This is a genomic window from Rheinheimera tilapiae, from assembly GCF_042432165.1.
GTDB classification, from domain to species: Bacteria; Pseudomonadota; Gammaproteobacteria; order Enterobacterales; family Alteromonadaceae; genus Pararheinheimera; species Pararheinheimera tilapiae.
On record NZ_JBHLXP010000005.1, the window covers coordinates 527,824 to 585,494 of the forward strand.

At 50.4% G+C, this 57,671-nt stretch carries 52 protein-coding genes and 4 tRNA genes (1 of these 56 running past the window's edge); 22 read left to right on the forward strand and 34 right to left on the reverse strand.

The window, feature by feature from the left end:
- From tolA to ACFFJP_RS18835, 9 genes are all read right to left on the reverse strand, one after another.
- A partial coding sequence (tolA, locus tag ACFFJP_RS18795) for a cell envelope integrity protein TolA (RefSeq protein WP_377247951.1) occupies positions 1-568 on the reverse strand: 568 nt, incomplete at its 3' end.
- Position 569: 1 nt separating this feature from the next.
- The gene (tolR, locus tag ACFFJP_RS18800; protein WP_377247954.1) at positions 570-1,001 is read right to left on the reverse strand and encodes a protein TolR; all 432 of its coding nucleotides are present in this window, start codon (positions 999-1,001) and stop codon (positions 570-572) included.
- Entirely contained in the window at positions 1,001-1,687 is a 687-nt protein-coding gene (gene tolQ, locus ACFFJP_RS18805) for a protein TolQ (RefSeq protein ID WP_377247956.1), read from the reverse strand. Before tolQ ends, tolR begins: the two co-directional genes overlap by 1 nt.
- A 664-nt stretch (positions 1,688-2,351) precedes the next feature.
- A complete protein-coding gene (gene ruvB, locus ACFFJP_RS18810) occupies positions 2,352-3,365 on the reverse strand; it encodes a Holliday junction branch migration DNA helicase RuvB (RefSeq protein ID WP_377248473.1) in 1,014 nt (337 codons plus the stop codon).
- A gap of 15 nt (positions 3,366-3,380) precedes the next feature.
- A complete protein-coding gene (ruvA, locus tag ACFFJP_RS18815) occupies positions 3,381-4,004 on the reverse strand; it encodes a Holliday junction branch migration protein RuvA (RefSeq protein WP_377247959.1) in 624 nt (207 codons plus the stop codon).
- A gap of 47 nt (positions 4,005-4,051) precedes the next feature.
- Positions 4,052-4,573: a crossover junction endodeoxyribonuclease RuvC gene (gene ruvC, locus ACFFJP_RS18820; protein ID WP_377247962.1), complete on the reverse strand. Its 522-nt coding sequence runs from the start codon at positions 4,571-4,573 to the stop codon at positions 4,052-4,054.
- Complete coding sequence (locus tag ACFFJP_RS18825) at positions 4,573-5,316, reverse strand: YebC/PmpR family DNA-binding transcriptional regulator (RefSeq protein WP_377248476.1); 744 nt, start codon at positions 5,314-5,316, stop codon at positions 4,573-4,575. The genes ruvC and ACFFJP_RS18825 overlap by 1 nt, the downstream gene beginning before the upstream one ends.
- Positions 5,317-5,430: 114 nt before the next feature.
- Positions 5,431-7,212: an aspartate--tRNA ligase gene (gene aspS, locus ACFFJP_RS18830; protein ID WP_377247965.1), complete on the reverse strand. Its 1,782-nt coding sequence runs from the start codon at positions 7,210-7,212 to the stop codon at positions 5,431-5,433.
- 133 nt (positions 7,213-7,345) lie between these two features.
- A complete protein-coding gene (locus ACFFJP_RS18835; RefSeq protein ID WP_377247968.1) occupies positions 7,346-10,162 on the reverse strand; it encodes a transporter substrate-binding domain-containing protein in 2,817 nt (938 codons plus the stop codon).
- Between the two features lie 50 nt (positions 10,163-10,212).
- Here ACFFJP_RS18835 and ACFFJP_RS18840 point away from each other — a divergent pair, with 50 nt between their 5' ends.
- The 8 genes from ACFFJP_RS18840 to ACFFJP_RS18875 all read left to right on the forward strand — a co-directional run bounded on the left by ACFFJP_RS18840 (position 10,213) and on the right by ACFFJP_RS18875 (position 16,767).
- Complete coding sequence (locus ACFFJP_RS18840) at positions 10,213-11,073, forward strand: DUF72 domain-containing protein (protein WP_512700578.1); 861 nt, start codon at positions 10,213-10,215, stop codon at positions 11,071-11,073.
- A gap of 70 nt (positions 11,074-11,143) precedes the next feature.
- Positions 11,144-11,905, forward strand: a complete 762-nt coding sequence (gene cmoA, locus ACFFJP_RS18845) for a carboxy-S-adenosyl-L-methionine synthase CmoA (RefSeq protein WP_377247974.1) — start codon at positions 11,144-11,146, stop codon at positions 11,903-11,905.
- Entirely contained in the window at positions 11,892-12,857 is a 966-nt protein-coding gene (gene cmoB, locus ACFFJP_RS18850; protein WP_377247977.1) for a tRNA 5-methoxyuridine(34)/uridine 5-oxyacetic acid(34) synthase CmoB, read from the forward strand. The genes cmoA and cmoB overlap by 14 nt, the downstream gene beginning before the upstream one ends.
- Before the next feature lie 17 nt (positions 12,858-12,874).
- Positions 12,875-13,777: a LysR family transcriptional regulator gene (locus ACFFJP_RS18855; protein WP_377247980.1), complete on the forward strand. Its 903-nt coding sequence runs from the start codon at positions 12,875-12,877 to the stop codon at positions 13,775-13,777.
- A gap of 2 nt (positions 13,778-13,779) precedes the next feature.
- Entirely contained in the window at positions 13,780-14,187 is a 408-nt protein-coding gene (locus tag ACFFJP_RS18860) for a hypothetical protein (RefSeq protein ID WP_377247983.1), read from the forward strand.
- Positions 14,188-14,313: 126 nt separating this feature from the next.
- A complete protein-coding gene (gene purM / locus ACFFJP_RS18865) occupies positions 14,314-15,366 on the forward strand; it encodes a phosphoribosylformylglycinamidine cyclo-ligase (RefSeq protein WP_208932268.1) in 1,053 nt (350 codons plus the stop codon).
- Between the two features lie 2 nt (positions 15,367-15,368).
- The gene (gene purN / locus ACFFJP_RS18870; protein ID WP_377247989.1) at positions 15,369-16,013 is read left to right on the forward strand and encodes a phosphoribosylglycinamide formyltransferase; all 645 of its coding nucleotides are present in this window, start codon (positions 15,369-15,371) and stop codon (positions 16,011-16,013) included.
- Positions 16,000-16,767, forward strand: a complete 768-nt coding sequence (locus tag ACFFJP_RS18875; RefSeq protein WP_377247992.1) for a DUF3108 domain-containing protein — start codon at positions 16,000-16,002, stop codon at positions 16,765-16,767. Before purN ends, ACFFJP_RS18875 begins: the two co-directional genes overlap by 14 nt.
- 21 nt (positions 16,768-16,788) lie before the next feature.
- Here ACFFJP_RS18875 and ACFFJP_RS18880 read toward each other — a convergent pair whose 3' ends face one another.
- Positions 16,789-17,562 carry a class II glutamine amidotransferase gene (locus ACFFJP_RS18880; protein ID WP_377247995.1) on the reverse strand — a complete coding sequence of 258 codons (774 nt, stop codon included), beginning with the start codon at positions 17,560-17,562 and terminating at the stop codon, positions 16,789-16,791.
- 225 nt (positions 17,563-17,787) lie between these two features.
- On the opposite strand from ACFFJP_RS18880, the gene fadE reads away from it, so the two are divergent.
- Positions 17,788-20,250: an acyl-CoA dehydrogenase FadE gene (gene fadE / locus ACFFJP_RS18885; protein ID WP_377247998.1), complete on the forward strand. Its 2,463-nt coding sequence runs from the start codon at positions 17,788-17,790 to the stop codon at positions 20,248-20,250.
- Positions 20,251-20,473: 223 nt separating this feature from the next.
- On the opposite strand, the gene ACFFJP_RS18890 is transcribed toward fadE, so the two are convergent.
- The 4 genes from ACFFJP_RS18890 to ACFFJP_RS18905 form a co-directional block, all read right to left on the reverse strand.
- Positions 20,474-20,550, reverse strand: a tRNA-Pro gene (locus ACFFJP_RS18890).
- A gap of 34 nt (positions 20,551-20,584) precedes the next feature.
- Positions 20,585-20,660, reverse strand: a tRNA-His gene (locus ACFFJP_RS18895).
- Positions 20,661-20,689: 29 nt separating this feature from the next.
- Positions 20,690-20,766: transfer RNA gene (locus tag ACFFJP_RS18900), tRNA-Arg, on the reverse strand.
- A gap of 35 nt (positions 20,767-20,801) precedes the next feature.
- Positions 20,802-20,878: transfer RNA gene (locus ACFFJP_RS18905), tRNA-Pro, on the reverse strand.
- Between the two features lie 244 nt (positions 20,879-21,122).
- Here ACFFJP_RS18905 and folD point away from each other — a divergent pair.
- Complete coding sequence (folD, locus tag ACFFJP_RS18910; protein ID WP_031571740.1) at positions 21,123-21,980, forward strand: bifunctional methylenetetrahydrofolate dehydrogenase/methenyltetrahydrofolate cyclohydrolase FolD; 858 nt, start codon at positions 21,123-21,125, stop codon at positions 21,978-21,980.
- Positions 21,981-22,092: 112 nt separating this feature from the next.
- Here folD and cysS read toward each other — a convergent pair whose 3' ends face one another.
- A complete protein-coding gene (gene cysS / locus ACFFJP_RS18915) occupies positions 22,093-23,472 on the reverse strand; it encodes a cysteine--tRNA ligase (protein ID WP_377248001.1) in 1,380 nt (459 codons plus the stop codon).
- A gap of 147 nt (positions 23,473-23,619) precedes the next feature.
- On the opposite strand from cysS, the gene ACFFJP_RS18920 reads away from it, so the two are divergent.
- The 4 genes from ACFFJP_RS18920 (at position 23,620) to ACFFJP_RS18935 (ending at position 26,368) form a co-directional block, all read left to right on the forward strand.
- Complete coding sequence (locus ACFFJP_RS18920; protein WP_377248004.1) at positions 23,620-24,114, forward strand: peptidylprolyl isomerase; 495 nt, start codon at positions 23,620-23,622, stop codon at positions 24,112-24,114.
- Entirely contained in the window at positions 24,107-24,865 is a 759-nt protein-coding gene (locus ACFFJP_RS18925) for a UDP-2,3-diacylglucosamine diphosphatase (protein WP_377248007.1), read from the forward strand. Before ACFFJP_RS18920 ends, ACFFJP_RS18925 begins: the two co-directional genes overlap by 8 nt.
- 11 nt (positions 24,866-24,876) lie before the next feature.
- Positions 24,877-25,635, forward strand: coding sequence for a tRNA isopentenyl-2-thiomethyl-A-37 hydroxylase MiaE (gene miaE, locus ACFFJP_RS18930; protein WP_377248010.1), 759 nt, complete (start codon positions 24,877-24,879; stop codon positions 25,633-25,635).
- A gap of 133 nt (positions 25,636-25,768) precedes the next feature.
- Positions 25,769-26,368 carry a Yip1 family protein gene (locus ACFFJP_RS18935; protein ID WP_377248013.1) on the forward strand — a complete coding sequence of 200 codons (600 nt, stop codon included), beginning with the start codon at positions 25,769-25,771 and terminating at the stop codon, positions 26,366-26,368.
- A gap of 55 nt (positions 26,369-26,423) precedes the next feature.
- On the opposite strand, the gene purF is transcribed toward ACFFJP_RS18935, so the two are convergent.
- The 10 genes from purF to fabB all read right to left on the reverse strand — a co-directional run bounded on the left by purF (position 26,424) and on the right by fabB (position 39,677).
- Positions 26,424-27,935, reverse strand: coding sequence for an amidophosphoribosyltransferase (purF, locus tag ACFFJP_RS18940; RefSeq protein WP_377248016.1), 1,512 nt, complete (start codon positions 27,933-27,935; stop codon positions 26,424-26,426).
- A gap of 6 nt (positions 27,936-27,941) precedes the next feature.
- The gene (locus ACFFJP_RS18945; protein WP_377248019.1) at positions 27,942-28,445 is read right to left on the reverse strand and encodes a CvpA family protein; all 504 of its coding nucleotides are present in this window, start codon (positions 28,443-28,445) and stop codon (positions 27,942-27,944) included.
- Positions 28,446-28,593: 148 nt separating this feature from the next.
- Positions 28,594-29,364 carry an SPOR domain-containing protein gene (locus ACFFJP_RS18950; protein WP_377248022.1) on the reverse strand — a complete coding sequence of 257 codons (771 nt, stop codon included), beginning with the start codon at positions 29,362-29,364 and terminating at the stop codon, positions 28,594-28,596.
- Positions 29,361-30,638, reverse strand: a complete 1,278-nt coding sequence (gene folC, locus ACFFJP_RS18955; protein ID WP_377248025.1) for a bifunctional tetrahydrofolate synthase/dihydrofolate synthase — start codon at positions 30,636-30,638, stop codon at positions 29,361-29,363. The genes ACFFJP_RS18950 and folC overlap by 4 nt, the downstream gene beginning before the upstream one ends.
- A 6-nt stretch (positions 30,639-30,644) precedes the next feature.
- Entirely contained in the window at positions 30,645-31,517 is an 873-nt protein-coding gene (gene accD / locus ACFFJP_RS18960) for an acetyl-CoA carboxylase, carboxyltransferase subunit beta (protein ID WP_377248028.1), read from the reverse strand.
- A gap of 200 nt (positions 31,518-31,717) precedes the next feature.
- Positions 31,718-32,503 (reverse strand): tRNA pseudouridine(38-40) synthase TruA, encoded by a 786-nt coding sequence (gene truA, locus ACFFJP_RS18965; RefSeq protein WP_377248031.1) that lies wholly within the window; start codon positions 32,501-32,503, stop codon positions 31,718-31,720.
- Positions 32,504-32,745: 242 nt separating this feature from the next.
- Positions 32,746-35,805 (reverse strand): FimV/HubP family polar landmark protein, encoded by a 3,060-nt coding sequence (locus ACFFJP_RS18970; protein WP_377248034.1) that lies wholly within the window; start codon positions 35,803-35,805, stop codon positions 32,746-32,748.
- 326 nt (positions 35,806-36,131) lie between these two features.
- Positions 36,132-37,151, reverse strand: a complete 1,020-nt coding sequence (locus ACFFJP_RS18975; RefSeq protein WP_377248037.1) for an aspartate-semialdehyde dehydrogenase — start codon at positions 37,149-37,151, stop codon at positions 36,132-36,134.
- A 15-nt stretch (positions 37,152-37,166) separates the two neighbouring features.
- Positions 37,167-38,276 (reverse strand): 4-phosphoerythronate dehydrogenase, encoded by a 1,110-nt coding sequence (locus tag ACFFJP_RS18980; RefSeq protein WP_377248040.1) that lies wholly within the window; start codon positions 38,274-38,276, stop codon positions 37,167-37,169.
- Between the two features lie 186 nt (positions 38,277-38,462).
- On the reverse strand, positions 38,463-39,677 hold the full coding sequence (gene fabB, locus ACFFJP_RS18985; RefSeq protein WP_377248043.1) for a beta-ketoacyl-ACP synthase I: 1,215 nt from the start codon (positions 39,675-39,677) through the stop codon (positions 38,463-38,465).
- Between the two features lie 175 nt (positions 39,678-39,852).
- Between fabB and mnmC the strand changes: the two genes are divergently transcribed.
- The gene (gene mnmC / locus ACFFJP_RS18990) at positions 39,853-41,736 is read left to right on the forward strand and encodes a bifunctional tRNA (5-methylaminomethyl-2-thiouridine)(34)-methyltransferase MnmC2/FAD-dependent 5-carboxymethylaminomethyl-2-thiouridine(34) oxidoreductase MnmC1 (RefSeq protein ID WP_377248046.1); all 1,884 of its coding nucleotides are present in this window, start codon (positions 39,853-39,855) and stop codon (positions 41,734-41,736) included.
- Positions 41,737-41,790: 54 nt separating this feature from the next.
- Here mnmC and ACFFJP_RS18995 read toward each other — a convergent pair whose 3' ends face one another.
- A complete protein-coding gene (locus tag ACFFJP_RS18995) occupies positions 41,791-42,696 on the reverse strand; it encodes a flagellar protein MotY (protein WP_377248049.1) in 906 nt (301 codons plus the stop codon).
- Positions 42,697-42,904: 208 nt separating this feature from the next.
- Between ACFFJP_RS18995 and rnt the strand changes: the two genes are divergently transcribed.
- Positions 42,905-43,573 carry a ribonuclease T gene (gene rnt, locus ACFFJP_RS19000; RefSeq protein WP_377248052.1) on the forward strand — a complete coding sequence of 223 codons (669 nt, stop codon included), beginning with the start codon at positions 42,905-42,907 and terminating at the stop codon, positions 43,571-43,573.
- Between the two features lie 53 nt (positions 43,574-43,626).
- On the opposite strand, the gene ACFFJP_RS19005 is transcribed toward rnt, so the two are convergent.
- Positions 43,627-43,968 (reverse strand): Grx4 family monothiol glutaredoxin, encoded by a 342-nt coding sequence (locus ACFFJP_RS19005; protein ID WP_377248055.1) that lies wholly within the window; start codon positions 43,966-43,968, stop codon positions 43,627-43,629.
- Positions 43,969-44,206: 238 nt separating this feature from the next.
- On the opposite strand from ACFFJP_RS19005, the gene ACFFJP_RS19010 reads away from it, so the two are divergent.
- The 4 genes from ACFFJP_RS19010 (at position 44,207) to ACFFJP_RS19025 (ending at position 49,760) form a co-directional block, all read left to right on the forward strand.
- Entirely contained in the window at positions 44,207-44,791 is a 585-nt protein-coding gene (locus ACFFJP_RS19010; RefSeq protein WP_208932290.1) for a Fe-Mn family superoxide dismutase, read from the forward strand.
- 231 nt (positions 44,792-45,022) lie between these two features.
- On the forward strand, positions 45,023-46,945 hold the full coding sequence (locus ACFFJP_RS19015; RefSeq protein ID WP_377248058.1) for a PrkA family serine protein kinase: 1,923 nt from the start codon (positions 45,023-45,025) through the stop codon (positions 46,943-46,945).
- Positions 46,946-46,969: 24 nt separating this feature from the next.
- Positions 46,970-48,238 carry a YeaH/YhbH family protein gene (locus tag ACFFJP_RS19020; protein ID WP_377248061.1) on the forward strand — a complete coding sequence of 423 codons (1,269 nt, stop codon included), beginning with the start codon at positions 46,970-46,972 and terminating at the stop codon, positions 48,236-48,238.
- Positions 48,239-48,254: 16 nt separating this feature from the next.
- The gene (locus ACFFJP_RS19025) at positions 48,255-49,760 is read left to right on the forward strand and encodes a SpoVR family protein (RefSeq protein WP_377248064.1); all 1,506 of its coding nucleotides are present in this window, start codon (positions 48,255-48,257) and stop codon (positions 49,758-49,760) included.
- 53 nt (positions 49,761-49,813) lie between these two features.
- On the opposite strand, the gene ACFFJP_RS19030 is transcribed toward ACFFJP_RS19025, so the two are convergent.
- Both ACFFJP_RS19030 and ACFFJP_RS19035 read right to left on the reverse strand, forming a co-directional pair.
- Positions 49,814-50,773: a sensor domain-containing diguanylate cyclase gene (locus ACFFJP_RS19030; RefSeq protein WP_377248067.1), complete on the reverse strand. Its 960-nt coding sequence runs from the start codon at positions 50,771-50,773 to the stop codon at positions 49,814-49,816.
- 2 nt (positions 50,774-50,775) lie between these two features.
- Positions 50,776-51,810: a response regulator gene (locus tag ACFFJP_RS19035; protein ID WP_377248070.1), complete on the reverse strand. Its 1,035-nt coding sequence runs from the start codon at positions 51,808-51,810 to the stop codon at positions 50,776-50,778.
- A 136-nt stretch (positions 51,811-51,946) separates the two neighbouring features.
- Between ACFFJP_RS19035 and tpx the strand changes: the two genes are divergently transcribed.
- Together tpx and ACFFJP_RS19045 are read left to right on the forward strand one after the other, a co-directional pair.
- Positions 51,947-52,549 (forward strand): thiol peroxidase, encoded by a 603-nt coding sequence (gene tpx / locus ACFFJP_RS19040; protein ID WP_377248073.1) that lies wholly within the window; start codon positions 51,947-51,949, stop codon positions 52,547-52,549.
- A gap of 145 nt (positions 52,550-52,694) precedes the next feature.
- On the forward strand, positions 52,695-53,201 hold the full coding sequence (locus tag ACFFJP_RS19045) for an Hsp20 family protein (RefSeq protein WP_377248076.1): 507 nt from the start codon (positions 52,695-52,697) through the stop codon (positions 53,199-53,201).
- A 56-nt stretch (positions 53,202-53,257) separates the two neighbouring features.
- Here ACFFJP_RS19045 and ACFFJP_RS19050 read toward each other — a convergent pair whose 3' ends face one another.
- From ACFFJP_RS19050 to recR, 5 genes are all read right to left on the reverse strand, one after another.
- Positions 53,258-54,025: an alpha/beta fold hydrolase gene (locus tag ACFFJP_RS19050; protein ID WP_377248079.1), complete on the reverse strand. Its 768-nt coding sequence runs from the start codon at positions 54,023-54,025 to the stop codon at positions 53,258-53,260.
- The gene (locus ACFFJP_RS19055) at positions 54,019-54,396 is read right to left on the reverse strand and encodes an MAPEG family protein (protein ID WP_377248082.1); all 378 of its coding nucleotides are present in this window, start codon (positions 54,394-54,396) and stop codon (positions 54,019-54,021) included. Before ACFFJP_RS19055 ends, ACFFJP_RS19050 begins: the two co-directional genes overlap by 7 nt.
- Positions 54,397-54,603: 207 nt before the next feature.
- The gene (adk, locus tag ACFFJP_RS19060; protein WP_377248085.1) at positions 54,604-55,248 is read right to left on the reverse strand and encodes an adenylate kinase; all 645 of its coding nucleotides are present in this window, start codon (positions 55,246-55,248) and stop codon (positions 54,604-54,606) included.
- A gap of 260 nt (positions 55,249-55,508) precedes the next feature.
- Positions 55,509-57,431 (reverse strand): molecular chaperone HtpG, encoded by a 1,923-nt coding sequence (gene htpG, locus ACFFJP_RS19065; protein WP_377248088.1) that lies wholly within the window; start codon positions 57,429-57,431, stop codon positions 55,509-55,511.
- Between the two features lie 177 nt (positions 57,432-57,608).
- On the reverse strand, positions 57,609-57,671 hold the end of the coding sequence (gene recR, locus ACFFJP_RS19070; RefSeq protein WP_377248091.1) for a recombination mediator RecR. 540 nt of this gene lie beyond the right edge of the window; 63 of the gene's 603 nt are visible here — the last part of the coding sequence; the start codon falls outside the window, past its right edge; the stop codon is at positions 57,609-57,611.

The window sequence follows — 57,671 nt, forward strand, 5'->3', positions numbered from 1 at the left end:
TCTCTTCGGCTTTTTTCTTCTTCAGTGCTTCAGCTTTCTTCTTCGCCTCTGCTTCTTTCTTTTTCTTCAGATCTTCTTCTTTTTTCTTTTTCGCTAATTCTTCTTTTTTCTTCTTTTCAGCCAGCTCTTTTTTGCGCTCTTCTTCTTTTTTCTGTTTATCCAGCTTTTCTTTTTCTTTTTTCTTTTTCAGCGCAATATCAGCTTCTTCTTTTTTCTTTTTTGCTTCTTCCTGTTTCTTCTTGACCTGAATCTCTTTCTGTTCCTGAATTTTCCGCTCTTCTTCCAGTTTTTGTAGCTCTTCCTGCGGATCTTCTTCAGGCTCAGGTTTTGGTTCAGGTTTTGGCGGTTCTTTTTTAGGTTCCGGCTTTTTGCGTGTGGGCTTGTCAGCTTCTTTCAGATTGGGATTTTCAACGACACTAGCCTGCAACGGCGCATTCGACGCCGAATACAATGGCACTTCAATCACCTCATGTTTATCAAAAAAGCTGAAATTGATAAACATCGCCAACAACAATGCAAGATGAAGAGACGCTGATATCTGCAGCGCCTTTTTAAACGCCGGTTCCATCTTACTTAGACTCCACGTCTTCAGTCATCAAACCGACCGCAGGGGCGCCAGCTTCCTTCAACATATTCAGTAATTGAATCACCGCGTTGTAGTCAACCCGGCCATCGGCTTTGATGATAACCTGTGTACCAGGTTCAATCGTCAGCGTGCTCATGACTTCTGCCTGCAACGCTTCAGCGTTAAACGGCCCTTTCTGCACACTGTCTTTCTCGAAGTAATACAGCCCTGCTTCGTCAATAGTCGCAACTATCGGCGTTTTGTTGTCTTTCATCTGTTCGATAGGTTCTGCTTTGGATTTTGGCAGCTCGACCTTCACGCCCTGTGTAATGATGGGTGTAGTAACCATGAAAATAACCATCAACACCAACATCACGTCGATATACGGGACTACGTTAATCTCCGCCACCATCCGGCGTTTTTTACGCACGTACATCAGTGACTGTCTCCGCTGCTGACAGCCTGGCGGTGCAGGATATTGGAGAACTCTTCAACAAAGTTCGCATAAGAGTTTTCCAGCTGTTCGACGCTGTGAGAGAACTTGTTGTAGGCGATAACGGCAGGGATCGCTGCGAATAAACCGATCGCTGTTGCGATCAAAGCTTCCGCAATCGGTGGCGCAACCATCGCTAATGTTGCTTGTTGTACAGCGCCAAGTGCCATGAACGCATTCATGATCCCCCAGACTGTACCGAATAAACCGATATACGGACTGATCGAGCCAACTGTCGCTAAAAATGGTAAATGCGCTTCCAGACGCTCTACTTCACGGGAAAGTCCTACACGCATTGCGCGCTGGGTCCCTTCCATCACGGCACCTGGTGAGCGTGCTGACGTTTTATGTAAACGGGCAAACTCTTTAAAACCGGCTTTGAACAGAGATTCCATACCCGTCACGCTGGCCCGCGCACTGACTTCGTTATAGAGCTTGGATAAGTCGATTCCGGACCAGAATCGGTCCTCAAACTTTTTGCTTTCATCCAGCGCCTGGCTCAACGCTTTATTGCGCTGAATGATCATGGCCCAAGACACAATAGAAGCGGTCATCAGTATCAACATGACAATTTTTACAACGATACTGGCTTCGAGAATAAGACTTAGGACTGAAAGCTGGCCTGCCACCGGGAAACACCTCTGAACATCTGAAAAAGGCTAGAAATTTGGGCGCTATGATATTGGACACCCGTGTTTAACTCAACAGCGCACTGTCGGCATTTGTAAAAAAATTTCAGAACTGACAAAAGCCGGCTACCGTCGAATGCATTCAGTCCATGCAGATTCAGCGAAAGTTCCTGAATCCGCGATGAATCACCTGAATTTAACGGCAGGTGGCAATTTCCTGCCCATATCATAAACAGTACTTTTATTAATGCAATCATTGGTCTTACCAATTTCAATGTATCTCGCAAGGCGCGCTATACGTAGCTTCTAATTATTACAACTTAATATTCATGAATTCTGCATGAATATTCGCATTAGTTATTTTAATTGATCAGGGCAATTTTTCTAGTTTGAAGTAAATATTCTAAATCTCTAGAATGCGCAGCGTGTTCTCCACTAGCGCAACGGTCCAGACCGAGGGTTTTGGATTGTAGTGAAGTTCACAGAGCGATTGGGTAGATGTTCCATCTGCCGGGTTGCTCAACATGTTCCCTGGATTTTTTGAAGTCTTACTTCAACTTGTTGCATTGCCCGCTCCCTGAGCGGGTTTTTTTTGTCTGAAATTCAGCAAATTAAATGGCAAGACTTTGCCGCAGCGGGGTCACAGCGGCGTATCTAAACCTATTCAGCTGTCCTGTTTCGGCAGACCAAAACCAAAATGACGATAGGCATGCGCGGACACAATCCGGCCGCGCGGCGTGCGCTGAATAAAGCCTTGCTGGATCAGATAAGGCTCGATGACATCTTCAATGGTTTCCTTTTCTTCCCCGATCGCAGCTGCCAGGTTATCGAGACCGACCGGTCCGCCCATAAACTTTTCAATGATCGCCAGCATCAGCTTACGGTCCATATAGTCAAAACCATGTGCGTCAACATCGACCATCAATAGGGCCTGATTGGCGATATCCACATCGACCTTGCCTTGAGATTTTACCTGAGCGTAGTCGCGCACCCGGCGCAATAGACGGTTGGCAATACGCGGCGTGCCGCGTGAACGCCGGGCGATCTCTGTGGCAGCGGCCAGGTCCAGCGGTAAATTCAAAAAATCTGCCGAACGCTGCACGATAGTGGCAAGCTCCGCTGTTTTATAGAACTCCAGCCGCTGCACGATACCGAACCGGTCCCGCAAGGGTGAAGTCAGAGCGCCGGCACGCGTAGTAGCACCAACCAACGTAAAAGGCGGTAAATCCAATTTAATCGAGCGCGCGGCCGGTCCTTCGCCAATCATGATATCCAGCTGATAGTCTTCCATCGCCGGGTACAGGATCTCTTCGACCACTGGGCTTAACCGATGGATCTCGTCGATAAACAACACATCATTCGGTTCGAGATTAGTTAACAGTGCGGCTAAATCGCCAGCTTTTTCCAGCACAGGTCCAGAGGTTTGTTTAATATTCACGCCCATTTCATTCGCGACAATCATCGCCAGCGTGGTTTTACCCAAACCAGGTGGACCGAAAATAAGTAAATGATCCAGTGGCTCTGCCCTACCCCGCGCCGCTTCGATAAAAATCGCCATTTGTGCCCGCACGTGATCCTGACCAGTGTAATCGGCCAGCGACTTGGGCCGGATCGCCCGATCTATCACTTCTTCTTCAATGCGCGCTGTCGGCGCTACTAAGCGATCCGCTTCGATCATCATTCTGGCCTTTTCTTAAATCATTGATTTGAGTGCAGCTTTGATCAGCTGTTCGCTGCTGAGCTCTGATTTGAATACTTTTTTAACCGCCGCAGCGGCTTGAGATTGACTATAACCAAGACTCAGCAAGGCGCCGACTGCATCCTGCTCTGGACTGTCCTGCAATGCAAATTGTTGGACTTCATCATCGCCCAGCACCAGGTGATCGGTGACCGGAGTGTCAATATTGAGTCCCCAGTCTTTTAACCGGTCGCGCATTTCCACTAACAGCCGTTCGGCTGTCTTTTTGCCGACTCCGGGGAGTTTCACTAACGTGCTGATATCGTTGGCCTGCACGCATCGGACAAACTGACTGGCTGTCAGGCCTGATAAAATAGTCAGCGCCATTTTCGGACCAATCCCGTTCGCTTTAATCAACTGCCGAAACAGACTGCGCTCGGCGACCGAACTGAAACCGTACAGCAACTGTGCATCTTCGCGCACGACAAAATGAGTATAAATAACCGCTTCCTGACCGGTTGCAGGCAGACTGTAAAAACTGGTCAGTGGCAACTGAACTTCATAACCGACACCGCCCACTTCCAATAAAATTTCCGGCGCCTGCTTTTCCAGCACCACACCGCGTAACCGCCCAATCATGAATACCTGCCTGAATACTTCGTTAGAAGGATTTGTCTTAAGTTACATTAACGCAAGCGGCCACGCACCGTCTTGCTGGCCTGGCCGGCCAGATGGATCAAACTTTGTTGCGTATGGCCATGGCACAATGCCACAGCCAAGGCGTCGGCGGCATCCGCCTGCGGGTTTGCCGGCAACTTTAGCAAAGACCTGACCATATGCTGCACCTGTTCTTTCGCAGCAGCGCCAGTCCCAACCACGGACTGCTTGACCTGACGGGCTGAGTATTCGTAAACCTCAAGATCGGCAAATTTGGCCGCAACGATTGCGGCACCGCGGGCCTGACCTAGTTTCAGCGCTGAATCCGGATTACGAGCCATAAAAACCTGCTCTATCGCAAACACGGTCGGCTTCGTTTGCTGAATAATCTGGCTGACACCGTCAAAGATTTGTTTCAGCCGATCCGGCATCTCAGTCAGCGTCATCCGGATACAGCCGCTGGCAATGTATTCAAATTTGCTGCCGTGCTGACGGATCACGCCGTAACCAGTCAGCCGACTCCCCGGGTCAATCCCCAGAATAATATTCACTATTCTACCAGCGCCAGCACGTCATCAGCGATGTCGGCGTTGTGATATACGTTTTGTACGTCATCAAAATCTTCAAGCATATCAATCAGTTTAAAGAATTTCACCACAGTATCCGCATCGATTTCGGCTTTGGTCGACGGCACCAGACTGACTTCAGCGTGCTCCGCCACTAAACCAGCCTGTTCTAAGCGTTCTTTCACGTCGACAAAAGCCTCGGGGGTAGTGAGCACTTCAGCAGAACCATCATCATGCATCACCACATCATCAGCGCCGGCATCCAGTGCAAGCTCCATCAACTGATCTTCATTGACGCCGGGAGCAAAACTCAGCATGCCCTGACGACTGAACAGGTAAGAAACCGAACCGTTGGTACCTAAGTTGCCACCATATTTAGTGAAGGCGCTACGTACATCCTGCACGGTTCTTTTATGATTGTCGGTCAGCGTTTCGACGATGATGGCGACACCATTCGGGCCATAGCCTTCGTACACCAGCTCTTCAAAGTTCTCACCGTCACTATCGCCGGCGCCACGTTTGACCGCGCGATCTATCACATCACGCGATAGGTTATTCACTAAAGCCTTAGCGATGGCGGTGCGTAAACGCGGATTACCATCCGGATCCGGGCCTTGTTTGGCCGCTACGGTCAATTCGCGGATCAACTTAGTGAATATTTTGACTTTTTTGGCATCCTGACGCGCCTTGCGGTGCTTCATATTGGCCCATTTACTATGTCCGGCCATCATGGTCTCCTTCATCAGCCGAAAACAAAGTTCCGGCCCAACAATCAATGTATCGCGGCGATACAGATAAAAACGGCGACCAAAGTCGCCGTTTTACTGTTTATTCACAGCTTCTTATTTCTGTTCTTTAATCACAACCTGAACACTAAGCTCAGCAAGCTGTTGTGGATTGGCGAATCCTGGTGCGTCCGTTAATGGACAAGCAGCTGTTGCCGTTTTCGGGAACGCCATCACATCACGAATAGAGGTAGCACCGGTCATCAGCATCACCAGACGGTCCAGACCAAAGGCCAGACCGGCATGCGGTGGCGCACCGTAGCGCAGCGCTTCCAGCAGGAAGCCAAACTTTTCAGCCGCTTCTTCATCGCTGATGCCCAGTAACTGGAAGACTTTAGCCTGCACGTCTGAAGAATGGATCCGCACAGAACCACCACCCAGCTCAGTACCGTTTAACACCATGTCGTAGGCATTTGACAGCAAATTGCCCAGATCTAACTCAGCCATTGGCGTATTGAGGAAAGCATCTGTATCCAGTGGCGAGGTAAATGGGTGATGCACGGCGGAGAAGCTGCCGTCATCGTTTTCTTCAAACATTGGGAAATCAATGACCCACAGTGGACGCCAGCCCGGCACAGTCAGGCCAAGTTCTTCGCCCAGTTTCAGGCGCAATGCACCCATCGCTTCACACACCACTTTATAACGGTCGGCACCGAAGAAAATCAGGTCGCCATTTTGTGCGCCGGTACGTGTCAGCACTTCAGCAATAATTTCCGGAGTCAGGAACTTCGCGACCGGTGACTGAATACCCTCTACGCCGGCATTGATGTCGTTCACTTTCAGCCAGGCCAGACCTTTGGCGCCATAGATACCAACAAAAGCGGTATAACCATCAATGTCTTTCCGCGAAACCTTTTCAGCAGCGCCTGGCACTTTCAGTGCGACTACCCGGCCTTTCGGGTCATTAGCTGGGCCAGAAAACACTTTAAATTCAACATCTTTCACTAAATCCGCAATGTCGACAAACGACATTGGGTTACGCAGATCCGGCTTGTCTGAACCATACAAACGCATTGCTTCGTTGTAAGTCATTTGCGGGAACTCGCCGAGATCCACCTGCAGCATCTCGTTAAACAGCTGACGCGCCATTTTTTCAGTGACCGCACGAACTTCAACCGCAGTCATAAAACTGGTTTCGATATCGATTTGGGTGAATTCAGGCTGACGGTCTGCCCGCAAATCTTCATCGCGGAAGCATTTGACGATTTGATAATAACGGTCCATGCCAGCCATCATCAGCAGTTGTTTAAACAGCTGCGGTGATTGCGGCAGTGCAAAAAACTGGCCTTTGTGGGTGCGGCTTGGTACCAGATAATCGCGGGCACCTTCTGGCGTGGCTTTGGTCAGGATTGGTGTTTCGATATCCATAAAACCATGGCTGTCCATGAAGTTACGGACAAAACTGGTGACCTTGGCACGGAATTTAAGGCGATCACTCATCAATGGGCGACGCAAATCGAGATAACGGTATTTCAGCCGCTGCTCTTCAGAATTGTTTTGGTTAAAGTCCAGCGGTAAGGCCGGCGATTTATTCAGAATGGACAGGCTTGATGCATAGACTTCAACAGCACCTGTCGCCATGTCGGCGTTGACCTGAGAATCCGGCCGCGCTCTGACATTGCCTTCGATTTTTACGCAAAATTCAGCACGTAATTCGCCAGCCTGAGCGAACAACTCGGTCAGATCCGGATCAAAGAACACCTGTACCAGACCTTCACGGTCACGTAAATCAACGAAAATCAATCCGCCCAGATCACGGCGACGATTGACCCAACCACACAATGAAACCTGTTGACCTACGTGTTGCGCGGTGAGTGCACCGCAATAATGGCTACGCATGAACTTATCCTTTAAACCGGTCGAGCTGCGCTTACAGCGGAAAAATGAGCGCCAATTATATAGAAATGATCGACAATGTCACGGCCCCAAATCGCCAATCTGGACAGAAAGCCACTTAGGTGTTCAATGCATCTCAGCGGCTGAATCGGTACTGACCCTTGCCGCTTTGTTTGGCCAGGTACATCAGACTATCCGCAGATTTCAATAAACCGTTGCTGTCGATGCCATCGTCCGGATACAAAGCGATACCGATACTGGCACCTACTTTCACTTGACTCACCGACAATTGCACCGGCTCAGCTAGCTGTAGCAAAATTTTCTCAGCCACGATCGCTGCATCATCCCGATCTAATAAACCGGTCAATAACACGACAAATTCATCGCCACCAAAACGGGCCACAGTGTCACTTTTACGCACGCAATATTTCAGCATTGCGGCCACCCGGGTCAGCAATTCGTCGCCGACATCGTGGCCAAAACTGTCATTGACTGCTTTAAAGCCATCTAAATCAATAAATAACAAAGCCAGCTTTTCCTGATGCCGTGCATGTTGCATCACCGCCTGCTCCAAACGCTCCTGCAATAAGGCACGGTTGGCCAGCTGAGTCAGATCATCGTGTGTGGCCATAAAACGCATTTTTTGTTCCATGTCACGGCGTAACCCCACTTCACGGCGCAGTGACATATTCCAGAAAAACACCACAGCAAACAGCAAGAGACCTGCGCCGACGACCTGCAATACCAAAGTGTAGACCCGGTCCTGAGCTAAATCGGGATCAAAATCCAACAGGAACCAGCGGTTGCGGATCTCTGTCCGATCGGCTTCCGACAAGGTTCTGAGTCCCTGATCAATGATCTGTAATAACAATGGATAATCTTTACGTACAGCAAACAATGACGGCGTCACCGGCATGTCTGCCGGCAAATGCATGCGCAAATTGCTGTATTCCGGTTTGCGCAAAGTGCCGCCAGTGACCATCAGCGTGTCAATCGCGTAATTCACCTGCCCTTGCTGCAACAGTTCGAGGCTCTCGTCATAATGTGACGTCGGCACAATTTTAATCTCCGGGAATTGCTGCTGTAATAACAGATTGATATCGTAGTCTTTTTCGATTGCCACTGAGCTGCCGCTCAATTCACGCATCGATGCGACTGAAGCTGTGTGCCCCAGACTCAGCAAGGCCCATTGTGAAGGCCAGAAATTCAGGCTGAAATTCGCTTGTTTTTTACGCTCCGGCGTATCAGCCATATTGGCAATCATATCGAGTTTGCCATCGAGAAAATCCTGCACCAGCAGCTGCCAGTCAAAATAAGGAACCGCCACCAATTCAGTTCCAAGCCGCTGATTCAGCTTGGTCAGAATATCCTGCGTCACACCTTTAAACACGCCATCCTGATCGACAAACTCCATCGGCGGCCAGTTCGCCATCACGCCGACGCGGATGCTGTGATGATTTTTCAGCCATTCCTGTGCTTGAGGTGACAAAGGCACTTGCTGACGAAAACTATTGTAAAATCCTGTCTCCGGCCGCGCCAGCCAGCGTTTTTCAATGGTTTCCAGTTGATCTTGCGTAATGGCCTGAAATCCCTGCCTGAGTTTATCTGCCAGCTTGTTATCGTCGGCAGACACCAGAACCTGCAGTTCGGTCTGATAACGTGGTTGCTCGAGTTTTTTGTAGGCATTCGCATTCGTTTGCAGAACACGATGCTGCATGACTAAATCTGAAATAAAAAAACCTGAGATTTCATTGCGTTCAAAGGCGCGGATCATTTCCTCCAGCTTTTCAAAACTGCGGATTTGCAATACCGGATAATCCTGTCGCAATTTCTCAACGTACGATGCGGCAGCAAACACACCGATCGGCAAACTCACCTGAGTGATGTCGGTAAACTTCTGGCCGGCACTGTAATAAAACGATGACATCAGTCGATAGACCGGCCAGACCTGCCGAACACCTTCGGGAGTTTTGCCGGCAACCGGGAAGCCCATATGCGCATCGACCCGGCCTTGGCGCAGTGTTTTTAGACCTTCGGTGGTGGTCTCTGGCACCATCGCAATCGGGATCCCCGTTTGATCCGACCAAAGTTGCCACAGATCAACCAACAAACCCTGCGGAAGCCCATTGGGGGTCACATTCATCAGGGGTGGATTGCCCTCTGCCATTGCCACCAGTACGGTATTTTCGTCACTGATGCCACTGAGCCAGCGACGCTCCAGTTTTTCGACAAAACCTTCAGGTAAAGCGGCATAAGCTTGTCCGAGATGCGCGGCCAGCGCTGGGCGATTGCGCAATACTGCATAGGTCAGTTCGATTTTTTGCAAAGGCAGTTTGCGATATAACGGGAATTGCTCCTGGAGTTCTTTAATTCGATCAAATCGCGGGCTTAAGCGATCTTGCGCGGTGAAAGCGCGGAGCTCACCATTGAGCGCTGCGTTGTATAAGTCGTCTTGTAATGCGAACTCACGGACAATCAAGCCCGGCACGGCCTGGCGCAATGAGACGCTATTTGCTGATTGTTGTAAGGCGCCGATCAGATAGGGTTTCAGTTGCTGTAGCTGGTTAACATTATTCAGGTCGCGGTGGACAAACACGTTGCTATAGACATTGACCAGCGTCGGCCCCAATAAATATTGTTGTTCACGTTCCGGATTACGGCTCAGGCCTGCCACAACATCGATGTCACCATTGGCCAGCGCGGTGGCGAGTTGGACCCGGGGCAATACCCGGATCTCCAGAGTTAAACCGGCGGTATTTGCCAGCTGATGCCACAAATCGATCACCAGACCGACCGGTTTTTGTTGATTGTCAGAGTAGACATAAGGGTATATATCGTCGTTGGTGCCAACAACCAGTCGCCCCGATGTCAGCACCGGATCTGGAGCTTTCAGCGGTGCAGCCACAGTCCACAGGCTGCACAACATAAAAATGACCGTTATGATATGCTTCAAATTGCACTCTCTGAACATCAGGCGCTGTTTGCCAGGCCGGACTTGTTATTATGTATTATCTGGGCTGCCCGATGTGGGCAAACGATCAATGGCGCGGCAGCCTGTTTGATGCCGGTTGCCCCTCTTCAGACTTTTTAGTCCAATACAGCCGATATTTCAATGCAGTAGAAGGCAATACCACATTCTATGCAAATCCTTCCGCCGCAACTGTTTTACGTTGGCAAACGCTGGCCAATGCAGGATTTCGCTTCACATTCAAAGTTCCGCAACAAATCAGTCACCGACTGCGAGGCGCCGAACGTGCTGTTGCACTGGCACAATGGCTGGATTTATTGCAGCCACTGCGCACTCAGATAGGCTTGTCTCATTTACAGCTCTCTGCCCAATATCTGGTGACTGCGGATGCTGATTTCCTCCCGTTATTGCAGCAGTTGCGTCAGTTTAGCCCGGTCGCCGTTGAAGTCAGGCAACCGGCGTTTTTTAACAAAGGCGAAGCTGAGCAACAACTCCATCAGTTGTTACGGCAGACAGAGTGCGAACGGGTCATTCTCGACAGTCGATCTTTATTCGCACAGGCCCCTCTTAGCGCAGCACTGATCGATGCGCAACAGAAAAAACCGCGCCTTCCCGTTCACGTTTGCGCGCTTGGGCCAACACCGATGTTTCGTTTTATCGGTATATCGAACCTCGCAGCGAACCGACCTTTTTATCAGCCTTGGTTGCATAAAATGGCTCAGTGGCTCGATGAAGGTCGAACGCCTTATGCGTTTTTCCATACCGAAGACAATATCAGCGCACCATTATTAGCGCGGCAGTTTGCCCGGGAATTGTTTGAACTGTGTGGCGAAGACCATCCAGTACTAAGTCCTTGGCCCGGCGAACTAGCCCCAAGCCAAAATAGCCTGTTCTGAAGTTGTGCCCAAGCGAGCGGCTTTTTGCTACTATGACCACTGATTTCGCCAGCTTTTATCCCGCGTTGTGATGCAAAACATGATACAAAAAGATTCAATTTACGCCGAGCCACTGGCACAGGTTCAGGACTTCTGTTTCGACGCTGATGTCGTCGAAGTATTTCCGGACATGATCCAGCGCTCCGTACCTGGATATCAAACTATTATCCAGACCATCGGTAAACTGACGCAACGTTATCAGCAAGCCAGCAGCAATTATTACGACTTGGGCTGCTCTCTGGGCGCCGCAAGTTTAGCAATGCGCCGGCAGCTCAGCGACAGCAGCAGTAAAATCATTGCAGTCGATAACAGCCCGGCGATGGTTGAGCGTTGTCGGATGCATTTGCATGCTTTTCGCAGCGACGTGCCATTAGAAGTTCAGCTGGGTGATATCCGCGATTTGGCTATTGATAATGCAGCTATGGTGGTCAGTAATTTTACGCTGCAATTTTTGCCGAAGGCCGACCGGGATGCACTGGTTACCCGAATTTATCAGGGACTAAAACCTGGCGGTATTTTCATCCTGTCTGAAAAAGTGGTGTTCGACGACGCCGTCACACACGACTTGCTGATTGACTTGCACCACGATTTTAAACGTGCCAATGGTTATTCCGAACTGGAGATCAGTCAGAAGCGCACTGCGCTGGAAAATGTCATGCGGCCAGACACGCTGGCACAACATCAGCAACGTTTTGCTGCGGCTGGTTTTGCCAGCGCGACCGTTTGGTTTCAGTGTTTCAATTTCTGCTCAATGGTTGCGATCAAACAAGGTGCTGCCGATGCAAATGTTTAATGATTTTTATGCCTTGATCGCCAAAACCAAACTGGCGCCCTGGCTTAATGTACTGCCAGCACAGCTCAGCCACTGGTACAAAGAAGCCTTACACGGCGATTTTAAGCAGTGGCAAAAAGTGCTGGAACACCTGCCCAAAACAGAAACAGAACAAGTGAATCTGCAGTCGGCAGTGCAGATTGGTGCGGCTGAGGAGTTGTCCGACGGCGCCCGTCAGCGCCTTGAAGTGTTGCTCAAACAGCTGATGCCATGGCGCAAAGGCCCGTTTGATATTCATGGCCTGCACATTGACACCGAGTGGCGCAGTGACTGGAAATGGGACCGTGTTCTGCCCCATCTGGCGCCGTTACAGCATCGCACTGTACTGGATGTAGGCTGCGGCAGCGGCTATCACCTGTGGCGGATGCGCGGTGCCGGCGCTGAGCTGGTTGTTGGTATAGACCCTAGCCAGTTATTCTTCTGTCAGTTCCAGGCGATTAAGCATTTCCATCCGGATCCGGCGGTGCATCTGCTGCCCATCGGCATCGATGACATGCCGGAATTAAAGAGCTTCGATACGGTGTTTTCAATGGGTGTGTTGTACCACCGCCGCTCTCCGCTGGATTTTCTGCAACAGCTGAAAAATCAGCTGCGTACAGGTGGCCAGCTGGTGCTGGAAACCTTAGTGGTCCCCGGTGATGTGCAAACGGTACTGGTACCGACCGACCGCTACGCCAAAATGCGCAATGTCTGGTTTATTCCAAGCACTGCAGCACTTGAACTCTGGCTAGCCCGCGTCGGTTTTCGCGACATCCGCGTGGTCGATTTAAATCAGACCAGTATTGAGGAACAGCGCGCCACCGACTGGATGCAAAATGAAAGTCTGGTTGATTTTCTTGATCCGACTGATCATAGTAAGACCATTGAAGGCTATCCAGCGCCGCTGCGGGCGGTAATTGTAGCAACCGCCTGATCTGTCAGAGGAATTTTATGCCGTACCGCCCCAAATCGACATTAGAACAATGGCGGATCCTGCAGGCAGTGGTTGATGCAGGCGGTTACGCGCAAGCAGCTGAGTTGCTGAACAAAAGCCAGTCCAGCCTGAATCATGCCGTGGCAAAGCTGCAAAATCAGCTTGGTGTTGAACTGTTACATGTGGTTGGACGCAAAGCTTTTCTGACCGCCGCCGGCGAAGTGATGCTCAGACGCTCGCGTCTGCTGACGCAGCAAATTGAAGATCTGGAACTGCTGGCCGCCAATATTGATATGGGCTGGGAGCCTGAACTGCGTCTGGCAGTTGAAATTATCTATCCGCGCGACAAGCTGTATCAGGCGCTGTCGGAGTTTTATCCGCTCAGTCGTGGCAGCCGGATCCAAATCATCGATACCGTGATCACCGGCAGCGCGGAAATGATCCTCGAAGCCAAAGCTGATCTGGTGATCACCGCGACGCCGATGGTGCCGCGTGGTTATTTGAGTGAACCGTTATGCATCGCTCATATGGTGTTGGTCTGCGCACCGGACCATCCGCTGACGGAGATTGATGCATTGGACGCTGACGAGCTGTCACAACATTTACAAATTGTGATCCGCGATACCGGACAAAAACCTGCTGAAAACGCGGGTTGGCTGAAAGCGGAGCAACGCTGGACTGTTGGCAATTTTTATGAAGCGATGGTGATCCTGCAACGCGGCTTAGGTTTTTGCTGGCTGCCGGACTTCATCGTACAACAAGCCTTGCAAGACGGCGTGTTAGTCAGGCTACAACTAAAACAAAGCACTGAGCGGCAAATACCCCTGTCACTGGTGATCCCCAAAGAAGACAAATTAGGCCCGGGTGGCCGGCAACTGCGCCAGATCATTCTGGCGGCCCATGGCAAAACAGGACACTGAAGATGAAACCAACCGAACTTTCCGAACTGATGTTACAAAGTGCAAAAGATGCAGTGTCTTATGCTCTGGAAGATCATCAAGTCACACTAGACCTTAGCCTTGAGTCCTTACCACTGGTCGACGTGCTCCTCAGCAGTGTGGCCCATCAGCAGCAAAAGCAGCGTCTGTCCGATGAGCACATGTTTGCTTTATGTAATATCTTCGGCGCCTATTTAGGGCAAGTATTTATCAGTGTCGTGGGTGGCGAATGGGTCCATCAGACGGGTGATGAATCAGCGCCTTATGTCAGTCTGAACTATAACAACAAAGAATTTCCGCTGGCATCACTGGTCTACCACAAGGTGACAAAAAATCCTGATTTAAGCGTCAACGAATACATTCGCCAGGCAATCAGCAACGCCATGCAATGACAACGCAAAGCGCTACTGCTCAGTCCTGTGCCGGCGCGCGCGGATTAAACCTTTTGTCTTGCCGGCAAACAAGGTAAAATGCGCGCGTTTTTTTATCCCCATTTAACCAAGCCATCGAGGATAACCGTGAGCGAACAAAAAACTTCATTAAGTTACAAAGACGCAGGGGTCGATATTGATGCCGGTGAAGCACTGGTCGATCGTATCAAGGGTGCGGTGAAGCGCACTACCCGCAAAGAAGTGATTGGTGGCCTCGGTGGTTTTGGCGCTATGTGTCAAATCCCTGCCGGTTATAAAGAACCGGTTTTAGTCTCTGGAACCGACGGTGTTGGTACCAAACTGCGTCTGGCAATGGACTTAGGCCGCCATGACAGCGTCGGCATCGACTTAGTCGCCATGTGTGTCAACGACATCGTGGTTCAGGGCGCAGAGCCGCTGTTTTTCCTCGACTACTATGCAACCGGCAAGCTGAACGTCGATACTGCAGCCACCGTGGTTGAAGGTATTGCCCGCGGTTGTGAGTTGTCTGGTTGTGCATTGGTTGGCGGTGAAACGGCTGAAATGCCTGGCATGTATCATGGCGACGACTATGACATCGCCGGTTTCTGTGTCGGTGTAGTGGAAAAAGCCGAGATCATTGACGGTAGCTTGGTCAAACCAGGTGATCAGCTGATCGCACTGGCTTCTTCTGGCCCTCACTCCAACGGTTTCTCGTTAGTGCGCAAGATCCTCGAAGTCAGCGGTCAGTCACCAGAAACCTTGCTGGGTGAAAAATCTCTGGCCGACCATCTGTTAGCGCCAACTCGCATCTATGTGAAAAACCTGCTGAATCTGATCAAACAACTGCCGGTGCATGCGCTGTGTCACATCACTGGCGGTGGTTTCTGGGAAAACATCCCGCGTGTTCTGCCAGAGCACACCAAAGCGGTAGTGAACGAACAAAGCTACCAGTGGCCAGCCATTTTTGACTGGTTACAACAACAAGGCAACGTGACCCGTTACGAGATGTACCGCACTTTTAACTGCGGTGTGGGCATGATCGTAGTGGTGAGCCCGGATAACCTGGACAAAGCGCTGGAATTGCTGCAACAAGCCGGTGAAAAAGCCTGGCATATTGGTGAAATCCAATCAGCCGTCAGTGGTGATGCGCAAGTCGTGATCCCTGGTGTGAACGCATAACGATGAAATCCATCGTTGTGCTCATTTCGGGCAGTGGTTCTAATCTGCAAGCTATTCTCGACGCCTGCAAGGCCGGCTTCATCGCCGGTCGTGTCAGCGCAGTCATTAGTAATAAAGCAGATGTGTTTGGCCTGACCCGGGCAACCGAAGCCGGCGTGCCGGCACTGGTACTGGATCACAAACAATTCGCAGACCGGCAAAGTTATGATGCGGCACTGTGTGAAGCTATTGACCTGCATCAGCCGGATTTAGTGGTACTGGCCGGTTTCATGCGGATTCTGACGCCGGAGTTTGTCGCACATTACAGTGGTCGGTTACTGAACATTCACCCGTCATTATTACCCAAATACCAGGGCCTCAACACCCATCAACGGGCTATCGATGCCGGGGATTCAGTCCATGGCTGCAGCGTACATTTTGTCACTGCCGAACTCGATGGTGGCCCTGTGGCGCTGCAGGCGAAGGTCCCGGTCTTCCCGGAAGATGACGCGTCAGCCGTTGCTGCACGTGTGCATGAACAGGAACACCGGATCTATCCTTTGGTAGTCCGCTGGTTTTGCCAGGACCGTTTACAACAACAAGCCGATAAGGCATTGTTAGACGGCCAAATCCTTTCACCGCATGGATATGCTGATGATGATGAATAAACAATGGCGCCTTCTGGCGTCATTTTTTTACCTGAGCCTGCTGACACCAGCCATGGCTCAACAAACGCCGGTAGTCGCGCCTGCTGCGCAGCCTGCCGCCACCACGGTCACCGCCGGTCTGAAACCTTTTACTGCCAAATATCAGGTGCTTCGCTCCGGCAAAGTGCATGGCGATGCTGAGCGCTACCTCAAACCGTGGGGGCAAGGTTTTGAACTGGGTTATAAAAGTAATATCACTTGGTTGATCTTCAAGGATGAACGCCACGAACGTTCGCGCTTTGCGCTGAAAGATGGCCGGCTGCAGCCATTTTTTTACCAATTAAAACGTTGGGGCACAGGTCCGGGTCGTCACTATGAGCTCAATCTGGACTGGAGCAAGCACGAATTACTAACCGGCAAAGAAAAAGCACCTAAAACGGTGGAATGGAACGAACAATGGTTGGATCAGCTGAGCTATCACAGTCAGCTGGTAGTCGAGCTGGCTGCTGGAAAAACCGAATTCAGCTTTGATGTGTTGACCCGACATGGCGACTCGCGCAGCTACCAGTACAAAGTCACCGGCGAAGAGCTGTTGACGCTACCGGCAGGTAAAATCAAAACCATCCGGGTAGAGCGGGTTGGCAAAGACCTGGATAAACAGGTCGTGGCCTGGGTTGCGCCTGAGCTGGATTACCTGCTCGTCAAACTGTGGCAAGCGGAAGATAAAGTTGAACAATTTGACGTTCAGCTGCAAAGTTACCAGTTCAACCAATAGTCTGAAAAGCCAGATCGCCGGTTAAAACCGGCGCACCATCTCCCCCGCTTTCCATAAAATAGCTTCCCCAGTAGTCATGGCTTGCCAGGCTTCGTTGCAGGTCAGCGGCATGGTTGCAACTATAGTGACGACATCCCGCTCTGTGGTTTCCCGCGTAAAATCGATATCAACATCAACATCCGACAAACGGGCCAGACCAAAGGGTGCCCGCCGGGTGATGTGATGCAATTTAGTACTGCAATAACAAAACAGATAATCACCATCAGACAGTAATAAGTTAAACACACCTTGTTGACGCAGCCCATCACAGAGCTTTTTGACAAAAGCAAACAGCTGTGGCCGGCTTTTTGGCCCCTGCGGATATTTCTCTGCCAGAGCAGATAAAATAAAACAGAAAGCCCTTTCACTGTCTGTTGTCCCGACCGGCTGAAACTGGCCGCACGGTAACTGTTTGTAGTCGCTGAGCTGACCGTTGTGCGCGTATGTCCAGTAACGCCCCCAAAGCTCGCGGGTAAAAGGATGGGTATTCTCCAGCGCCACCCGCCCCCGATTGGCTTGGCGTACATGAGCAACCACCACATTACTTTTAATTGGATAATCAGTAATAAGTTCCGCTACGCGGGAATGATGACTCGCTGCCGCATCTTTAAAAGTCGACACTCCTTTGCCCTGATAAAAAGCGATACCCCAGCCGTCTTTGTGCGGGCCAGTATTGCCGCCCCGCTCACGTAGCCCTTTAAAACTAAAACAAATATCAGTCGGTACGTTGGCCGACATCCCTAACAATTCACACATAAAAATCTTCCAAATCGATGTCTTGCCAGACTATCAGCGCAATCTGCATCTGACCAGCGTGAGATAGTTCTGCGGTATAACCAAAGTGTTATCCACAAAACTGTACAGTTGTTCAGCTACACTTGGCGGGAACTGCATCTGCTTGCTCAGGAACTACTTGCAACTTGGCGACAAGACTTATACCCTATCGCTGTTAGTGGTCAGACCTCTTATCAGGAGAACAAGATGGAATTACTCGTATTTATCGCTTTATTACTGGTGTTGGTTGGCATTCTCGCCTACCACAGAGCCAGTCTGACGCTGTTTACCGCAGCAATCGGTGGTTTGTTAGTCCTCGGCAGCTTCTTTGGTACTGTCGGCCTGGTTGGCTGGATCCTGTTTGCCGCCGTTGCTTTACCGCTGAACATCGCCAGTATTCGTCAGCAGCATATCACCAAGCCTCTGCTGAAACTGTACCGTAAAATCATGCCGGAAATGTCCACCACCGAAAAAGAAGCCATCGACGCTGGGACCACTTGGTGGGAAGGCGACTTGTTTCGTGGCAACCCGGATTGGCACAAACTACACAATTTCCCAAAACCACGCTTAAGTGCGGAAGAGCAAGCCTTCCTTGATGGTCCGGTTGAAACTGTGTTGCGGATGGTCGATGACTGGCATGTGACGCATGAACGTACTGATTTGTCGCCGGAAGTCTATACCTACTTAAAAGATCAGGGCTTCTTCGCCATGATCATCAAAAAGCAATATGGTGGCCTTGAGTTCTCTGCGTACGCGCAATCTTGTGTACTGCAGAAACTGACCAGTAAGAGCATGGTGTTGTCTAGCACAGTTGGCGTACCAAACTCGTTAGGCCCCGGCGAACTGCTGCAACACTATGGCACCAAAGAGCAGCAGGACTATTATCTGCCGCGTCTGGCCAAAGGTCTGGAAGTTCCTTGTTTCGCATTAACATCTCCAGAAGCTGGCTCTGATGCCGGTGCTATTCCGGACTTCGGCGTGGTCTGTAAAGGCGAATGGGAAGGCAAAGAAATTGTTGGTATGCGCCTGACCTGGAACAAACGTTACATCACGCTGGCACCTATCGCGACTGTGCTTGGCCTTGCGTTCAAACTGCAGGATCCAGACAATCTGCTGGGTGACAAAGAAGATTTAGGCATCACTTGCGCCTTGATCCCAGTCAGCACCGCAGGCGTGAAGATCGGTCGTCGTCATTTTCCACTGAACGTACCATTCCAGAATGGTCCAACGCAGGGACAAGATGTCTTTGTACCGCTGGACTACATCATTGGTGGTCCTGCGATGGCTGGTCAGGGCTGGCGTATGCTGGTTGAATGTTTGTCTGTGGGTCGTGCTATCACCCTGCCGTCAAACAGCACCGGTGGTATCAAGTCAGTCGCTCTGGCAACCGGCGCTTATGCCCGGATCCGTCGTCAGTTCAAATTGCCAATCGGTAAAATGGAAGGCGTGGAAGAAATCATGGCGCGGATTGGTGGTTATGCCTATATGTCAGATGCGTCGACAACAATGTCAGTTGGTTCTATCGACCTTGGTGAAAAGCCATCGGTGATCTCTGCCATCACTAAATACCACATGACAGAGCGGATGCGTCAGGCCATCATCGATGCGATGGATGTGCACGGCGGCAAAGGCATCTGTATGGGGCCAAACAATTATCTGGCCCGTGGTTACCAGGGCGCGCCTGTAGCCATTACGGTAGAAGGTGCCAACATTCTGACCCGCAACATGATCATTTATGGTCAGGGCGCGATCCGTTGCCATCCTTATGTATTGGCTGAACTGCAGGCCGCACAGCTGAGTGATGAGCGCGCTGCTGTCACCGCATTTGATCGTGCCTTGTTTGGTCATATCGGCTTCAGTATCAGCAATTTCTTCCGGACTTTCTGGCTGTCACTGACCAACAGTGCCTTCAGTCATGCACCAGTTCAGGATGAAACCGCGAAATACTATAAACAAATGAATCGTTTCAGCTCTGCCTTAGCTTTGATGTCTGATATTGCGATGGCAACACTCGGTGGTGATTTGAAACGACGTGAGCGTATCTCAGCGCGTTTGGGTGACATTCTGAGTATGCTGTACATCACTTCATCGATCCTGAAGCGTTATAACGATGAAGGCCGTCAGGTGCAGGATTTACCCCTGGTGCAATGGGGTTGTGAAGACAATCTGTACCGCGCACAGCTGGCACTGGATGAGTTGTTCGATAACTTCCCAAATCGTGCTGTGGGTATCCTGTTTAAACGTGTGGTATTCCCGTTTGGCCGTTCGTTACGTCGTCCAAGCGATCAGGTGGAACATCAGGTTGCCCGCATCATGCAAACACCATGTGAAGCCCGCTCACGGTTGGGGACCCATTTGTATCTGACCGATGAGCCGAACAACCTGCTGGGCCAGCTGGAAAAAGCACTGACGGATATTCTGGCCGCCGAACCGCTGTTTGATAAAGTGATGCATGCGGCAAACAAAAAGCTGCCATTCTATCGCTTGAATGAAGTTGCAGATCTAGGCCTGAGCCTCGGTGTTCTCAGTCAGGCAGAAGCTGAAAAGCTGCGTGTGGCTGAAGTAGGTCGGTTAAAAACCATCAATGTCGACGACTTCGACCCAATTGACATGATGGCAGACAAGTCACTGTTAGAGTCAGACGCGAAAGCTGCGGTACAAGCCGCTTAAACTTGTCCAACTCAACTAAGCCGGCCTTTGCGCCGGCTTTTTTCTGTCCGTAAAGCATCCATGATGCCAAAGACCCGGCACATCACAGCACTAGTCAGGTGATAAAAAGCAAGACAACGCGAGCACTGCGTGCGCAGAGCTGGAGGCACTATAGGAAAAAAGCTATGAGATGTTATTGAACTGCAGAAAAACTAAAAACCCGCTGTTGCGGGCTCTGAGAAGATGGTCGGTGATGCAAGATTCGAACTTGCGACCCCTTGGACCCAAACCAAGTGCGCTACCAAGCTGCGCTAATCACCGTCACTTTTCTTCTTTACTAACTAACACGCTGAATTGGGGTGGCTGATGGGGCTCGAACCCACGACAACCGGAATCACAATCCGGGGCTCTACCAACTGAGCTACAGCCACCGCTGACTTCAACGTTCTCTTTAAGTAAATGGCGCGCCCGATAGGACTCGAACCTATGACCCACGGCTTAGAAGGCCGTTGCTCTATCCAGCTGAGCTACGGACGCAGAACTCGCGGCCACAGAAGCGCTCTACTTAAAGATGGTCGGTGATGCAAGATTCGAACTTGCGACCCCTTGGACCCAAACCAAGTGCGCTACCAAGCTGCGCTAATCACCGACTTCGTTACACTACTGCAACGGGGCGCAATATTACAACCCACCTCAGGAAGCGTCAAACGATTTTTTGCCGTTTCGATTCGTTTGCTTATTATTTGAACCTTCTACGAAAATTCCGTAGAAATCAGCGGCAATCCGCTGCAAATATCAACAAATTGAAGCGCTTCCGGCAATTGACTTGGCGCTGCCCTATCGCCTGTGAGAAAATACGCCACAGCATATTACTCAGATCACAGGCAGAACAAATGGCAGCTCAAATAATCGATGGTAAAGCAATTGCTCAGGCGACCCGAAATCAGGTCGCGTTGCGTGTCCAGCAACGACTGGCTGCCGGCAAACGGGCACCAGGCCTTGCCGTAGTGTTAGTCGGCGCTGATCCGGCTTCACAGGTTTATGTCGGCAGTAAACGTAAGGCCTGTGAAGAAGTCGGTTTTGTGCAGTTTTCGCATGATTTGCCCGCCGACACTACGCAACAGCAGTTATTTGATTTAATTGACCAGTTGAATGCCGACCCGAGTGTCGACGGTATTTTGGTGCAACTGCCATTACCAGCCGGTTTAGATGCTTCCACTATTCTGGAGCGTATCAATCCGCTGAAAGACGTCGACGGTTTTCATCCCTACAATATTGGTCGTTTAGCCCAGCGCATGCCGGCGCTGCGCCCATGTACACCGAAAGGCATCATTAAGCTGCTGCAATCGACCGGTGTGCAAATTCGCGGTATGGACGCAGTGGTTGTCGGGGCTTCCAACATTGTCGGCCGTCCAATGGCGCTGGAGCTGTTATTAGCGGGTTGCACCACTACGGTCTGCCACAAATTTACCAAAAACCTCGAACAACAGGTTCGCCGCGCTGACTTATTGGTGGTTGCTGTCGGCAAACCGGAATTTATCCCGGGCGACTGGGTCAAACCTGGCGCCCTGGTGATCGACGTCGGGATTAACCGTTTAGATTCTGGCAAGCTCGTTGGTGACGTTGAATTTGACAAAGCTGTACAACATGCTCGGTTTATTACCCCGGTGCCAGGTGGCGTAGGCCCGATGACTGTAGCTTGTCTGATTGAAAACACACTGGAAGCCTGCGAACAGTTTCATGACATGTAAAGCAAATGCTTTGGAATCGCCACAAACTGCTCCTGCGTTTGCGGCGTACCAACCGTCCCTGGTTATAAAAAACGCGGCTAATGCCGCGTTTTTTCATCCAAGATAACCGGACTTAACCGCGTCGCCAGCTGGTCACGCCGTTTTTATCTTCGACAATGATGTTTTTCGCGGTCAGCGCAGCACGGGCAGCATCGGCGGCCGCCCAGTCTTTCGCGGCGCGGGCTGCATTGCGGCTGGCAATTAATGCTTCAATCTCCGCTACATCCCCATCAGAACCACCGGCTTGCAGGAATGACTCGGCATCGCCCTGCAACACACCGAGGATCTCGCCCAGTTTAATCAGCAATGCAGCCAACTCAGCAGCTTTGCCGGCATCATCGGTTTTGGCTTTATTGATTTCACGCGCCAGATCAAACAGCACCGGTAAGGCCAAAGCGGTATTAAAATCATCGTCCATCGCCGCATTAAACTGACGAACATAATCGTTATCCAGATCTACCGTCGTTGCTGGCGTAACACCACGCAGCGCCGTATAAAGACGGCCCAGTGCTGCATGTGCCTGCATCAGGTTTTCCGCTGAGTAGTTCAGCTGACTGCGATAATGGCTGGAGATCAGGAAATAGCGCACCGATTCGCGGTTGTATTCGGCCAGCACATCTTTGACAGTAAAGAAGTTGCCCAGTGACTTAGACATTTTCTCTTTATCCACCTGCACCATGCCGGTATGGATCCAGGTATTGACGTACTGCGTGCCGTGCGCGCAGCAACTTTGCGCAATTTCATTTTCATGATGAGGGAACTGCAAATCGGAGCCACCACCGTGAATATCAAAATGCGGGCCTAAGTGTTTGGCACTCATCGCCGAACATTCAATATGCCAGCCTGGACGACCAGCGCCCCATGGCGATTCCCAGCTTGGCTCGCCGGGCTTGGCCATCTTCCACAGCACAAAATCCAGCGGATCGTCTTTAGCTTGATCGATTTCAACCCGGGCGCCGGCCTGTAACATGTCAAGATTTTGCTGACTGAGCTGGCCATATTCGGCAAATGTACTGACATCAAACAACACATCGCCATCAGTGGCAATGTAAGCATGCTTTTTCGCCAGTAATGTCTGAATCAACTCAACGATTTCATGCATGTGCGTCGTGACACGCGGTTCAATATCTGCCGGAAGCAAATTAAGCGCTTTAAAATCGGCATGCATCGCTTCGGTATAACGCGCGGTCAGGGCATCGCAGCTTTCGCCGTTTTCATTGGCCCGACGAATGATTTTGTCATCAACATCAGTGATATTGCGGACATACGTGACGTCGTAACCGGAAAAACGTAAGTAGCGGTTCATCACATCAAAAGCGACATAAGTGCGGGCATGGCCAACGTGACAGAAATCGTAAATGGTAATACCACAGACATACATGCCGACTTTGCCGGGGACCAAAGGTTTAAACTGTTCTTTCTGGCGGGTCAGCGTGTTGTAAATCTGTAGCATAAAGTCCTCAATAGTCACAAAAACACAGCGGCAACAGGCCGCAACAAAAGAGATAGTGTAACACCGCCCTGCGCCCTGAGCTATCCTTGCTTTGTGTTCCGCAGCGCATCAGGTACACTAGCGCAAATTTTTTTAAGAGGATGAATAATGGTTACTTTTCATACCAATTTTGGCGTTATCAAACTGCAGTTGTTCGCTGACAAAGCGCCAAAAACTGTCGAAAACTTCAAGTCTTATGTCGCAGAGGGTTTTTACGACGGCACCATCTTTCACCGTGTAATCGACGGTTTCATGATCCAGGGTGGCGGTTTTACTCAGGACATGGAGCAAAAAGAAACCAAAGGCCAAATCCAGAACGAAGCGGACAACGGTGTTGCCAATAAAAAAGGCACTATCGCGATGGCGCGTACCAACGACCCACATTCAGCAACCTGCCAGTTCTTTATCAACGTTGCAGACAACAGTTTCCTGAACTTCAGTGGCAAAAACGCCAGTGGCTGGGGTTACTGTGTATTTGGTGAAGTGGTCGAAGGTATGGACGTGATTGAAAAAATCCGCACCGTCGCGACTGGCCGAAAATTCGGGCATGCTGATGTTCCGGTTGAAAACGTTGTGCTCGAGAAAGCCGAACTACATGGCTGAACGCTCGACCCTGCTGATCGCTGATCTGCATTTAAGTCCGGACAGGCCTGATATTACTCAGGCCTTTCTGCATTTTTTAGCCGGTCCCGCACGTGATGCTGATGCACTGTATATCCTCGGTGATTTGTTTGAGGTCTGGATTGGCGATGACAATCCAGAGCCTTTATTACAGCTGGTCGCCACGGCTATCCGGCAGCTGAGCGACCAGAGCGTGCCGGTGTACTTTTGCCATGGCAATCGTGATTTTCTATTAAAACAGGGCTACGCCCGCCTTGCTGGCATGCAGTTGTTAGCCCCGCATACGGTGGTCGATTTTTACGGCACCACGACCTTATTGATGCATGGCGACAGCCTGTGCACGCTGGATCTGGGTTATCAGAAATTCCGTCGCTGGTGGGATCAACCCTGGTGGCAATGGCTTATTCTGCACACGCCATTGTGGTATCGCCAGCATCTGGGCCGCAAAGCCCGTCGAGTCAGTGCCAATGATAAAATGGCAAAATCATCGATGATTATGGACGTGACACCTGATGAAGTCCCTAAAGTTCTGACGTCGTATCAGGTGCGGCATCTGATCCACGGTCATACGCATCGCCCGGCGGTACACGAGTTGCAACTGGCTGATGGTCAAAAAGCCTGGCGCTATGTATTGGGTGACTGGTATAGCCAAAGTGCTTATCTGACCGTGAGCCCGTCTGGCTGGCAACTGCATTTTGCATCGTTAACTTCACCACAGTCTGTGGCAGGCTGAGTATAAATCTGATGAATTACCCTGACTTGTTAGCCCCTATTCACCAGTTTTTGTTGTGTCCTACGCCACAGGCATGGATCAAAAAAGCGCAGCAACCAGAACAGCTGGCTGTACTGCTGCAGGATCATTTACTCTGCGAGTTAAAAGCTGCTCAAACCGCCATGCTATTACTGCGTAAATATGCAGTGGATAAAACAGGTTCGATAGCACTGCTTGAGTGGTTGAAGCCGTTTGAAGATTTTGCTTACCGTTTTATTGGCGATGCGGCCTCACTTCGCAACAGCGTCAAATTGAGCCGCGATTTAGTAGGCCGTCCCGATGTACCATACAGTGATGACATTATCGGGAAAATGGTGCTATTGATCCGCGAAGAACTGCATCATTTTTATCAGGTGCTGGAGATTATGCAGGCTCGCGATATCCCATACAGCAATATCAGCGCCGGCCGTTATGCTAAAGGCCTGATTAGTGCCTGCAAAACACATGAACCACAAATATTGGTCGACAAATTAATCTGTGGCGCCCTTATCGAAGCCCGATCGTGTGAACGTTTTGCCGCGCTGGCAGATGTGGTCGACACAGAACTCAGTCAGTTTTATCTTTCGTTGCTTCGCTCTGAAGCCAGGCATTTTGATGATTATCTGACTCTGGCAAGACAGATCTCAAAGACGGATATCACACCTAGAGTCCAACACTTTCTGCGCATTGAAGCAGACCTGATCCAGAGCCCGGACCAGGACTTTAAATTCCACAGTGGCCTGCCCGTCTGATCCAGTTGCACCAGTAGGCCCGTAATCTATTCAGGCTAACTTGACGACTCAGCCTCTGTTAGCCATACCTTATGTACGAGTGTTCCGTTGTCACTCTGAGACCCACCTGTAGCAGTAGACAAGGATAACCAAAATGATTCTAAACCACTTATGGGGCTTATACGCTCACCCGAAAGAAGAGTGGCATACCATTGATAACCGCCACGAAAGTCTGAAATACAGCCTGACCCACATTTTACTGGTTGCGCTGATCCCTTCCATCTGTGCCTATTTCTCCGCAGTCAATATCGGCTGGAGTATCGGTGTGGGTGATCCTATTCGTCTGACGTCAGAAAGTGCGGCTATGCTGGCCGTTGCTATGTATGTCGCGCTGATTGCCGGTGTGTTTGCGCTGGCTTATCTGGCGCACTGGATGGCTCATACCTTTGGTTCAGAACCAACCTATACCCAAACCCTTGAACTGGCCTCATATACCTCAACCCCACTATTTATGGTCGGCCTGGCTTCTTTGTATCCGGAGCTTTGGTTTGTCATGCTGGTTGGACTGGCGGGACTGTCTTACTCGGTCTATCTGCTGTATGTCGGCGTGCCAATTCTGATGCATATCCCAGAAGAACGCGGGTTTATCTATGCGAGCTCCGTCGTCACCTGCGGCCTTATTTTATTAGTCTGTGTGTTAACTGCAACGGCAATCCTGTGGAGTTCAGGCTTCGCACCTGTCTTTACGCATTGACGTATCCACAAAAAAAAGGGAGCTATTGCTCCCTTGTGTCTTCGCTCTGACCCGATTAACTTTCGTTATACAGTTCCAGATCAGCAGCCATATTCGCAGCTTTTAAAGCCATTGAATCTTCATTTCGGGCTGCATCCAGGCGATTCAGATAATCCTGAGTGATGTCATTGGTGACATAAACACCGTCAAACACAGATGTTTCGAATTTTTTGATCGCCGGATTTTCTTCACGCACTGCCGCAATTAAATCTTCCAATGACTGGAAAATCAGCCCATCGGCGCCAATGATTTTGCAGATACTTTCCACATCATGGCCATGAGCGATCAGCTCGTTTGCTGATGGCATATCAATGCCGTAGACGTTCGGGAAACGGATCTCAGGCGCCGCTGAAGCGAAATACACTTTACTGGCGCCAGCTTCTCGCGCCATTTCGATGATTTGACCTGAGGTGGTGCCACGGACAATAGAGTCATCGACCAGTAACACGTTTTTGCCTCTAAACTCCTGCTTGATCGCATTGAGTTTACGTTTGACTGATTTCTTACGCTCTCCCTGCCCCGGCATAATAAAGGTGCGGCCGATGTAGCGGTTTTTGACATAGCCCTGGCGATACTGCAGACCCAGTTCATGCGCAATATGCAAAGCGGCATCATTGCTAGTTTCCGGAATAGGAATGACGACATCAATATCCAGATGCGCCCATTCTTTTTTGATTTTCTGTCCGAGTTTTTTACCCATGTTCACGCGCGATGCATACACTGACACGTTATCGATGGTTGAATCCGGCCGCGCAAAATACACATACTCAAAAATACACGGAGTATAGGTTGGGTTTTCTGCACATTGCTGGCTATACAACTGGCCATCTTCAGTGATGTAGACGGCTTCACCCGGCATCACATCACGCAGCACAGTAAAACCATCAGCATCAAGAGCCACGCTTTCCGAGGCGACCATATATTCAGTGCCAAGTTCGGTTTCGCGTTTGCCCATCACCAGCGGTCGGATCCCGTTTGGATCACGAAACGCGACCAGACCATGGCCGATGATCAGTGCCACCACCGCATAACCACCGCGGACTTTACGATGCACACTGGCGACTGCACGGAAAATTGCATCTGGCATCAAATGCAGCGCGTTGTCGCACTGTAACTCATGCGCAAAGGCATTCAGCAATACTTCGGAATCAGAGCTGGTGTTCACATGTCGACGGGCGTCATTAAACAGTTGATCTTTGACTTCATCGGCATTGGTCAGATTGCCGTTGTGTGCCAGGGCAATACCAAACGGACTGTTGACATAAAAAGGCTGAGCCTCAGCTGTGCTGGCTGAACCAGCTGTCGGATACCGGACATGACCAATACCGATATTGCCAGCCAGACGCTGCATGTGCCGCGCTTCAAATACATCTTTGACCAGACCATTCGCCTTACGTAAACGCAGACGATTCTGGTCCACAGTGACTATGCCGGCAGCATCCTGACCGCGATGTTGCAAGACGGTGAGGCCGTCATACAACGCCTGATTGACCGGATATTTACCTACGATACCAACAATACCACACATGGAACCTTACCTCGTCAGAACAGATGTCTGTTGCATAAAACTCGAGTTGTCTTTCAGATAGGTGAAAAACCACTCAATGATAAAATCAAATTCGGGGATCAGGAACGACGCTTTCCACCATTCAGAACTGGCAGACGGCGTAAAAGCATCCAGGAAAAACAGCAGTGCACTGACCACCAATACGCCACGCAGCGCACCAAACACAAGGCCTAACAGCCGGTCTGTGCCACTTAAACCGGTCGATTGCACCAGCTTACCAATCAGGAAATTCAGCAGTCCGCCAATCAGCAGACAAGAGATAAACAGGATACCCACCGCAACAGCGTTACGGATTAAAGCATTGTCTATATTAGAGAAAAACGGTGCGAGATAGGGATAATAATGACTGGCAACGAAGAAGGCCAGTACCCAGATGATCAACGAAATGGCTTCTTTCACAAAGCCGCGGATTAGACTGATCAGTGTCGATAATCCGATGATTGCCAAAATGGCGTAATCAACCCAAACCATTTGCTACCAAAAAGGACGCTTGAGGACGGCGCGCATTCTATCAAATGACACGCCGGACTGCTAGGGTACAAACTAGTTTAATAGGCGACCAGCAGAGCAGCCTGCAATTGCCTCAGGCAAAGCAATACTGCAAAGGAATCGTGGTACCTTAGTTGTTTTCAACCGGCTGGTAGCTGCTGACTTTAAGCTTCGGCACTTGTGCCAATTGCTGTAGTTCCGTCAACTTTGCTTCGAGTTGGTCTCTTTTCAAGTCCGGTCCCACCAGCACACTCACCATAGTCGCACCCTGACTATTGACGATTTTACGGGTAAAAGCATTGTGACCGGCAGACTTCAACTTATTGACCAATGCATTGGCATTTTGCTCTTTACCAAAAGATCCAACTTTCACTACAAACGCTGCCTGTGTCAGCGGCTTTTCTACTTTTGGCTCAACCGGTTTTTCCTTGGCAACCTGCTCTACCGGCAATGGGTCAGCAGGCAATGTCGCTGTCTGAATATTTTGATCTGTGGTTTTGGCTGCAGTCGCAGCAGTCGCAGTCTGATTGTCAACCGGAGCTGACGTTGTAACCACCGGCTCCGGATCTGTCGTAGGAGCGGATACAGAAGTTGTACCGTTCAGGTCCGGCGCTGGGTCTGTCACAGCTCCGGTAGGCTCTGTCGCTACAGCCAGCGGCGCATCCAGTGGCTGACTTTCCTCGGTGACTGGTGCCATCGCGGTAGTTTTTGCGGCCTGATGCTGGTCCTGACTAAACACAGCAGGTTTCGCTACTTCAGCAAACTCAGGGCGCTCCGGGATGGCTTTAAAATCGTCTTTATTGACCTGCTTCTGGCCATCTAATAAATCTGGCAAAAACACTACGGCGGCGACGACCAAAATGGCACTGCCAATCAGCCGGTTGGTAAAAACTGCTGTCATACATTTTCCTGTGGCCACAGATCCAACATAGCGCTGACTGTGACAAAAGATCCAAAGACTACAAATAACTCATCGGCCGACGCCGCGTCGATGCAGCTAAACACATCGGACAACTGCCGATATTGACAGCTTTGTTCAGTCGCTGGCAAGGCCTGCTGCAGCAGATCACTGTCGGCACCACGGACACCCGGCAGTGACACCAGATGCCAGCGCCATGACTTGCCGCAAAATGCTACCAATGCTTCGCGAATATCCTTGTCTTTTAGCATACCCACAACCAGATGGATCTGAGTATATTGTCCGGCCAGCTGGTCCAGCGCTGCAGCCAGGTAACGTGCAGATTGCGGATTATGCGCCACATCCAGCAGGATGGCCGGTTGACGGCTTAGCCACTGCATGCGTCCGGTCAGCGTGAGCTCCTGCAACACAGTCCGAATCACCGACTCTGCGGGCAAAACGTTCAGCAATGCTAAAGTTGTCAGCGCTGTCGCGACATTCTGTACCGGCACCGCCGGTGCAGGTAATGCCAGCAGCTGGCTGGTGCCAAAGCGCCAGTCAAACTGCTGACCATCTGAGTCAAAACTAAAATCGCGACCCGCGCAGGTCAGCATGGCGCCCAGATCGGCCGCAACTTTTGCTACCGATTGTGGCATCTGCAAATCGCCGACGACCGCATGACAACCGCCCCTAAATACGCCGGCTTTTTCCCGGCCTATTGTTTCGCGATCATTGCCGAGCCAGTCCTGATGATCTAAATCGACGGTGGTGACAATACTCAGTTCCGGCTCAACGATGTTGGTCGCATCCAAGCGACCGCCAAGCCCGACTTCGATCAGACAAAAGTCCGGAGCCTGCTGCTTCAGGATGGCAAAAGCGGCCAAAGTGGTGAATTCAAAGTAGGTCAGCGCAACATCCTGACGCAGTGTTTCTACCTGACGTAAACCTTGGACCCACAACTCATCACTGACATCGGTGCCGTCACAACGCAAGCGCTCGTTAAATTTTAATAAATGCGGTGAGCTGTAAACACCGACACTGAATCCCTGCGCCAGCAACAGCTGTTCCAGCGTGCGGGCAGTGGTGCCTTTGCCATTGGTACCGGCGATCAGGATCACCCGCCCCGGTAACTGCTGCAATTCGCCACGACTGGCGACTTGCGACACCCGGCCAAGACCAAGCTCAATTTTTTCAATGGGATGGGATTGTTCGATATAACAAAGCCAATCGGCCAGGCTATGGCACGATTGGCTTTGTAGTATAGATGTTGAAGTCATAACGCCTTAAGCGACGCGATGCTCCTGGTCCGGAGCCGGCAGTCGCATGAATTTTGCTACCAATCGCGCAATTGTATCGCGCATTTGCCGACGGTCAACAATCATGTCGATAGCGCCGTGTTCTAACAAGAATTCACTGCGCTGGAAACCTTCAGGTAATTTTTCGCGGACCGTCTGTTCAATCACACGCGGGCCGGCAAAGCCAATCAGCGCCTTCGGCTCACCAATGTTGACATCACCTAACATCGCTAGCGATGCCGACACACCGCCCATGGTCGGGTCCGTTAACACAGAAATATATGGCAGGCCGGCCTCACTCAGCTTGGCCAGCGCCGCACTGGTTTTGGCCATCTGCATCAGTGAAAACAGCGCTTCCTGCATCCGTGCGCCACCTGATGCGGAAAAACAAATAAATGGGATTTTATGCTCCAGCGCAAACTCAACGCCTTTGACAAACTTAGCACCAACCACAGATGCCATCGAACCGCCCATAAACTCGAATTCAAAGCTGGCAGCGACGACAGGCATACCTCTGAGTGAACCACGCATCACCACCATGGCATCTTTTTCGTTGGTATCTTTTTGCGCGGCAACAATGCGGTCTTTATACCGTTTACTGTCTTTAAATTTCAGAATGTCTTGCGGTTCCAGCTCTGCAGCTAATTCAACCGTCGTGTTGACATCAAAAAACTGCGTGAGGCGAGTACGGGCGCTGATCCGCATATGGTGATCACACTTTGGACAGACGCCTAACTGGCGATCCAAATCCGCTTTATATAAGACTGCGTCACAAGCGGTGCATTTAGTCCAGACCCCTTCCGGAATGTTGCGACGGGCAGACGACGACGTGCGGGGCAGGATTTTTTCTAACCAACTCATAAGAATTCCTATATCTGACTGCACTTATAATTCTGTGCAGTTGTGCTGAATTTAACAGAAATTCAGCGAAATTGAGGCAAACGGCGGTTATTAAAACACAAAGCCCATACGCAGAATACCAAAAACTGGTCTTAGTAGTTGAGATGCAGCCGATACGGACCGGCAGATTGGACCGGAACAATTCGCTGAAGTTCAGTGAATTAATCCGGCAAAAACAATGGGCCTAAAGCCGTTTTTGGTATATCAAAATGCGCCGGATAATCAACATCGACCAGATAGAGTCCTTCCGCTTTAGCGGTTGCTGCGGCCAGGGTACGATCTTTGGCGGCCAATAACTCAGCGATCCATTCCGGCGGTCGACGCCCCATGCCTACTTCCAGCAGGCTGCCGGTAATGTTGCGAACCATATGATGTAAAAAGGCATTGGCTTTGATATCGAGTACGATGAAATTACCATAACGGCTGATCTGCAAATGCATCACATTACGAAACGGCGTATTGGACTGACACTGGATGGCTCGAAACGACGAAAAGTCCTGCTCACCCAACAGTGCCGGCGCAGCTGCCTGCATCAACGACACATCAATATCCTGATGATAATGACTCAGGCCAGCCCCAAGAATCGCCGGTCGAAATTTGTGGTTGTAGATGACATAACGATAACGCCGTGCAGTTGCAGAAAAGCGCGCATGAAAGTCATCTGACACTGGTTTCGCCCAACGCACGGCGATCCCTTGCGGTAAATTTGAATTGGCACCCATGATCCAGCCGCGCATATCGCGTCTGGCCTCAGTGTCAAAATGGATAACTTGCCCGGTGCCATGCACACCAGCGTCGGTGCGACCGGCGCAAAAAATCTCAACTGGCGCATTGGCAACCTGACTCAAGGCTTTTTCCAGCTCGCCTTGAATACTGTTGACTTCTCGCTGACGTTGCCAGCCAAAATAACCGGTACCGTCGTACTCAATCCCCATCGCAATGCGCATATAGCCTCCCGGTTAAGCGGCGGCGAGTATACCAAAGCGACCAGATTGCAGCAAAACATGCGCGACCACCTTTGCTGCAGACATCGTCCATTTTTTAGCCGCGGGCATTTGCATTGGTCATTTGATATTCGTTAGATGTACTGCCCACTGATTGGTGCCACGCCCTGCGCATATCCCATCGAGCAACTCAGGCAACAAAAAAAGCGCCACAGCGCCTTTTTATGTTCACCCGGAGGGCGACTTCAGGAAACCAATCCTGAAGCCTCCTGCTTCACATGCGCCGGTGCATCAGATGCCATGATTTCTTTAATTAAGTGATTGGCGCTATCTGCATCGCCAATTTCAATATATGCGCGAACCAGGTCAAGCTGTCCGGCAAACCCCGCATCAGCGTGATCCACATCACCCGCTTCATCTGCCGCAATCAAATCCTCAAAATCAGCCAAACCAACATCAATATTCAGTGCGCGTGGCTCAGCATCAGGCTCAGTCTGCTCTTCAGTTGCCGCCAGCAATTTGTCGATATTCACGAAATCGGGTAGCCCTACAGCATCGTCATCTGCGCTGTAACGGCTTTGGCTATGACTTTGACTTTGTTGTAATGCTTCCAATTCTGCCAACACTTCAGCAGCTTTATCCTGATCCGCCTGCGGATCCGCTACCGGGGTGACATAGTCGTCTAATCCAGACAACAACTCATCAAAATTGACGTCTTCTAAATCGGCAAGCGACTCTTGTTCGGCGCTGGATGCCGTCAGCATCAGTTCCATCGCGTCGTCCGAATCTTCCGTCAATATTTGTTGCAGGTCGTTTTCGTCCAGCTGCAGATCTGGGTATTCGTCTAACACCTTACTCGGCCGTTCAACCGACGAGAGTCCTTCAAACACCCGGGCGACAGAATTATCATCAGTTTGTTGCAGATCGGGCATACCAGTCTGATCATCTTCCAAATCTGCAAACTCAGACAAATATTCAGTCTCTGCGGCAGATTCGGCCGCCAATTCAGCTTCTTGTGGATTGGATGGATGATCGTCGAGTAACAGCTCTTCTATATCAATAAAATCGTGACTATCAACATCATCAGATGCAAAGATATCTGCTGTGGGCAAATCAACGGGTGTGATGGTATTGAGTTCTGACGGGTGAGCAGAGTCAGCATCATCGCTCAACATAGCGCTGACGTCTGCGACACTAATCTCTGCTTCAGCAAAATCTGCACTTGCCAGCGCCAGCGCTTCATCGGGCAGCTCCAGTTCCGCCAGCTGTGCTTTGGTCTGTTGCGATTGTGCGCGGATCTCTGCCACTTCGTTCAAGATCTCATCGAGCTCGTCAATCAGTCCAGCTTCGTCTTCTGCGGGCATCAAGTCGTCAGCATCAAACTCATCGGTCATCGCGCTGACATTCGCTGCATCAGGCGTTGCGAGGTGGTTTGTTTCTGTCGCTACGTTTTCAGCTAATTGTTCGTCGGCCAGTGACTCTGCAAAAGCCTCTAATTCCGAACTATCATAATGTCCGCCATCAACCCCAGTATCCGGTTCAGGATCCGGCAACATATCTGGTTCAACCAAGGGCTCCACAGCACGCGGAGCCGCCTCTGCCTGAGTCATTGCCAGCAAGGAATCGATATCAAAATCGTCATCATTACTGACTGGCAGTGGCGCTGGAGTGACTGCAGGCGCTGGAGTCGCGGCCTGGGTCTGAGCCACCAGCGCATCGATGTCAAAATCATCAGAATCAAGCGCCAGTGAGCCGGTTGGCGGTGGCTCATCACCTGGTAAATCCAGTTCAATCTCTTCGAGCAACTCATCAGACTCAGCTGCTTCGGCTGCGGCATAGGCTAATGCGGCTGCTGAAACAGCAGGATCTGGCAATATGTCGTCCGACGGGGCTGTGACAGCTGGCGCAGCAGCTTGTTGCGCAGCCATCGCCTGGTTAAATATCGCATCCGGATCTTCGTCATCATCAACCAAATTATCAAACAATGAGCTCAGCTCATTACCCGACAATATATTATTCGGATCAAAGGTTTGTTTCGCTTCGAATTCTGGTTCATCGGCATCCAGCAGATTACTCAGGGCATCGCCAGCCAGTATATTGTCCGGGTCAAATGGCTCGGCTTTGACAGGCGCAGGACTACTGATATCCAAAGGATCATCGAGTAAATCGTCCAGATCAAATGCACTGGCAGTTTTTCCGGAATCGCTGCCAAGGTCGAGGTGGTCATCCAGCAAGTCATCATCAGCAAAGCTGCTCACAGCAGATTTTCGTACTGGCCGGTCAAAATCATCGTCCAACCTGATACCGCTGCCAACACTGTCATTTAGCAACGAATCATCCAGATTAATCAGGCTGCTTTCATCAAAGTCCAGACTGTCATCCAGAGGTGGCAATGGCGAACGGTAGTTCGGATCGAGCGCTGGCGATGCGGTTGCTGCAGAAACCACTGCGGCAGCTTTCTGACTCTTGCGGCGGATCAAAAAGACGACACCCAGCAGTATTAATGCAGCAGGCAGTGCTGCCGCAAGGATCCATCCGGCCGGACTATTGGCAAGATTTTGCCATGTTTCGGCAAAGTTAAACCCTTCTTGTTGCTTGCGGATTTGTTCGCGCTGCTGTTCGAGCATTTCACTTTGCTGCGCCAACAACTGTTGTAACTGTGTTTGGATCTCGCTGTCTTTATCCAGCTGTTGTTTCACACCAGATAGCTGAGTGACAACGGTATCAAGCTGTTTCTTCAGTGCGGTGTTTTCCTGCACTATGGTTTCAACATTGGCCATTGATGAACCAAGCCGATCGCGTAAATCGGACATTTGCTCAGTCTGCTGTGCCTCGACCCGGTTCAGCTCGTCAGTGATTTCTTGTTGCGCTTTGGCAATGTCGACTTGTTTCGCGGAATGATCTTCTGGTTTTTGCTGGGCAGCCTTGCGGATTTTTTCGGCCCAAATCCGATCGTCATTTTCAGATTTACGCTGCGCCATCACCGGATCAACCGCCAGAATGGCACGAATGCCAGGCACTTCGAGGAAAGCACCTGGTTTGAGATGATTAAAGTTATCGTCGAGGAAAGCGTCCGGGTTGTTCTGATACAGCGCAAACATCATCTGATACATGTTAACGCGTTTGTCGGGCCGCGCCTGTTCTGCCAGCCGCCACAAAGTATCCTGCGCAGACAAAGGTCCAAGCCGGGTCACTGCCGGTGTATCAAATTCTTTTGGACCGCGTAAGCGCGCCGTCGATTCAGCCCAGGCCGCCGTCATAAAATTGACGGTGAACAGAATGAGCAAAATTCGCATCAGAAGCATGCAATATTCCCTAACAACCATTGGATCCAGCCAAATGCCCACTGCATTCGGACTGAACGCCTGAGTGCTGTATCCGCCATTGGATATAGCCTCTGTGCAAACAATGTTCCACATTTTAAGTGTTTACAGACAGATTCTAAACCAGATTGGCAAAAAGGTGCAGGCCAGACACCGAGTTCCTGTAGCCTTAGGTCGAATCTCACGACTAAAACCCTATCGACCTGAGGCCCGTTTGCTAAAGTCGACTAGCCTGCCGATGGTGAGAAAAGCCCCGACTGACGCCAATAAAAAAGGCCCCGCAGGGCCTTTTCGCGACGAACCGAAGCTTACAAATAATCGCGGATCAGATGTTCTGCGATTTGAATACTGTTGGTTGCAGCACCTTTACGCACGTTATCAGCCACGACCCACAGGTTTAAACCGTGATCGTGTGACAAATCTTTGCGGATGCGGCCGACAAACACGTCGTCCTGACCTTGCGCATGGCTGACCTGCGTCGGGAATTCTGCGTTGTCTTCCAGCAGGACCACACCAGGCGCCTGCGCCAACAATGCTTTGACTTCCTCGACACTGATTGGCGAACGGGTTTCGATATGCACGGCTTCGGCGTGGCCATAAAACGCCGGCACTCGTACCGCAGTCGCATTTACCGAAATGCTGTCATCACCCATGATTTTTTGGGTTTCCCAATGCATTTTCATTTCTTCTTTGGTGTAGCCGTTATCCATAAACACGTCGATTTGCGGGATCACGTTAAAAGCGATCTGACGCGAGAATTTGCCGGTCGTTTCAATCGGACGACCATTGAGCAACTGCGCAGTTTCAGAAGCTAAAGCTTCAATACCCTGCTGGCCTGCACCACTGACTGACTGATAAGTCGCCACGTTCACACGGGTAATACCGACGGCATCATGAATAGGCTTTAACGCCACCAGCATTTGGATAGTCGAGCAGTTCGGGTTGGCAATAATATTGCGATTGCGGTAATCCGCGATCGCATGCGCATTCACTTCAGGCACCACTAATGGAATATCGGCTTCGTAACGGTAATGCGAGGTGTTGTCGATAACAATACAACCGGCATCGGCGGCTTTTGGCGCATAAACCGCCGACACACTGCCGCCTGCTGAGAACAAACCAATTTGTGCTTTGGTCCAGTCAAAGGTCTCAGCATCCAGCACTTCTACCTGTTTACCATGAAAAGTCACTGTGCCACCGGCAGAGCGTTTACTGGCCAATGGGTAAAGATTGCGTACCGGAAAATCGCGCTGCTGCAGAATTTCGATCAAATGCTGACCGACCAAACCTGTAGCGCCTAATACTGCGACGTCAAATTGCTGAGCCATGTGGTTTGTTCCCCTTTATTTCTGGCTAAAACCTAAACGAATTAAATAATCGGGCACCTGCCCCTGCAGGCACACTGAGCTGAATTCCCGCCGTGGCGGGTAGGTCTTTCTGAGCCAGTCAAACCCGTGCGTGACCAGATGTTGCCGAAACAGTGCATCGTCACGCCGGACATCATATAACATACGACACAGATTTTGGACATCTAAAAGTCTAAAATTTGGCGAAATTTGCAGCTTTTCTATCGCACCTGCAGGTAAAAACTGACTAAGCGTCCTGGTTGGCGTCACATCAAGCAGTTGGCAGACCGCCTGATACAACATCTCAGTACCCCGAGCTTTGCCTTCCACACTGTGACCAGCGATATGCGCAGTGGCAATATCACAATACGGTACCAGCTGCTGTTCAATCGCAGGTTCCAACTCCCACACGTCCATAAACAAAGGCCGTTTCACGCCAGCCCGTGCTTGCGCCAACAGCGCCTGATTATCGACGACCTCGCCGCGACAGGCATTAATCAGCGCCGTGGTGGCCGGCAATGCCGCCAGCCTGTTCGCATCTAACAAATGGAAAGTCGGATAAGCGCCGCCACGCACTAGCGGTACGTGCAAACTGACGACATCGGCGCTGGCTAACAAAGTATCAAGATCAAGATGAGGGAAATCGGCTTCGGCCGCGCGCAGCGGATCGTTTTGCAACACGGTCAGACCAAGCGCCTGTAACGCAGCGACCAGTCGCTTGCCGATTTGGCCGACACCGATCACACCGACGGTGAAGTCAGTCAGCGGTTTATCCTGTTGCTCCGCCAGTATAAACAGGCAACTCAGCACATATTCCACCACAGACTGCGCATTACAACCCGGCGCGTTGGTATGAACAATGCCGCGCCCTTGCAGATAGGCTAAATCCAGATGATCGGTGCCGATGGTGGCTGTTCCGACAAAACGAAGGTTGGGATTAGCATCCAGCAACGCCGCATTCACTTTCGTGACCGAGCGCACCAGCAGAATATCCGCATCTGCAAGTTCGGCCGCTTGGACATTGCGACCGGAGAATAAAGTGACATCCCCCAGTTCTGCGAAAAACTCCCGGGCCAGCGGCATATTGTCATCAGCATAAATCTTCATCGGAAACTCCATCAATGGCGGGCCGCAACGGACGGCAGCTAGCAGCTAAACGGTGCTGAGCTAAGCTGAACTGGACCGCATTCTATGTCAGAACGCCGGCCATGCGCCATGTAGTCAGCAGATTTCACTTAGCCAGAAAAGACAAAGCCACCCGCAGGTGGCTTTATTGAAACAGTTTACGACGGCTTAGCCGTTAAATTTCTGCATCACCAGTGTGGCGTTGGTGCCACCAAAACCAAAGCTGTTCGACATCACGGTATTTAACGTCGCCGCTGTTGGTTTCGTGATGATGTTCAGGCCTTCTGCAGCTGCGTCCAGCTCACCGATATTGATCGAAGGCGCGATAAAGCTGTGTTCCATCATCAGCAATGAATAGATCGCTTCATGCACGCCGGCAGCACCGAGCGCATGGCCCGTCATTGCTTTGGTCGCGCTGATCGCCGGGCTCTTGCCACCAAACACCTGCTGGATAGCACCCAGTTCTTTTACATCACCGACCGGCGTACTGGTACCGTGCGTGTTCAGGTAATCGATTGGCGCTTTGACATCAGCCAGTGCCATTTGCATACAACGCACAGCGCCTTCGCCGCTTGGAGCAACCATGTCATAACCATCAGAAGTTGCGCCATAACCGACCACTTCGGCATAAATTTTAGCGCCACGGGCTAAGGCATGTTCCAGCTCTTCAATCACCAGAATGCCGCCACCACCAGAGATGACAAAACCATCGCGGTTCGCATCATAAGTCCGTGAAGCCTGAGTTGGTGTTTCGTTGTATTTGCTCGACAAGGCGCCCATCGCATCGAATTCCATCGCCAGCGTCCAGTGCACTTCTTCACCGCCGCCGGCGAAAATCACGTCTTGCTTACCAAGCTGGATCAGTTCAACCGCATGACCAATACAGTGTGCGCTGGTGGCACAGGCAGAACTAATCGAATAGTTCACGCCTTTGATTTCAAATGGTGTGGCCAGACAGGCTGAACAAGTCGATGACATGGTTTTTGGCACCGCATATGGGCCGACCCGTTTCACGCCTTTCTCACGCAGAATATCTGCAGCTTCAATTTGAGTTTTTGATGAAGCACCGCCAGAGCCCACGACCAAGCCGGTACGTGGATTGGAGACTTGCTCTGGCGTTAAACCTGAATCTGCAATGGCCTGCGCCATCGAGATGTATGCATATGCTGCAGCGTCGCCCATAAAACGCAACGCTTTGCGGTCAATCAGAGCAGCAGTGTCAATATTGATTTGACCCCAGACCTGAGAACGCAGCCCAAAATCGGCAAACTCCTGCGCAAAGCTGATGCCGGAACGGCCTTCCTGTAATGAGGCCAATACTTCTGCTTTGTTGTTACCGATACTTGAAACTATGCCCAATCCGGTGATTACCGCTCTTTTCATTCTGACTCCAGCGTAAAAAATAGTTTTCGCGGCCATTGTACGGGCTTTTTTCCGTCAACTGGTCCAATTTCAGCGCACAGTTGTACACTCACCTGTTTACACTATTAGCCGCCAGCATGACAAACAAGTTAAAATGCGCCACTTTGTGCAATTTTTTTCTGATACGGACTTGTTGATGAGTCAGATCCAACCCGCCACGTTGCGTTACAACGAACAAGGTACGCCGGTTTCTAATGTGTTTGACGACGTCTATTTCTCTAACGAAAGCGGGCTCGACGAAACCCAGTTTGTGTTTTTGCACAATAACCAGCTGCCGGAGCGTTGGCAGCAACTGCCTAAACGCTGTTTTCATGTGATCGAAACTGGTTTTGGTACCGGTTTGAATTTTCTGGTTTGCTGGCAGGCGTTTCGACAGTTTCGCGCTGCGCATCCTCAGGCACGCTGCCAGCAACTGCACTTTTCGACTTTCGAGAAATTCCCGCTGACACTGCATGATCTGACGCAAGCGTTAACTGCCTGGCCGACTTTGCGGGAACTGGTAGCTGAACTGTTAGCCCAATATCCACGGCCTTTTGCCGGCTGTCACCGCTTGCAATTTGATCAAGGCGCGGTGACGCTGGATTTATGGCTCGGCGATATCAAAGACAACCTGCCGGCCCTGCCGCTGGCTAACCAGGCTGACGCCTGGTTTCTGGACGGTTTTGCCCCGAGCAAGAACCCGGATATGTGGCAGGACAGCCTGTTCAGCGGTATGGCACGATTAAGTGGCCCCGGCACGACCGTGGCCACCTTCACCAGTGCGGGCATTGTCCGGCGTGGTCTGCAAAGTGCTGGTTTTCTGGTGAAAAAAGTCAAAGGATTTGGCCGCAAACGCGAAATGGCGGTTGGTGTTATCGCTGCAGAAAACCCGATTCCGACACTCACCGCCTGCGATGATGCAATCATACTGGTCGGTGGTGGTATCGCGGCGATATTCACGGCATTAGCTTTGGTCCAGCGCGGCCGTAAGGTTCGCTTGCTTTGCAAAGACGATACCGTTGCGCAAGGTGCTTCCCATAACCGGCAAGGTGCTTTGTACCCGCAGTTACAAACCAGCTTTAGTCCGGTCTCGCGTTTTCATGCCAGTGCTTATAGCTTTGCCTGCCGGCGCTATCGGGAGTTATTGCGCAGCTTTGATTTTCCGCAACAATTTTGTGGCGTCCTGACGTTGGCCTGTACCGAAGCACTGGCACTGCGCCAGACTAAAATTCAGCAGGAAAGCGCCTGGCCGGTTGGTTTTTTCCAGGCGTTGGACGCACAGGCCTGTAGCGATGTTGCCGGTTTAAGCCTGCCTTATGGCGGATTATTTTACCCTGATGGCGGCTGGATCGCACCGCAGCGCTTTTGTCAGGCCGCGCTTGCCTGGCTGTTGCAACAACCGCAATTTAGTTTTAACCCGGGTACTGAAGTCCTGGCTCTGCATCATACCGCTGAGAGATGGATGCTTGACACGTCTACGGGCAATCTCAGCTGCAGTCAGTTAGTGCTCTGTAATGGGGTGGACCTGCCACAATTCGCCCCGACCCGCCACCTGCCACTGAATCAGGTGCGTGGTCAGGTGTCACATGTGAGTGCGCCACAAATGACGACACTGCGCACTGTGATTTGTCATCAGGGCTATATCACGCCGGCAGACACAGCAGAATATGCCACAGAGCACTGTGTCGGCGCGACTTTTGACCGGATGAGCCGCGATACCGTCAACACCGCAACCGACGATGTGGCCAACCTAGCGTTGGTGAATACGGTCCTGCAACAACCAGCTTGGTTCGCCGATGCCTCTGTACAATCGGCAAAAACCGGACTGCGCGCGACAGTACCGGACCATCTGCCAATTGCCGGTGAAGTGGCCAAAGGTTTGTATGTGCTGGGGGGGCTTGGCGCCCGTGGACTGCTGTTTGCACCGCTTTTGGCCGAACAGCTGGCTGCGGATTTGTGTCAGCAACCGTTGCCACTGCAGGAGGATTTACAGCAGCTGGTCAGCGCCGTGCGTTTTGATAAATTACGTGTTGCGCCCTAAACCCAAAAAGCCCTGAAGATTCAGGGCTTTTTTTTGCTGATACCTTTGCAAGATTTATAATCTGGGTGCTTCAGCCCGCATCAGTTGTACCACAGCACGGCGGTTAGTCCCGCGGCCGCGGGACGTGTCATTCGGTGCGACATGTCGCTTCTCACCAAATCCTTCAGTGCGGATCACTTTTTCATCAATACCCGCCGTGACTAAAAAGGTTTTTAACGCCTTGGCTCTTTTACGCGACAACTCGTCGTTAATCCAGCGGCCGCCGTAGCTATCGGTGTAAGTGTCAATCTCGACTGAGGCAATGGCTTTATCGTGTTTCAGATATTCGGCAATTTGCTGCAGCCGGGCTTCAGATTCGCGCGTCAGCGCATCACTATTGCTCTGATAATTCAGCACAGTCAGCGCAATGTCATCAAAAGTAAAACGTAACAAGCCGGACATGCATTGATTGAATTGCTGATAAGGCATGCCGAAATGGATCGGATTGAGCTGGGCAGCGATTTTGTCAAACGGACTATGCCAGTCATCAAAATAAAAAGTCGGGCTGAACCCCTGCTCAAGCTCTGTCAGCATGGTCCATGCCTGCTGTTTGGGTAAATCGCCATCAAACTGCTTTAACAATTTCAGATCAGCCAGTGCTTTCGCCTGCTCACCGGCGCGCCAGCTCGGTGGCACTGATAACACTTCAGCCAGACTATAGCCGTCCGGTTGACGCTGCATTTTTAACTGAAATAACAGATTTGATTCTTTACTGGCAGTGCTGACAAAACGCGCCTCACCGAATTGCGGAATCGCATGCACCAGTTCGCAGCGCAGCGCTGTGGCTGTTTTTACCGACCAGGCAGAATTATCTAATGTGGCAGTATATTGCCGCACATTTTGCCGGTTGATTGCCGCTTGACTGCCGCTGACTAATATCAGCGCGCATAGTACGCCACAAAGTTTTGTTGCTGCATTCATATGTCAGTTACCAATAAACTGCTGAAGATCCTGATACTTCGCCGGCATTTCTGCGGACGTCGCAGTGGTTGGTTGCGCCCTACTTCAACTCGAACATGCGCCCACGGCACCGTTGCTGTCAAAACAATTAGCAAAGCCTGTGCCGACAGCAAGACGAAGCGCGATTTTTTTGGCATACTGCGGCTCTTTTTTTGACTGGATCCTGCCGATGAGCCAGACCACGACACTTTTTGCCCAACGCTTTCGCGGCTATTATCCGGTCGTTATTGACGTCGAAACTGCTGGTTTTAATGCCCAAACCGATGCGTTGTTAGAGATCGCTGCCAGCACACTGAAAATGGACGAACAGGGTTTTCTGAGCATAGACCAGACGGTGCATTTCCATGTCGAGCCTTTTGAAGGTTCAGTGTTAAACCCCAGCTCACTAGCATTCAACGGTATAGATCCTTTTAATCCGCTGCGCGGCGCTGTGCATGAACGTGAAGCGCTGACGGAAATGTTCAAAGTGATCCGCAAAGGCCAAAAAGATGCCGGTTGCCAACGCGCCGTGCTGGTCGCACACAATGCCGCTTTTGATCAGGGTTTCTTAAATGCCGCCGTAGAGCGCAATAACATTAAGCGTTCGCCATTTCACGCCTTCGTCTCTTTTGATACCACAACACTTGCCGCATTGGCGTTGGGCCAGACAGTGCTGGCCAAAGCTTGTCAGGCAGCAGGTATCCCTTTTGACGGCAAAGAAGCACACAGCGCGCTGTATGACACAGAACGCACAGCTGAGCTGTTTTGCCATATCGTCAATCGCTGGCAGCAACTGGGAGGGTGGCCGCCGCCATTTTTCGGTGCTGACAATGAATCAGAAGATACAGAAAACGCATAAGCCTGAAAACAACAAAACCGCCGAGGCGGTTTTGTTTTTTCTCCAGTGCAGGCTTATTCTGCGCTGTCGTCTGTTTTGTATTTTGCTGCGGTTTCTTTGATTAACGGCTGTAATTCACCGCGCTGAAACATCTCCAGCATAATGTCACAACCACCAACCAACTCACCTTCGACCCACAGTTGCGGGAACGTTGGCCAATTGGCATAAGCAGGTAATTCAGCACGAATATCCGGGTTTTGCAGAATATCTACAAAGGCGAACGGCTCACCACAAGCGATCAGTGCTTGCGAAGCCTGCGCCGAAAAACCACAGCTTGGCAGTTTTGGCGAACCTTTCATGTAAATAATGATTGGGTTATCCGCCAGTTGTTGTTTGATTTTGTCGATAGTTTCCATCAGGACCTCTGCAGCGACGATATGAAAGATTTTCCGGCATTTTACCAAAGGATTTGCCAGTCGCCACTTGAGATCTGCTGAATTGCCCCAAAAACTAAGGCTGCAGAACAGAACGTCAACGCGAGGCTGGCAATAAAATGATTGTGAAGACAATCCGCTGGTAAAACTTGAGTAATTTACTCGGGTTTTGTAGTCTACGCGATGCAGAACCACTAAACAACGCCGATGGAGAAATAGAATGGCTTTTGAATTACCAGCATTACCTTATGCTAAAGACGCTTTAGCACCGCACATTTCCGCTGAAACTCTGGAATTCCACCATGGCAAGCACCACAACGCTTACGTGGTTAAACTGAATTCCCTGATTGAAGGTACAGCATTTGCCGGTCAGTCACTGGAAGACATCATCAAAACTTCAGAAGGCCCGGTATTTAACAATGCCGCGCAAATCTGGAACCACACTTTTTACTGGCACTGCCTGTCACCACAAGGTGGCGGTGAACCAACTGGCGCTTTAGCTGATGCAATCAATGCCAAATGGGGTTCATTTGCAGCATTCCAGACAGCTTTTAATGACAAAGCCGTCAACAACTTCGGTTCAAGCTGGACCTGGTTGGTGAAAAAAGCGGACGGTACTGTTGACCTGGTCAACACGTCAAACGCCGGTACACCACTGACCGACAGCAGCGTGACTGCCCTGCTGACAGTTGACCTGTGGGAACACGCTTATTACATTGATTTCCGCAATGCGCGCCCAACTTACCTGAACGCCTTCTGGGCTCTGGTCAACTGGGAATTCGCCAGCGCGAACTTCGCCAAGTAACGAATCCTTGCCAGTTATAAAAAACCCGGCCTATGCCGGGTTTTTTCTTTTCCGATCTACGGCCACGTCTTCCCGTATCCCTGAACTACGCTTAGCGCAGCAACGCTTTGGGTCAGCAGCAGCTTGTCGAAAATTGCAGATATTTCTTGTAATTAGAGCGGCGAGTTCAATTTTTCCTGTCTAACCTTTAAATGCTACCCGTTTTTTTGAGTTTGTTTGTGGAGGTGCATTATGGGCATTTTTGAGCACTACAAGTCTCGTTACGAAGCAGCACGCGAAGAAGAGTACAGTATTTCGGAGTATCTCACGCTATGCAAAAACGACAAAAGTTGTTACGCCAGCGCCTCCGAACGTTTACTGATGGCTATCGGCCAACCGGAATTTACCGATACCGCACAAGACCCCAAACTGAGCCGGTTGTTCTCCAACCGGGTCATCGCCCGTTATCCAGCCTTTTCTGAGTTTTATGGTATGGAAGATGCGATTGAACAAATCGTGTCCTACCTGAAACATTCGGCACAAGGCCTGGAAGAGCGTAAGCAAATTCTGTATTTACTCGGCCCGGTCGGCGGAGGGAAATCATCACTAGCAGAGAAACTGAAATCTCTGATGCAGCAGGTGCCGGTTTATTATCTAAAAGGCTCGCCGGTGTATGACCATCCACTGTGCCTGTTCGATTTAAACGAAGACGGCAACATCTTGCTGCAAGAATACGGCATCCCGAAACGTTACCTGAAAACCATTATGTCGCCTTGGGCCAGTAAACGCCTGCACGAATTTAACGGTGATATCAGTCAGTTCCGGGTCGTAAAAAAATACCCATCCATTTTAGATCAGGTGGCTATCGCCAAAACCGAACCCGGTGATGAAAACAATCAGGACATCGCCTCGCTCGTGGGTAAGGTCGACATCCGCATGCTGGAGCATTTTGCCCAGAACGACCCGGACGCCTACAGCTACTCAGGAGCGTTGTGCCGCGCCAATCAGGGCCTGATGGAATTTGTTGAGATGTTCAAAGCCCCCATAAAAGTGCTGCATCCACTGCTGACAGCGACTCAGGAAGGCAATTACAACGGCACTGAAGGGCTCGCCGCGCTGCCGTTTGAAGGTATTATTCTGGCTCATAGCAATGAGTCGGAATGGCAGACCTTCCGCAACAACAAAAATAATGAAGCCTTTCTGGACCGGGTCTATATCGTCAAAGTGCCGTATTGCCTGCGCATGTCAGAAGAAGTACGAATTTATGAAAAACTGCTCGAACACAGTGAGTTGAAAACAGCGCCTTGCGCGCCCGGCACGCTGACCTCACTGGCACAGTTTGCGGTGTTATCACGGCTGAAAAATCCGGAAAACTCCAGCATGTACTCGAAGATGCGGGTTTATGATGGCGAAAGTCTGAAAGACACCGATCCCAAAGCCAAGTCCTATCAGGAATATCGCGATTATGCCGGCGTCGATGAAGGCATGACCGGCTTGTCGACACGCTTTGCCTTTAAGATTTTGTCGCGGGTGTTTAACTTCGATAGTACTGAAGTCGCAGCCAATCCGGTGCATCTGTTTTATGTACTGGAACAGCAGATTGAACGTGAGCAATTTCCGGCCGATGTGGCGGAGCGCTATCTGGAACACTTAAAAGGCTATCTGATCCCGAAATATGTCGAGTTTATCGGCAAGGAGATCCAAACCGCTTACTTAGAAAGTTATTCAGAGTACGGGCAGAACATCTTCGATCGTTACGTGATCTATGCCGATTTCTGGATCCAGGACCAGGAATACCGCGACCCGGAAACCGGCCAGCTGTTTGACCGCGCCGCCCTCAATGCCGAACTGGAGAAAATTGAAAAACCAGCCGGGATCAGTAACCCGAAAGATTTCCGCAATGAGATCGTTAACTTTGTGCTGCGGGCTAAAGCCAAGAACAACGGCAAAAATCCGACCTGGACCAGTTATGAAAAACTGCGCACTGTGATTGAGAAAAAGATGTTCTCCAGCACCGAAGAATTGCTGCCGGTAATTTCGTTTAACGCCAAAACCTCCACCGATGATCAGAAAAAACACGACGATTTTGTCGATCGGATGATGGAAAAAGGCTATACGCGCAAACAGGTCCGTTTGTTGTCAGAATGGTACCTGCGGGTCCGGAAGTCGCAATGAGGCTGTTGTTAAGCCGGAGGTACTATGGCGCATTTTATCGATCGACGCCTGAACGGCAAAAACAAAAGTGCGGTGAACCGGCAACGGTTCATCCGTCGCTATAAACAACAAATTAAACAAGCGGTGTCCGATGCGATTAGCAAACGTAGCGTCACCGATATCGACAAAGGCGAAAGCGTTTCTATTCCCGGACGGGACATTAGCGAACCCTTTTTCCATCAAGGCAGTGGCGGTCATCGTGAACGGGTGCATCCGGGCAATGATCAGTTCAGTGAAGGCGACCGCATTAAACGTCCGTTAGGTGGCCAAGGTGGCGGTTCCGGTCAGGGCGACGCCAGCGCGGATGGCGAAGGTGAAGACGAATTTGTCTTTTCAATCTCTAAAGACGAATATCTCGATTTATTGTTCGAAGATTTAGAGCTGCCCAATCTGCGGAAAAATCAGCTAGACAAACTGGTACAGTATAAAAATGTCCGTGCTGGCTATCGCTCTGAGGGCGTGCCAAGCAATATCGACATCGTCCGATCGCTGCAAGGATCACTGGCGCGCCGAGTCGCGATGACCGCTGGCAAAAAGAAACAACTGCAGGACCTCGAGGCGCAAATTACAGGGCTCGAAGCCGCGCCAATCCCGGATATGCAGCAGTTGATAGCCCTAAAAGCACAGGCCGAAGAGTTACGTCGCCGTATTGATGCCGTTCCTTTTATTGACAGCTTTGACCTGCGGTTTCGAAACTTTGCTAAAAGGCCAGAACCGACCAGCAAAGCTGTGATGTTTTGTCTGATGGATGTATCGGGCTCAATGGATCAAGCCACCAAAGATATGGCGAAGCGCTTTTATATCCTGCTGTATATGTTTTTAAGTCGCAGCTATAAAAATGTCGAAGTCGTCTATATCCGCCACCACACCCAAGCCAAAGAAGTCGATGAGCACGAGTTTTTCTACTCACAGGAAACCGGCGGCACTATAGTGTCCAGTGCGCTGAAACTGATGATCGACGTGGTGAAAGAACGCTACGACCCAACTGAGTGGAACATTTACGCAGCTCAGGCTTCGGACGGTGATAACTGGGCCGACGACAGCCCACAGTGCTCGCAGTTGCTGGCTGAACAACTGCTGCCTCTGGTGCGTTACTACGCTTACATTGAAATCACTCAACGTCCACACCAGAGCCTTTGGGTTGAGTACGACAAACTACTGAGCCAGTTTGATAATTTTGCCATTCAACCGATCCGTCAGGTCAGCGATATTTACCCGGTATTCCGCCAGCTGTTTAAAAAGCAGGCGGCTTGAATACAAGGAGTCCCTTATGTCGGCAAAAAAGAAAGTACCACCGTTGTCTGATGGTCCTGACTGGAATTTTGAACTGCTGACGCAGTATCAGACAGAAATCGAACGGGTCGCCCGTTTTTACAAACTGGATTATTACCCGAACCAAATTGAAATCATCACTGCAGAACAAATGATGGATGCCTATTCCAGTGTCGGGATGCCGATTGGCTATAACCATTGGTCTTATGGAAAAAAATTCATTCAGACGGAGCAAAACTACAAACGCGGCAACATGGGCCTCGCCTATGAGATCGTCATTAACTCAAACCCCTGTATCGCCTATCTGATGGAGGAAAACACCATCACGATGCAGGCTTTGGTGATGGCTCACGCATGTTATGGCCACAACTCCTTTTTTAAAAACAACTACTTGTTTAAAACCTGGACAGATGCATCTTCGATTATCGATTATCTGGTGTTTGCGAAAAAATATATCAGTGATTGTGAAGAAAAATATGGCCTCAGTGAAGTCGAGGACATATTAGATTCCTGCCATGCTTTGATGAATTACGGTGTCGACCGTTACAAAAGACCGCAAAAAATTTCGATGGATGAGGAACAACGCCGCCAGCAGGACCGGGAAAAATACCTGCAGTCACAGGTCAATCAGTTGTGGCGCACCATCCCGAACAAAGAGCAATTTAACAAACCGGTAGAACAGCATTATCCAAAGGAACCACAGGAAAACATCCTGTATTTTATTGAAAAAAACGCCCCGCTGCTCAAACCCTGGCAACGCGAAATTGTGCGGATAGTCCGGAAGATCTCACAGTATTTTTATCCGCAAAAGCAGACCCAAGTGATGAATGAAGGCTGGGCAACGTTCTGGCACTACACCATCCTGCAGCATTTGTATGATGAGGGGCTGGTCACAGACAAATTTATGCTGGAAGTGCTGCATAACCACACCAATGTGGTGTATCAGCCGGCCTATAACTCGAAGTACTACTCTGGTATTAACCCTTATGCACTCGGCTTTGCCATGTTCACGGATCTGCGCCGGATCTGTGAAACACCGACCGCCGAGGACAAGGAGTGGTTTCCTGATATCGCCGGTTCTGATTGGGTCGAAACGCTGCATTTTGCCATGCAGAATTTTAAAGATGAGAGTTTTATCAGTCAGTACTTGTCGCCGAAAATCATTCGAGATTTCCATTTATTTGGCATTGTCGATGATGACAAAGAGCAGCAACTGGAAGTAGCGGCTATTCATAACGGCCCCGGCTATCAAAAAGTGCGGCAGATGCTGTCGGCACAATACAACCTGAGCAATATTGAGCCCAACATTCAGGTGTTTAATGTTGATGTGACCGGCGACCGCTCTTTAACTTTACGCTTTATTCCCAATCAGCGTGTGCCGCTGGCAGACAGCTTTCCGCATGTGCTGAAACATTTGCACCGCTTGTGGGGATTTACCGTTAAGTTGGAACAACTCAACGACGATAACAGCACGAAACAACTCGGTATGGTACCGCCAGAATAACAAAACGCCGGCTGATGCCGGCATACTTTTACCCTTTGACTGCACTGGCAGTATTATTTCGCGGCGACTGTGACTCTGTTACGACCATCCGCCTTCGATGTGTAAAGCGCTTTATCCGCAGCTTCAATCCACTGCCGATGCTCCAACATATCCGGCGTGTATTCCGCGATACCGACACTGACTGTTGCTTTAAGCAACTGCTGATTAAATTCCATCGACAGCCCTTCCACCGTTTTGCGTAAACGCTCAGCGAAATACAACGCCTGATCCGCCGTAGTATCCACCAGCAACACGGCAAACTCTTCGCCACCATAGCGACCAGCCACATCGGTTTCACGCAGGTTCTTTTTCACGGCCTGTGCCACCTGACGGATCACCACGTCACCAGCCGCGTGGCCGTATCCGTCGTTAATGCGTTTAAAATGGTCGATGTCACACATCAGCAAGGTGCCCTGATGGCCACTGCGCTTGAGCCGTTTAAACTCAGTTTGTAGTGCATCTTCCCAGGTACCGCGATTATTCAGTTCGGTCAGAAAATCGGTTTTTGACAGCTGGCGTAACTGGCCGTTCATCGACTCCAGCTCCAGCCGGCTGGTTGCGACATCAGTCACATCATAAATAATCATACAGAGATGCGTGACGACACCACGGACGTCTGTAATGGGGAAAATCGTGCTGTTCTGATACATATAATCTGCGACACCGGTAATAGGCCGGTAATTGCGGAATTTAAAAATGAAAGGCCTTTGTTCCCAAATGGTGAAAGCCCGGTTCTTCAACAGGATCACCGGATCACACTTACGGCGTAACCAGTCTTCATCGATTTCTGAGAATAAATCAAATAGATACCGATCGCGGACCTGACGAGGCGTCAGACCACTATGGTTTTCCATAAAGCCGTTCCAGACCTGAATTTTGTAATCGGCAGTCAATACCACCAGGCCCACATCAACCGTCTGAAACATGTCGAGCAGCCAATGCACTTCGGAAACTTCGGGACTGATATTTTGCATAGTTACTCTTCTAACAAAAATTCGACTTTGTAATTCAGTGTTTTAATGCTGTCTTCGGTGAACAGCAGCAGCAAATCACAATTGATATTGTAATTCTCAATGCCATAACTGATTTCGATCGCCAGCATTCGTTTCCAGCGGCGGGCATTGGCTTTGATCATCTCACTGACCGGGGCATGCTGGCCAAGAACGACCGGATGCCCTTGGCTAAATGACATATCAATTTGCTCGGCTAAACCTTTCAGCACAGCACCGATTAAGATGTTGCCGATATCCATTAACAACTCAAGTTCAGTTTTTGCTGTAAGTTTCCCTTCATAATTCAATAGCTTGGCAATATCTGCAAAGCTTGAGTCATTTAAAATCAGCAAGGCTTCACCGGACACACCACCGCCAATAAAGCCCTGACATACGGCCGATGTAGTCTGTTTTTGTTCCACAGACGCAATCGCCATATGTAATTCACTGACTTCAATCACATTGACGTTAGGAATGGGCAGTTTGACGAAAACTTTCAGTAAACGCGCCAGCAAGTCACCAGCCTGCCCCATCGCGACGTTGGTCAGCTCCTGAAACACGTCACGCAATACCGGGTCTAATGCGAAGTTCATACTACTGTGATGGTTAGCAGCAAAAGCGCGATCCAGCACTTTCTGACTGTCCTGTGCAGTGTGGACCGACGTAAACTGTTGCAGTACTTCCTGCAATTTTTCAGCAGAGACTGGTTTTTTGATGAAATCGAGTGCACCAAAAGACAATACCCGCTCCCGGGCTTCGGGTTGAATATCGCCGGAAACGACCACTACTTTGACGGGGATTTGTTGAGCTTGGATCGCTTGTAACACTCCATAGCCGTCAAGGATCGGCATATTCAGGTCAAGGAATAATAAATCAATGGGCTGACGTTTCAGCACTTCCATCGCTTCCTGACCATGGCCAGCAAAACTGACTTTGTCTTGCCAGTCTGTCGGGAGACTACGTGCCATTTGCTTTCGTGCTAAATTCGAATCATCACAGATTAGGACTGCTGCTACCATGCAATACTCACCACATAGAGGGATATGAACCAGTGTAGCGTCTGCGTCCGTAGAATGCGAACCAGACAACACTTTTGCTCGATGAATTTTTCGCTGTTAGTCTCTGTATTCCATACTTTTTTAAAAGGAAAACGCTATGTTCAAGCCCCTGATTGCCACGATGTTCGTCCTCGCTACACCATGGCTACAGGCCGCTGATCTGACGGCCAGTTTGCCAGTCCGGTTATCTGAAGTGAAAGCCGGTGAACGGCCGCTGGAATTGCAGGGCACTCCGGTTAGTCTGCAAACGCTCGCTCCGGATTTTAAAGTGGCGGACGCCGGTTTTAAACCGGTCAAACTCAGTGATTTTGCCGGTAAAACTGTGCTGATCAGTACAGTGCCAAGCCTCGATACCGGCGTCTGTTCAATCCAAACGAAAAAATTTAATGAAGAAGTCAGCAGCCTGCCAGCCGATGTGGTGATCCTGACGATCTCTAATGACCTACCTTTTGCGCAAAAACGGTTTTGTCAGAAAGAACAAGTCGACAAACTGTTAGTATTGTCCGATGCGGTTTGGGGCGATTTTGGCTCCAGCTATGGCTTGCGTATCAAAGACATGGGCTTGTTAACCCGGGCAGTGTTGATTGTCGATCGCAATGGCAAACTGGTGTATCAGCAACTGGTGCCTCTGCTGTCGCAGGAACCTGATTACACCGCAGCCTTAGCGACTCTCAAACAATTTGCGCAGAAAAAATCCTGATTATCCCGCTTGAAAAAATAACACCAGACCTTATTAAAGGGATATAGAAATGCCGCATAGCGGGTTTCTGTATCCCGGCCTGCGCCATTTGGGTAGGCCATTAAACATCTGATTTGCTTAACAAAGAAATTAGTGAGGTTTGACTATGCACGCTTTTGATTTCAGCCCTTTTTATCGTTCATTTATCGGTTTTGACCACCTGGCGACTTTAATGGACGCCGCTGCACGCAATGAAAAACAACCCGCATATCCACCGTACAATATTGAAGTGACCGGTGAGGACCAATACCGCATCACAATGGCCGTAGCCGGTTTTGAACCGCATGAGCTGAGCATCGACACCGAGCGCAATACGCTGCTGGTGCGGGGCCAAAAAGGTGATAAGACGGAAGACCGTCGTTTCCTGCATCAGGGGATTGCTGAACGCAATTTTGAGCGCAAGTTCCAGCTCTCCGATTATGTCCGGGTTACAGGTGCTACTGTGCATCATGGTTTATTGCACATTGAACTGTTGCGTGAAATTCCGGATGCGTTGAAACCACGTAAAATCGCTATCCACAGTGGTCAGCCAACCGCAGTGCTGACGCAGCAACCGGCTGCGAATTCGGAACTCGCACAGGATGCCGTGCAATTACCAACCGGCACCGTATAAGCGACTGTTGACGCTGGATTGACAAAGCAAAGCCGCATGATGCGGCTTTGTTGTTTTCAGACCAACAGAAAATCTGCAATGGGTTTATTCACGAGATCCGGATGGGTCACGGGCCCCATGTGGCCGCACTCCAGCCGTTGTAAGCGGACATCAGGCAAAACGCTTCGCAGCGCAGCGCTGATCCGCTGTGCAGACTGCCTGCTGTGGCTGCCACTGAGCAGCAACACCGGACTTTTCACTGCATCGGCATAATCGGCCAGACTGGCTGGTTCCTGGCTTAGAGCCTGAAAATCCAGACTAACTTTGGCGACCTGCAGCGCCAGCTGTTGTTGCATTCGCACTGGCAAGCCAGCGAAAAAGCCTTTGTGTTGCCAATAGTCAATAAAGCGCTCTGCAGCCTGAATAGCATTAAGCGTCGGTAATGCATCTGCCAGCGCGCGAACTTCCTGCCAGAGCGCACTAGCGTCTGGCAACTGTGGCAATACATGAAAAGCCACTGGCTCAAACAATACCAGTTTACGGATTTGTAGCTTTTGCGTGCGGGCGAGATGTAGCGCCAGTGCCCCGCCATAAGAATGACCAATCAGATCAAGCGGCTGCGCCTTTAGAGTGTCCGGCAAAGCCGCCAGCAGCAAGTCAGCTTCAGCCGCCAGCGACCATGGTTGTATAGCAGGTAACGGCTCAGCGCCATAACCGGCCAGATCCGGCAGATAACAGCTGTGCGTTGCTGACAGCTCGCTTGCTAGTGACAGCCACTGACGGTGGCTCGACATCGAACTGTGCAGCAATAAGGCCGGCTGGCCATAACCAAGCTGCTTTACCATGCTTTAATCAGCAAAAACGCCGCGCCACACAGTAACGCAGTGAAAGTTGAAATCATGCCCAAAAACCGCGGAATGGAGGTCCCGCTGGAACGACTCAATCCGGTTAAATGCAGCAAACGACCGCCCAGCGTCAGCGCGCCCAGTAAATGTAACTGCCAGGCTGCAGCCTGCTGTTGTTCGGCGATCAACATGATCACCAGCAACAGCGGCACATATTCGGCGAAATTTCCGTGGATACGAATCGCTTTAATCAGCTCTGGTTGTTGCCCATCACCCAAACCTACCCGTAATTTAAAGCGCTGCCGTACGACTGCTAAAGCCAGTACGACGTACATCACTGCCAAAACTGCAGCATAAATTGCTGTGATCATGTTCACCCCGTTGATTGTGATTTGTTCAGATGTATCAACATCCGGCGATACCTGAGTACCAGAGTCAACCGCTGGTACTTCGATTTTCTGTGCTGACTGCCTGCGGGGATATTACCTGATCCTCCCTTGCAATATCTCGCGGTTTTTGAGCGCTCTGGAACAACAAAGCCCACAGTAGTGGGCTTTGGTTTTCCTTATCGCAGCAGCTTAACCCAGCAGGTTACTCAGGAATGTACTCACTGCTTCTACCGGCTGTGTGCCATCTAAGTGATGGTATTGCGTCAGGCCTTGTTCCGCCTGATTCCGATAATAACCGACCAGAGGCTCAGTTTGTTCATGATAAACACCTAAGCGTTTACGCACGGTTTCTTCTTTATCGTCATCGCGGATCACTAAATCTTCACCGCTTTGATCGTCTTTGCCAGCCACTTTTGGCGGATTGTAAGTGACATGGTAAACACGGCCTGATGCCGGGTGTACACGACGACCACTCATGCGCTCGACGATCACATCGTCCGGCACGTCAAATTCGATAACGTGGTCAACCAACACGCCGTTATCTTTCATCGCATCAGCTTGCGGAATAGTGCGTGGGAAACCGTCTAACAAAAAGCCTTTGGCGCAATCTGGTTTGGCGATGCGCTCTTTCACCAGACCAATGATGATTTCATCAGATACCAACTGTCCGGCATCCATCACCTGCTTGGCAGCCAGGCCCATTGCAGTGCCCTCTTTGATGGCTGCACGGAGCATATCCCCGGTGGAGATTTGCGGAATACCGTACTTGTTCATCAAAAACTGTGCCTGTGTTCCTTTACCGGCACCCGGTGCACCCAACAGAATAATTCGCATACCAAAAACCTCGGTTTTTTTCAGAAACGGTTCCAAATGTCATAAGCGCTGGATCTTTACATAATGTCAGTCAGCAGACAAGGTATTTGTCGGCTGCTCAGAGCAGCCACTGACAAGCCGACTTTAGTACTAATAGCCTGGCAGATCCGGTACAGCCGCAGTATGCACAAAGAATGTAGCAAAACACTATTCGACGATAGTTGCACTGCAGAAAGACAAAACCCGGCACAAACCGGGTTTTATCTGATCAAAGCTGCAGATTATTTCGCCAGTGATAACAGCAAGCTGTTTAAGCGGCTGACAAATGTCGCCGGATTTTTCAGGCTGCCACGTTCTGCCAGCAATGCCTGTTCAAACAGCACTTCGGCCCACTGTTTAAATTGGGCTTCGTCTTGCACGTCAGCGATATGGCGTACCAGTTGATGCTCCGGGTTCAGCTCGAAAATCGGCTTCACTTCCGGCACTTTCTGTCCGACAGATTCCATCAGCTTGATCATCTGCGTGCTCATATCGAACTCGTCAGTGACGACACAAGCCGGGCTGTCGGTCAGGCGATGACTGACTTTGACATCTTTGACCTGATCGCCGAGCGCCGTTTTAAAGCGTTCTGCCACGCCAGCAAATTGTTTTTCCGACTCTTCTTGTGCTTTTTTGGTGTCCTCGTCGTCCAACTTCGACAGATCCAGACCACCTTTAGCCACTGAACGCAGTTTTTTACCATCAAATTCTGTCAGATGCTGCATCAGCCATTCGTCGATGCGATCTGATAACAGCAGAACTTCCAGGCCCTTTTTGCGGAATACTTCCAAATGCGGGCTGTGTTGAGCCGCTTCAAAACTATCGCCAACCAGGAAGTAAATCTCGTCCTGACCTTCTTTCATCCGGCTGACATAGGCCTCTAAACCAACACTTTGCACAGCAGTATCAACATGCGTTGAGCTAAACCGCAGCAGTTTGGCAATACTTTCTTTATTGGCGTGATCTTCGGCCGGGCCTTCTTTTAATACCTGACCAAACTCATCCCAGAACGACTGATATTCAGTCTGATCTTCGGCTTTCGCCATTTTCTCCAACATTTTCAGCACACGTGACGTGCAGCCTTTACGCAGACTTTGCGTCACTTTGGTGTCTTGCAGGATTTCGCGTGATACGTTCAGTGGCAAGTCGCTCGAATCCAGCACACCTTTGATAAACCGCAGGTAGCTAGGCATAAACTGCTCAGCATCATCCATGATAAAGACGCGCTGGACATAGAGTTTCAGACCATGACGGGCGTCGCGGTTCCACAGATCAAAAGGCGCTTTTTTCGGCACATATAACAGACTGGTATAGTTGGTATTGCCTTCAACTTTGTTGTGGCTCCAGCTCAGCGGCTCAGTCCAGTCGTGTGAAATATGTTTGTAGAATTCCTGATATTCATCGTCACTGACTTCAGACTTATCGCGCATCCACAGCGCAGTCGCTTTGTTAACCGCTTTCCAGTGACCTTCGGTGGCCGGGATTTTCTCGCCGTCTTCTTCACGCTCAGCAGTACCCTCTTCCCACATTTCTACCGGGATAGAGATGTGATCTGAGTACTTGGTGATAATGCTTTCGACTTTCCACTTGCTGAGGAATTCACCTTCGCCGTCACGCAGATGCAGCACAATTTCAGTACCGCGGCTGGTTTTATCAGCGCTTGCCAGCGTGTAATCACCCTCGCCGGCTGATTCCCATTCCACCGCGCTGTCTGGCGCCGCGCCTGCTTTTAATGTGCGCACTGTGACTTTGTCGGCCACGATAAATGCAGAGTAAAAACCAACACCAAACTGACCAATTAACTTGGAATCTTTGCTCTGGTCGCCGCTTAATTGCGAGAAGAATTCTTTAGTGCCGGATTTTGCGATAGTGCCTAAGTGACTGATCACTTCATCGCGCGTCATCCCGATACCGTTATCGCTGATGGTAATAGTTTTGGCCGCTTCGTCCAGACTGACGCGTACGCGTAAATCGCCTTCGTTGCCATACAGGCTGCTGTCAGAGAGCGCCAGAAAACGCAGTTTGTCTGCCGCATCTGAGGCATTTGAAATCAGTTCACGCAGGAAAATTTCTTTGTTCGAGTACAAAGAATGGATCATCAGTTGCAGCAACTGTTTGACTTCGGCCTGGAAGCCATGGGTTTGTTTTTGTGTTGTTTCAGTCATTTACCGCTCCTTTCACACTAAATTCGTCAGCGCGGACCGGTTCAAACATACAAATGTTCCGGACTGGCCCCGCCTGTCATTTCCGGGTTCAGATCTGGGGTCTGTCATTTGTTTTTCAAGGGGGAGCAGTTATAACCAGCGATTGTGACCAATCGGTATTGATGGGATTGATGTTGCTCAGAACGGCTTGCGTCCACTTAACGCATAAGACAAAGTGCTACCGTCGAGAAATTCCAGTTC

What these genes read in the sequence shown, in the direction of transcription:
- tolR (WP_377247954.1), bottom strand. Translation starts at nt 1,001, where the DNA reads ATGTACGTGCGTAAAAAACGCCGGATGGTGGCGGAGATTAACGTAGTC.
- ruvB (WP_377248473.1), bottom strand. Translation starts at nt 3,365, where the DNA reads ATGATCGAAGCGGATCGCTTAGTAGCGCCGACAGCGCGCATTGAAGAA.
- ruvA (WP_377247959.1), bottom strand. Translation starts at nt 4,004, where the DNA reads ATGATTGGGCGGTTACGCGGTGTGGTGCTGGAAAAGCAGGCGCCGGAA.
- ACFFJP_RS18825 (WP_377248476.1), bottom strand. Translation starts at nt 5,316, where the DNA reads ATGGCCGGACATAGTAAATGGGCCAATATGAAGCACCGCAAGGCGCGT.
- aspS (WP_377247965.1), bottom strand. Translation starts at nt 7,212, where the DNA reads ATGCGTAGCCATTATTGCGGTGCACTCACCGCGCAACACGTAGGTCAA.
- ACFFJP_RS18840 (WP_512700578.1), top strand. Translation starts at nt 10,213, where the DNA reads ATGTATTATCTGGGCTGCCCGATGTGGGCAAACGATCAATGGCGCGGC.
- cmoA (WP_377247974.1), top strand. Translation starts at nt 11,144, where the DNA reads ATGCAAAACATGATACAAAAAGATTCAATTTACGCCGAGCCACTGGCA.
- cmoB (WP_377247977.1), top strand. Translation starts at nt 11,892, where the DNA reads ATGCAAATGTTTAATGATTTTTATGCCTTGATCGCCAAAACCAAACTG.
- ACFFJP_RS18855 (WP_377247980.1), top strand. Translation starts at nt 12,875, where the DNA reads ATGCCGTACCGCCCCAAATCGACATTAGAACAATGGCGGATCCTGCAG.
- ACFFJP_RS18860 (WP_377247983.1), top strand. Translation starts at nt 13,780, where the DNA reads ATGAAACCAACCGAACTTTCCGAACTGATGTTACAAAGTGCAAAAGAT.
- purN (WP_377247989.1), top strand. Translation starts at nt 15,369, where the DNA reads ATGAAATCCATCGTTGTGCTCATTTCGGGCAGTGGTTCTAATCTGCAA.
- ACFFJP_RS18875 (WP_377247992.1), top strand. Translation starts at nt 16,000, where the DNA reads ATGATGATGAATAAACAATGGCGCCTTCTGGCGTCATTTTTTTACCTG.
- ACFFJP_RS18880 (WP_377247995.1), bottom strand. Translation starts at nt 17,562, where the DNA reads ATGTGTGAATTGTTAGGGATGTCGGCCAACGTACCGACTGATATTTGT.
- fadE (WP_377247998.1), top strand. Translation starts at nt 17,788, where the DNA reads ATGGAATTACTCGTATTTATCGCTTTATTACTGGTGTTGGTTGGCATT.
- folD (WP_031571740.1), top strand. Translation starts at nt 21,123, where the DNA reads ATGGCAGCTCAAATAATCGATGGTAAAGCAATTGCTCAGGCGACCCGA.
- cysS (WP_377248001.1), bottom strand. Translation starts at nt 23,472, where the DNA reads ATGCTACAGATTTACAACACGCTGACCCGCCAGAAAGAACAGTTTAAA.
- ACFFJP_RS18920 (WP_377248004.1), top strand. Translation starts at nt 23,620, where the DNA reads ATGGTTACTTTTCATACCAATTTTGGCGTTATCAAACTGCAGTTGTTC.
- ACFFJP_RS18925 (WP_377248007.1), top strand. Translation starts at nt 24,107, where the DNA reads ATGGCTGAACGCTCGACCCTGCTGATCGCTGATCTGCATTTAAGTCCG.
- miaE (WP_377248010.1), top strand. Translation starts at nt 24,877, where the DNA reads ATGAATTACCCTGACTTGTTAGCCCCTATTCACCAGTTTTTGTTGTGT.
- ACFFJP_RS18935 (WP_377248013.1), top strand. Translation starts at nt 25,769, where the DNA reads ATGATTCTAAACCACTTATGGGGCTTATACGCTCACCCGAAAGAAGAG.
- purF (WP_377248016.1), bottom strand. Translation starts at nt 27,935, where the DNA reads ATGTGTGGTATTGTTGGTATCGTAGGTAAATATCCGGTCAATCAGGCG.
- ACFFJP_RS18945 (WP_377248019.1), bottom strand. Translation starts at nt 28,445, where the DNA reads ATGGTTTGGGTTGATTACGCCATTTTGGCAATCATCGGATTATCGACA.
- ACFFJP_RS18950 (WP_377248022.1), bottom strand. Translation starts at nt 29,364, where the DNA reads ATGACAGCAGTTTTTACCAACCGGCTGATTGGCAGTGCCATTTTGGTC.
- folC (WP_377248025.1), bottom strand. Translation starts at nt 30,638, where the DNA reads ATGACTTCAACATCTATACTACAAAGCCAATCGTGCCATAGCCTGGCC.
- accD (WP_377248028.1), bottom strand. Translation starts at nt 31,517, where the DNA reads ATGAGTTGGTTAGAAAAAATCCTGCCCCGCACGTCGTCGTCTGCCCGT.
- truA (WP_377248031.1), bottom strand. Translation starts at nt 32,503, where the DNA reads ATGCGCATTGCGATGGGGATTGAGTACGACGGTACCGGTTATTTTGGC.
- ACFFJP_RS18970 (WP_377248034.1), bottom strand. Translation starts at nt 35,805, where the DNA reads ATGCTTCTGATGCGAATTTTGCTCATTCTGTTCACCGTCAATTTTATG.
- ACFFJP_RS18975 (WP_377248037.1), bottom strand. Translation starts at nt 37,151, where the DNA reads ATGGCTCAGCAATTTGACGTCGCAGTATTAGGCGCTACAGGTTTGGTC.
- ACFFJP_RS18980 (WP_377248040.1), bottom strand. Translation starts at nt 38,276, where the DNA reads ATGAAGATTTATGCTGATGACAATATGCCGCTGGCCCGGGAGTTTTTC.
- fabB (WP_377248043.1), bottom strand. Translation starts at nt 39,677, where the DNA reads ATGAAAAGAGCGGTAATCACCGGATTGGGCATAGTTTCAAGTATCGGT.
- mnmC (WP_377248046.1), top strand. Translation starts at nt 39,853, where the DNA reads ATGAGTCAGATCCAACCCGCCACGTTGCGTTACAACGAACAAGGTACG.
- ACFFJP_RS18995 (WP_377248049.1), bottom strand. Translation starts at nt 42,696, where the DNA reads ATGAATGCAGCAACAAAACTTTGTGGCGTACTATGCGCGCTGATATTA.
- rnt (WP_377248052.1), top strand. Translation starts at nt 42,905, where the DNA reads ATGAGCCAGACCACGACACTTTTTGCCCAACGCTTTCGCGGCTATTAT.
- ACFFJP_RS19005 (WP_377248055.1), bottom strand. Translation starts at nt 43,968, where the DNA reads ATGGAAACTATCGACAAAATCAAACAACAACTGGCGGATAACCCAATC.
- ACFFJP_RS19010 (WP_208932290.1), top strand. Translation starts at nt 44,207, where the DNA reads ATGGCTTTTGAATTACCAGCATTACCTTATGCTAAAGACGCTTTAGCA.
- ACFFJP_RS19015 (WP_377248058.1), top strand. Translation starts at nt 45,023, where the DNA reads ATGGGCATTTTTGAGCACTACAAGTCTCGTTACGAAGCAGCACGCGAA.
- ACFFJP_RS19020 (WP_377248061.1), top strand. Translation starts at nt 46,970, where the DNA reads ATGGCGCATTTTATCGATCGACGCCTGAACGGCAAAAACAAAAGTGCG.
- ACFFJP_RS19025 (WP_377248064.1), top strand. Translation starts at nt 48,255, where the DNA reads ATGTCGGCAAAAAAGAAAGTACCACCGTTGTCTGATGGTCCTGACTGG.
- ACFFJP_RS19030 (WP_377248067.1), bottom strand. Translation starts at nt 50,773, where the DNA reads ATGCAAAATATCAGTCCCGAAGTTTCCGAAGTGCATTGGCTGCTCGAC.
- ACFFJP_RS19035 (WP_377248070.1), bottom strand. Translation starts at nt 51,810, where the DNA reads ATGGTAGCAGCAGTCCTAATCTGTGATGATTCGAATTTAGCACGAAAG.
- tpx (WP_377248073.1), top strand. Translation starts at nt 51,947, where the DNA reads ATGTTCAAGCCCCTGATTGCCACGATGTTCGTCCTCGCTACACCATGG.
- ACFFJP_RS19045 (WP_377248076.1), top strand. Translation starts at nt 52,695, where the DNA reads ATGCACGCTTTTGATTTCAGCCCTTTTTATCGTTCATTTATCGGTTTT.
- ACFFJP_RS19050 (WP_377248079.1), bottom strand. Translation starts at nt 54,025, where the DNA reads ATGGTAAAGCAGCTTGGTTATGGCCAGCCGGCCTTATTGCTGCACAGT.
- ACFFJP_RS19055 (WP_377248082.1), bottom strand. Translation starts at nt 54,396, where the DNA reads ATGATCACAGCAATTTATGCTGCAGTTTTGGCAGTGATGTACGTCGTA.
- adk (WP_377248085.1), bottom strand. Translation starts at nt 55,248, where the DNA reads ATGCGAATTATTCTGTTGGGTGCACCGGGTGCCGGTAAAGGAACACAG.
- htpG (WP_377248088.1), bottom strand. Translation starts at nt 57,431, where the DNA reads ATGACTGAAACAACACAAAAACAAACCCATGGCTTCCAGGCCGAAGTC.